Annotated in this window: 63 protein-coding genes, 2 tRNA genes and 5 pseudogenes (1 of these 70 running past the window's edge); 17 read left to right on the top strand and 53 right to left on the bottom strand. The window is 48.8% G+C overall.

The genetic code is table 11. The features are described from left to right. From csx19 to LK536_RS52345, 28 genes are all read right to left on the bottom strand, one after another. On the bottom strand, positions 1 to 148 hold the start of the coding sequence (gene csx19 / locus LK536_RS52480) for a type III-D CRISPR-associated protein Csx19 (protein ID WP_227796903.1). The gene continues 371 nt to the left of window position 1, outside the view; the window shows 148 of its 519 coding nt (coding positions 1-148); it begins with the start codon at positions 146 to 148; the stop codon falls past the left edge of the window. Between the two features lie 89 nt (positions 149 to 237). Continuing rightward, on the bottom strand, positions 238 to 1674 hold the full coding sequence (locus LK536_RS52475; protein WP_227796873.1) for an RAMP superfamily CRISPR-associated protein: 1437 nt from the start codon (positions 1672 to 1674) through the stop codon (positions 238 to 240). Positions 1675 to 1678: 4 nt separating this feature from the next. Continuing rightward, entirely contained in the window at positions 1679 to 3802 is a 2124-nt protein-coding gene (locus tag LK536_RS52470) for an RAMP superfamily CRISPR-associated protein (protein WP_227796874.1), read from the bottom strand. After that, the gene (locus LK536_RS52465) at positions 3799 to 5346 is read right to left on the bottom strand and encodes a Cas10/Cmr2 second palm domain-containing protein (protein WP_227796875.1); all 1548 of its coding nucleotides are present in this window, start codon (positions 5344 to 5346) and stop codon (positions 3799 to 3801) included. Before LK536_RS52465 ends, LK536_RS52470 begins: the two co-directional genes overlap by 4 nt. After that, positions 5343 to 6296 carry a DUF6602 domain-containing protein gene (locus LK536_RS52460; RefSeq protein WP_227796876.1) on the bottom strand — a complete coding sequence of 318 codons (954 nt, stop codon included), beginning with the start codon at positions 6294 to 6296 and terminating at the stop codon, positions 5343 to 5345. The genes LK536_RS52465 and LK536_RS52460 overlap by 4 nt, the downstream gene beginning before the upstream one ends. Positions 6297 to 6299: 3 nt before the next feature. Then, positions 6300 to 7214, bottom strand: a complete 915-nt coding sequence (gene cas6 / locus LK536_RS52455; RefSeq protein WP_227796877.1) for a CRISPR system precrRNA processing endoribonuclease RAMP protein Cas6 — start codon at positions 7212 to 7214, stop codon at positions 6300 to 6302. A 472-nt stretch (positions 7215 to 7686) separates the two neighbouring features. Continuing rightward, entirely contained in the window at positions 7687 to 7830 is a 144-nt protein-coding gene (locus LK536_RS52450) for a hypothetical protein (RefSeq protein ID WP_227796878.1), read from the bottom strand. Between the two features lie 232 nt (positions 7831 to 8062). Continuing rightward, entirely contained in the window at positions 8063 to 9340 is a 1278-nt protein-coding gene (spoIVB, locus tag LK536_RS52445; protein ID WP_025486469.1) for a SpoIVB peptidase, read from the bottom strand. Between the two features lie 166 nt (positions 9341 to 9506). Next, a complete protein-coding gene (gene recN / locus LK536_RS52440; RefSeq protein WP_227796879.1) occupies positions 9507 to 11165 on the bottom strand; it encodes a DNA repair protein RecN in 1659 nt (552 codons plus the stop codon). A gap of 23 nt (positions 11166 to 11188) precedes the next feature. Continuing rightward, the gene (gene argR, locus LK536_RS52435) at positions 11189 to 11641 is read right to left on the bottom strand and encodes an arginine repressor (RefSeq protein WP_008718047.1); all 453 of its coding nucleotides are present in this window, start codon (positions 11639 to 11641) and stop codon (positions 11189 to 11191) included. A 1-nt stretch (position 11642) separates the two neighbouring features. Then, on the bottom strand, positions 11643 to 12485 hold the full coding sequence (locus tag LK536_RS52430; RefSeq protein WP_130790257.1) for an NAD(+)/NADH kinase: 843 nt from the start codon (positions 12483 to 12485) through the stop codon (positions 11643 to 11645). A 64-nt stretch (positions 12486 to 12549) separates the two neighbouring features. Then, positions 12550 to 13374, bottom strand: coding sequence for a TlyA family RNA methyltransferase (locus LK536_RS52425; RefSeq protein ID WP_040379810.1), 825 nt, complete (start codon positions 13372 to 13374; stop codon positions 12550 to 12552). After that, positions 13374 to 15239, bottom strand: a complete 1866-nt coding sequence (gene dxs / locus LK536_RS52420) for a 1-deoxy-D-xylulose-5-phosphate synthase (RefSeq protein WP_008718055.1) — start codon at positions 15237 to 15239, stop codon at positions 13374 to 13376. Before dxs ends, LK536_RS52425 begins: the two co-directional genes overlap by 1 nt. A 30-nt stretch (positions 15240 to 15269) precedes the next feature. Beyond that, positions 15270 to 16181, bottom strand: coding sequence for a polyprenyl synthetase family protein (locus LK536_RS52415; RefSeq protein WP_130790255.1), 912 nt, complete (start codon positions 16179 to 16181; stop codon positions 15270 to 15272). Next, a complete protein-coding gene (gene xseB, locus LK536_RS52410) occupies positions 16174 to 16488 on the bottom strand; it encodes an exodeoxyribonuclease VII small subunit (protein WP_008718059.1) in 315 nt (104 codons plus the stop codon). Before xseB ends, LK536_RS52415 begins: the two co-directional genes overlap by 8 nt. 3 nt (positions 16489 to 16491) lie before the next feature. Further along, complete coding sequence (xseA, locus tag LK536_RS52405; protein ID WP_227796880.1) at positions 16492 to 17778, bottom strand: exodeoxyribonuclease VII large subunit; 1287 nt, start codon at positions 17776 to 17778, stop codon at positions 16492 to 16494. 3 nt (positions 17779 to 17781) lie between these two features. Beyond that, positions 17782 to 18231: a transcription antitermination factor NusB gene (gene nusB / locus LK536_RS52400; protein ID WP_008718063.1), complete on the bottom strand. Its 450-nt coding sequence runs from the start codon at positions 18229 to 18231 to the stop codon at positions 17782 to 17784. 301 nt (positions 18232 to 18532) lie between these two features. After that, a complete protein-coding gene (locus tag LK536_RS52395; protein WP_025486462.1) occupies positions 18533 to 18916 on the bottom strand; it encodes an Asp23/Gls24 family envelope stress response protein in 384 nt (127 codons plus the stop codon). Between the two features lie 308 nt (positions 18917 to 19224). After that, entirely contained in the window at positions 19225 to 20085 is an 861-nt protein-coding gene (locus LK536_RS52390) for a SpoIIIAH-like family protein (protein ID WP_025486461.1), read from the bottom strand. A 17-nt stretch (positions 20086 to 20102) separates the two neighbouring features. Beyond that, on the bottom strand, positions 20103 to 20789 hold the full coding sequence (locus LK536_RS52385) for a SpoIIIAG-related protein (RefSeq protein ID WP_506092225.1): 687 nt from the start codon (positions 20787 to 20789) through the stop codon (positions 20103 to 20105). Then, positions 20782 to 21510: a stage III sporulation protein AF gene (locus tag LK536_RS52380; protein WP_227796882.1), complete on the bottom strand. Its 729-nt coding sequence runs from the start codon at positions 21508 to 21510 to the stop codon at positions 20782 to 20784. Before LK536_RS52380 ends, LK536_RS52385 begins: the two co-directional genes overlap by 8 nt. A 24-nt stretch (positions 21511 to 21534) precedes the next feature. Next, the gene (locus LK536_RS52375; protein WP_227796883.1) at positions 21535 to 22854 is read right to left on the bottom strand and encodes a stage III sporulation protein AE; all 1320 of its coding nucleotides are present in this window, start codon (positions 22852 to 22854) and stop codon (positions 21535 to 21537) included. Continuing rightward, entirely contained in the window at positions 22851 to 23237 is a 387-nt protein-coding gene (locus LK536_RS52370; RefSeq protein WP_008718077.1) for a SpoIIIAC/SpoIIIAD family protein, read from the bottom strand. Before LK536_RS52370 ends, LK536_RS52375 begins: the two co-directional genes overlap by 4 nt. A gap of 37 nt (positions 23238 to 23274) precedes the next feature. Then, entirely contained in the window at positions 23275 to 23469 is a 195-nt protein-coding gene (gene spoIIIAC / locus LK536_RS52365; protein ID WP_002569682.1) for a stage III sporulation protein AC, read from the bottom strand. Between the two features lie 46 nt (positions 23470 to 23515). Then, the gene (locus tag LK536_RS52360) at positions 23516 to 24046 is read right to left on the bottom strand and encodes a stage III sporulation protein AB (RefSeq protein ID WP_235712256.1); all 531 of its coding nucleotides are present in this window, start codon (positions 24044 to 24046) and stop codon (positions 23516 to 23518) included. Positions 24047 to 24140: 94 nt separating this feature from the next. Continuing rightward, positions 24141 to 25139, bottom strand: a complete 999-nt coding sequence (gene spoIIIAA, locus LK536_RS52355) for a stage III sporulation protein AA (RefSeq protein ID WP_227796884.1) — start codon at positions 25137 to 25139, stop codon at positions 24141 to 24143. 766 nt (positions 25140 to 25905) lie between these two features. Continuing rightward, entirely contained in the window at positions 25906 to 26871 is a 966-nt protein-coding gene (locus tag LK536_RS52350; RefSeq protein WP_008718091.1) for an alpha/beta hydrolase, read from the bottom strand. 19 nt (positions 26872 to 26890) lie between these two features. Further along, complete coding sequence (locus tag LK536_RS52345) at positions 26891 to 28738, bottom strand: DUF6320 domain-containing protein (protein ID WP_227796885.1); 1848 nt, start codon at positions 28736 to 28738, stop codon at positions 26891 to 26893. 208 nt (positions 28739 to 28946) lie between these two features. Between LK536_RS52345 and LK536_RS52340 the strand changes: the two genes are divergently transcribed. Further along, positions 28947 to 30119, top strand: a complete 1173-nt coding sequence (locus LK536_RS52340) for a D-cysteine desulfhydrase family protein (RefSeq protein WP_227796886.1) — start codon at positions 28947 to 28949, stop codon at positions 30117 to 30119. A gap of 121 nt (positions 30120 to 30240) precedes the next feature. Beyond that, a pseudogene (locus LK536_RS52335) lies at positions 30241 to 31230 on the top strand (C45 family autoproteolytic acyltransferase/hydrolase); the annotation flags it as partial. A gap of 32 nt (positions 31231 to 31262) precedes the next feature. Here LK536_RS52335 and LK536_RS52330 read toward each other — a convergent pair. Next, positions 31263 to 31439, bottom strand: a pseudogene (locus LK536_RS52330) (DUF6783 domain-containing protein); the annotation flags it as partial. Here LK536_RS52330 and LK536_RS52325 point away from each other — a divergent pair. Together LK536_RS52325 and LK536_RS52320 are read left to right on the top strand one after the other, a co-directional pair. Beyond that, positions 31416 to 31520 (top strand): annotated as a pseudogene (locus LK536_RS52325) (DUF6783 domain-containing protein); the annotation flags it as partial. The pseudogenes LK536_RS52330 and LK536_RS52325 overlap by 24 nt on opposite strands. Positions 31521 to 31537: 17 nt before the next feature. Continuing rightward, on the top strand, positions 31538 to 32416 hold the full coding sequence (locus tag LK536_RS52320; protein WP_227796888.1) for an AraC family transcriptional regulator: 879 nt from the start codon (positions 31538 to 31540) through the stop codon (positions 32414 to 32416). Between the two features lie 24 nt (positions 32417 to 32440). Here LK536_RS52320 and LK536_RS52315 read toward each other — a convergent pair whose 3' ends face one another. From LK536_RS52315 to LK536_RS52255, 13 genes are all read right to left on the bottom strand, one after another. Then, entirely contained in the window at positions 32441 to 33385 is a 945-nt protein-coding gene (locus LK536_RS52315; protein WP_130790247.1) for a hypothetical protein, read from the bottom strand. A 134-nt stretch (positions 33386 to 33519) separates the two neighbouring features. Next, a complete protein-coding gene (locus LK536_RS52310; protein WP_506092224.1) occupies positions 33520 to 34401 on the bottom strand; it encodes a DUF6597 domain-containing transcriptional factor in 882 nt (293 codons plus the stop codon). Positions 34402 to 34408: 7 nt separating this feature from the next. After that, on the bottom strand, positions 34409 to 35053 hold the full coding sequence (locus LK536_RS52305; RefSeq protein ID WP_008718103.1) for a DUF1062 domain-containing protein: 645 nt from the start codon (positions 35051 to 35053) through the stop codon (positions 34409 to 34411). A 93-nt stretch (positions 35054 to 35146) separates the two neighbouring features. Continuing rightward, on the bottom strand, positions 35147 to 35449 hold the full coding sequence (locus LK536_RS52300) for a CD3324 family protein (protein WP_120056879.1): 303 nt from the start codon (positions 35447 to 35449) through the stop codon (positions 35147 to 35149). Positions 35450 to 35669: 220 nt separating this feature from the next. Continuing rightward, complete coding sequence (locus tag LK536_RS52295; protein ID WP_025486450.1) at positions 35670 to 36431, bottom strand: tRNA(His) guanylyltransferase Thg1 family protein; 762 nt, start codon at positions 36429 to 36431, stop codon at positions 35670 to 35672. A 3-nt stretch (positions 36432 to 36434) separates the two neighbouring features. Next, positions 36435 to 36914, bottom strand: a complete 480-nt coding sequence (locus tag LK536_RS52290; protein WP_227796889.1) for an AAA family ATPase — start codon at positions 36912 to 36914, stop codon at positions 36435 to 36437. Between the two features lie 48 nt (positions 36915 to 36962). Next, positions 36963 to 37328: a DnaJ domain-containing protein gene (locus LK536_RS52285; RefSeq protein ID WP_227796890.1), complete on the bottom strand. Its 366-nt coding sequence runs from the start codon at positions 37326 to 37328 to the stop codon at positions 36963 to 36965. A gap of 129 nt (positions 37329 to 37457) precedes the next feature. Then, positions 37458 to 38162 carry a hypothetical protein gene (locus LK536_RS52280; RefSeq protein ID WP_227796891.1) on the bottom strand — a complete coding sequence of 235 codons (705 nt, stop codon included), beginning with the start codon at positions 38160 to 38162 and terminating at the stop codon, positions 37458 to 37460. A gap of 17 nt (positions 38163 to 38179) precedes the next feature. Beyond that, positions 38180 to 38659: a 23S rRNA (pseudouridine(1915)-N(3))-methyltransferase RlmH gene (gene rlmH, locus LK536_RS52275; protein WP_008718115.1), complete on the bottom strand. Its 480-nt coding sequence runs from the start codon at positions 38657 to 38659 to the stop codon at positions 38180 to 38182. A gap of 3 nt (positions 38660 to 38662) precedes the next feature. Continuing rightward, a complete protein-coding gene (locus LK536_RS52270) occupies positions 38663 to 39163 on the bottom strand; it encodes a GNAT family N-acetyltransferase (protein ID WP_008718116.1) in 501 nt (166 codons plus the stop codon). A gap of 89 nt (positions 39164 to 39252) precedes the next feature. Next, complete coding sequence (locus LK536_RS52265) at positions 39253 to 39960, bottom strand: response regulator transcription factor (RefSeq protein WP_008718118.1); 708 nt, start codon at positions 39958 to 39960, stop codon at positions 39253 to 39255. Between the two features lie 59 nt (positions 39961 to 40019). Next, a complete protein-coding gene (locus tag LK536_RS52260; RefSeq protein ID WP_227796892.1) occupies positions 40020 to 40757 on the bottom strand; it encodes a helix-hairpin-helix domain-containing protein in 738 nt (245 codons plus the stop codon). A gap of 95 nt (positions 40758 to 40852) precedes the next feature. After that, the gene (locus LK536_RS52255; protein ID WP_008718121.1) at positions 40853 to 41278 is read right to left on the bottom strand and encodes a DMT family transporter; all 426 of its coding nucleotides are present in this window, start codon (positions 41276 to 41278) and stop codon (positions 40853 to 40855) included. A 134-nt stretch (positions 41279 to 41412) separates the two neighbouring features. On the opposite strand from LK536_RS52255, the gene LK536_RS52250 reads away from it, so the two are divergent. From LK536_RS52250 to LK536_RS52235, 4 genes and pseudogenes are all read left to right on the top strand, one after another. Then, complete coding sequence (locus LK536_RS52250) at positions 41413 to 42183, top strand: TMEM164 family acyltransferase (protein WP_227796893.1); 771 nt, start codon at positions 41413 to 41415, stop codon at positions 42181 to 42183. A gap of 60 nt (positions 42184 to 42243) precedes the next feature. Then, the gene (locus tag LK536_RS52245; protein WP_025486444.1) at positions 42244 to 42672 is read left to right on the top strand and encodes a C-GCAxxG-C-C family protein; all 429 of its coding nucleotides are present in this window, start codon (positions 42244 to 42246) and stop codon (positions 42670 to 42672) included. A 123-nt stretch (positions 42673 to 42795) separates the two neighbouring features. Continuing rightward, on the top strand, positions 42796 to 43326 hold the full coding sequence (locus LK536_RS52240; RefSeq protein ID WP_227796894.1) for a DUF6756 family protein: 531 nt from the start codon (positions 42796 to 42798) through the stop codon (positions 43324 to 43326). Positions 43327 to 43390: 64 nt separating this feature from the next. Continuing rightward, positions 43391 to 43465, top strand: a pseudogene (locus tag LK536_RS52235) (hypothetical protein); the annotation flags it as partial. Here LK536_RS52235 and LK536_RS52230 read toward each other — a convergent pair. Together LK536_RS52230 and LK536_RS52225 are read right to left on the bottom strand one after the other, a co-directional pair. After that, a pseudogene (locus tag LK536_RS52230) lies at positions 43451 to 43522 on the bottom strand (DUF6783 domain-containing protein); the annotation flags it as partial. The pseudogenes LK536_RS52235 and LK536_RS52230 sit on opposite strands and share 15 nt — an antisense overlap. 288 nt (positions 43523 to 43810) lie before the next feature. Continuing rightward, positions 43811 to 44356 carry a DUF5662 family protein gene (locus tag LK536_RS52225; protein ID WP_008718128.1) on the bottom strand — a complete coding sequence of 182 codons (546 nt, stop codon included), beginning with the start codon at positions 44354 to 44356 and terminating at the stop codon, positions 43811 to 43813. 236 nt (positions 44357 to 44592) lie between these two features. On the opposite strand from LK536_RS52225, the gene LK536_RS52220 reads away from it, so the two are divergent. Next, positions 44593 to 44790 (top strand): cold shock domain-containing protein, encoded by a 198-nt coding sequence (locus tag LK536_RS52220; RefSeq protein ID WP_008718130.1) that lies wholly within the window; start codon positions 44593 to 44595, stop codon positions 44788 to 44790. A 185-nt stretch (positions 44791 to 44975) separates the two neighbouring features. Here the strand turns inward: LK536_RS52220 and hslO are convergent, their stop codons facing one another. The 3 genes from hslO to LK536_RS52205 all read right to left on the bottom strand — a co-directional run bounded on the left by hslO (position 44976) and on the right by LK536_RS52205 (position 47226). Then, positions 44976 to 45854, bottom strand: coding sequence for an Hsp33 family molecular chaperone HslO (gene hslO / locus LK536_RS52215; protein ID WP_008718132.1), 879 nt, complete (start codon positions 45852 to 45854; stop codon positions 44976 to 44978). A gap of 15 nt (positions 45855 to 45869) precedes the next feature. Then, complete coding sequence (locus LK536_RS52210) at positions 45870 to 46619, bottom strand: class I SAM-dependent DNA methyltransferase (RefSeq protein ID WP_008718134.1); 750 nt, start codon at positions 46617 to 46619, stop codon at positions 45870 to 45872. A 97-nt stretch (positions 46620 to 46716) separates the two neighbouring features. Beyond that, complete coding sequence (locus tag LK536_RS52205) at positions 46717 to 47226, bottom strand: SEC-C metal-binding domain-containing protein (protein ID WP_025486442.1); 510 nt, start codon at positions 47224 to 47226, stop codon at positions 46717 to 46719. Between the two features lie 152 nt (positions 47227 to 47378). Between LK536_RS52205 and LK536_RS52200 the strand changes: the two genes are divergently transcribed. Next, entirely contained in the window at positions 47379 to 47552 is a 174-nt protein-coding gene (locus LK536_RS52200) for a DUF1540 domain-containing protein (protein ID WP_008718137.1), read from the top strand. A 225-nt stretch (positions 47553 to 47777) separates the two neighbouring features. On the opposite strand, the gene LK536_RS52195 is transcribed toward LK536_RS52200, so the two are convergent. Further along, positions 47778 to 47930, bottom strand: a complete 153-nt coding sequence (locus LK536_RS52195) for a hypothetical protein (protein ID WP_166441696.1) — start codon at positions 47928 to 47930, stop codon at positions 47778 to 47780. A 94-nt stretch (positions 47931 to 48024) separates the two neighbouring features. Between LK536_RS52195 and LK536_RS52190 the strand changes: the two genes are divergently transcribed. Next, positions 48025 to 48097 (top strand) — tRNA-Ala (locus LK536_RS52190). A gap of 161 nt (positions 48098 to 48258) precedes the next feature. Here the strand turns inward: LK536_RS52190 and LK536_RS52185 are convergent. The 3 genes from LK536_RS52185 to LK536_RS52175 all read right to left on the bottom strand — a co-directional run bounded on the left by LK536_RS52185 (position 48259) and on the right by LK536_RS52175 (position 52038). Next, the gene (locus tag LK536_RS52185; protein ID WP_227796895.1) at positions 48259 to 51006 is read right to left on the bottom strand and encodes an Ig-like domain-containing protein; all 2748 of its coding nucleotides are present in this window, start codon (positions 51004 to 51006) and stop codon (positions 48259 to 48261) included. A 293-nt stretch (positions 51007 to 51299) separates the two neighbouring features. Beyond that, a complete protein-coding gene (locus LK536_RS52180; RefSeq protein WP_506092223.1) occupies positions 51300 to 51797 on the bottom strand; it encodes a hypothetical protein in 498 nt (165 codons plus the stop codon). Between the two features lie 85 nt (positions 51798 to 51882). Then, positions 51883 to 52038 carry a hypothetical protein gene (locus LK536_RS52175; RefSeq protein WP_227796897.1) on the bottom strand — a complete coding sequence of 52 codons (156 nt, stop codon included), beginning with the start codon at positions 52036 to 52038 and terminating at the stop codon, positions 51883 to 51885. Between the two features lie 76 nt (positions 52039 to 52114). Here LK536_RS52175 and LK536_RS52170 point away from each other — a divergent pair, with 76 nt between their 5' ends. Then, positions 52115 to 52369 carry a hypothetical protein gene (locus LK536_RS52170; RefSeq protein ID WP_025486427.1) on the top strand — a complete coding sequence of 85 codons (255 nt, stop codon included), beginning with the start codon at positions 52115 to 52117 and terminating at the stop codon, positions 52367 to 52369. Between the two features lie 62 nt (positions 52370 to 52431). On the opposite strand, the gene LK536_RS52165 is transcribed toward LK536_RS52170, so the two are convergent. Further along, positions 52432 to 52605: a hypothetical protein gene (locus LK536_RS52165; RefSeq protein WP_008718181.1), complete on the bottom strand. Its 174-nt coding sequence runs from the start codon at positions 52603 to 52605 to the stop codon at positions 52432 to 52434. A 123-nt stretch (positions 52606 to 52728) separates the two neighbouring features. Between LK536_RS52165 and LK536_RS52160 the strand changes: the two genes are divergently transcribed. From LK536_RS52160 to LK536_RS52145, 4 genes are all read left to right on the top strand, one after another. Then, entirely contained in the window at positions 52729 to 53001 is a 273-nt protein-coding gene (locus LK536_RS52160) for a helix-turn-helix domain-containing protein (RefSeq protein WP_025486426.1), read from the top strand. 114 nt (positions 53002 to 53115) lie between these two features. Then, positions 53116 to 53259 (top strand): hypothetical protein, encoded by a 144-nt coding sequence (locus LK536_RS52155; protein WP_227796898.1) that lies wholly within the window; start codon positions 53116 to 53118, stop codon positions 53257 to 53259. Positions 53260 to 53490: 231 nt separating this feature from the next. Beyond that, positions 53491 to 54246 carry an AIM24 family protein gene (locus LK536_RS52150; protein ID WP_025486425.1) on the top strand — a complete coding sequence of 252 codons (756 nt, stop codon included), beginning with the start codon at positions 53491 to 53493 and terminating at the stop codon, positions 54244 to 54246. Positions 54247 to 54386: 140 nt separating this feature from the next. Then, positions 54387 to 54459 (top strand) — tRNA-Val (locus LK536_RS52145). Between the two features lie 840 nt (positions 54460 to 55299). Here LK536_RS52145 and LK536_RS52140 read toward each other — a convergent pair. Further along, a complete protein-coding gene (locus LK536_RS52140; protein ID WP_329602274.1) occupies positions 55300 to 55482 on the bottom strand; it encodes a DUF6783 domain-containing protein in 183 nt (60 codons plus the stop codon). On the opposite strand from LK536_RS52140, the gene LK536_RS52135 reads away from it, so the two are divergent. Beyond that, positions 55402 to 55584, top strand: a complete 183-nt coding sequence (locus LK536_RS52135; protein WP_329602275.1) for a DUF6783 domain-containing protein — start codon at positions 55402 to 55404, stop codon at positions 55582 to 55584. The two genes, LK536_RS52140 and LK536_RS52135, sit on opposite strands and share 81 nt — an antisense overlap. Positions 55585 to 56327 lie beyond the last annotated feature (743 nt).

Genomic DNA, 56327 nt, shown 5'->3' with positions numbered 1-56327 from the left:
GATATTGATTAAAAACAGCCAGTTCCTGTACATACTCCCATGGAATGGAGGCAATCTTTTTTCCGGACCCCATACAGACCTGGAAGTTCCCATTCTCATATAATCCCATGGCCACCCCATAGTCCAGGACAACATAGAGATATGACATCTCATGAAAAAGACGTTCCACTTTCCCTGCAATCTCCTCTTTGCAGATGTTTATTTTTTCTGTTTTAGATATAATCTTTTGAACCCTGCTCATGCGCCCTCCTCTTCATAGCCAGACTTTAACCCTCTGCACCACTCAGCCGCCGCACGCAGATATGGCTGGGAATGCCCTATTTCGTGACTATCCAGACATACTGCTCCTGCCGGCTCGAAAATCCCTCTCCCCACGCCGGTTTCTCCTCCAACTGAAAGAAGTCCGTTCCAAAGTCCATAAACCGCCCACAAAAGCAACCCACATAGTATCTTGTGTTCCATTTCATTTAAACTATGTCCGGACCACCGTATTTCCAGATTAACGGATCCCCCTACCCAGAAAACTTCCTTATACAGCTTTCCCTCTCCAGTTCCTCCTGTAAATCGGTCAATTGCATTACGTGCTGCCGGCTGCCCATGCCCGCCTTTTATCTTTGTCTCTTCAAATATAACCCGTGAAGCCCTTCTGTCCTTTGTGGATGTATCCTGGCTCCATGTGCCAAAAAAACAATCCAGCGCTTCCTGAGCCCTCTGCCAGCCTGAAAATCCCAGGAATTCATTCACCCGGGACGCCACATAGCTTCTGATAGCCCCGGACCATGTACTACCAGGAATGACAGCGCTTCCATCACATAAGGTGAGCTGTCCGTAATCTGCCGTCTGAAGATTCCCATCCCCTTGAGGATTTTCCCAAGCCCATGCATTATACTGGCGGACTAAAATTGTATTTTTTATTTTAAGCGGAATCACTAAGCAGTGCATAATGCTTTTTATTTCAACATCCGTTTTTTCCAAATCCCATTTAGTACCAGACTCAAGAACAGAATCAGGATTCCAGTCAAGCCAGGAAAGAAAGTCCTCCCTAATATCCATCTGGAATATCCGGTAACCAGTCTCATGGACGTTCAGTCTTCCAAATCCCCTGCTGCTTCTTGCCCCCAGCCGTAGATTACCCTTTGCAATCCCATCGATTAAGAACTCAACCAGCCTTAAATCATGCTGAATTGCTTTGTCTAAGCCACAAAACTGCTCCTCTTGATACTCCCTCACTATAATTTCCAGGCGCATGAGATATCTTGCCCCATCCTCTACCGCCTGCATATCATATTTTTTTCTTTCTTCCGATGTCTTATATTCATCCAGTCTCACACCATCACGGCGTGTCACATACGCTTCGTAGAGAAGTGTATCATAAACCAATATACGGCTTTGATATTCTATTCCTTCTGACTGTTCCCGGTCATTTGGACAGATTCCCCAGCCAGACGTTCCAAACAGATTGTCAGCTTCCTGTCCACCCATATGATTTTCCATGTAGTTACGCAACACCCCTGCCAATGCACTTCCTGGAATATAGGGCACCTTGTCATGGGTCATAAGGACATCCATATCTGTCTGCTCCTCTTTCCCTGAACCAATCAGCAAAGGTGAGGACAATTCTCCTGAAATCCCAATATGAATCCGCGCACGGATTCTATTTCCTCTCTTCACCATAACCTTATGCCTCCCTCCGCGCTTTCCATTTGCTGTTGTTGAGGTATATCTTGATTGCTTCCATTGATTGATTCTTACAAGGCTCCATTAATTTTTCAGCAGCTTCCTTTTTCTTTTTATCTTTTATCTGTTGAATTGCTTCCATAATCTCATTATAGGAATCCACGTTTCCTTCTTCCACCAGCCGTATCAATTGGGTAATCAAGGTCATATTGGGTAAATCCCCATGCCTGGATAGCGTCTCATACGCCTCATGGACCTCCCGGTCTATCCGTTTTTTTCTATCCTGGTATTCCACCAGTCCCCTGATTAAGTCATTTTCCTGGTTCCCATATATCTTCTCCTCTTCCGTTTCTCTCAGGACATAGGCTTCCATCATGTCCTCTGTCATTTCTCCTGAAAGCGCCTTCACTTGTCCGTAACCTTTTCCGGTTCCCCATCCCCATCGTATTCCTTCCAGCTCACAGGCGGATATCTCCCTTTCACCTTGAATCACAAGCACGGATCCAGGTGCCATGGCTGCATACTGGGGCATCGGCAGTCTCCATTTACTGTTATATCCACCTACCCTGGTATATCTTAGCATATGTTTCCTGATACTCACTTTGCAGCCCAAAGCCTTCTCTATTTGGTTTTCCAGATATTCCGGCTTGGGACTGATATCACCATTCTCCCAGTCAATAGCAAGCAAAGGACTTAAAAGCCATAGAACCCATTCTTTTGACTTCTTTGTGACTGCCTTTTTGTCCTGCATGTTCCAGCACCTCATCCTTACCTCTCCATACTCCGCGGTTCTGGACCTGCCTAGAAAGAGACGTCCCTGCCTTCTCTCCAGACATTCCATCAGCAGGGAAAGATCTTTTGGATTTCCTTTTATGGTACCGCAAAAATGCTGGCCGCCAGAAAGAGATGTATACTGGAAAAACTGTCCCATATCCGTAGCTCCATCCACAAATCGGTCATTCAGCGCATGACCGATTGCCCGGTCTGCAGGACGTTTATGATGCATCCGGACCTCTTTCTCTGTCTCCGCCAGAAAAATAACAGATTCTTCTTCATTAAAACAAACCTGCTTCTTGATATTCTTCCTACGCACACGTCCACTTTCTTCATTTAAAAGGTTAATTACCGTACTCTCTTCTTTAGCACCACTATCTTTTCTCATGGCCAAAAAGGAAGGGCATGGGTAAAAAATTTTTCCCTCTTTTTTTAGGAATCCGTACCCAATCTGGACCCCATCCCGCAAGAAAATACGGCGGAAGACTTCATCTTCATGGGCCCGGTTCCCCAGGTCATGGTCTTCAATAAACATTGCTGCCAAAGCCCCCATAATAGATGCACCTGGAATCTGGTTGCTGCAATCCTCATACAATCCTGCATCCCCAGCAAACAAAACAGGTGCGTTTAACTGGATTTCATACTGCAGTTCAACCATCCTGTCATCAAAATCTGTAAACGTAACAGGTACATATTTAGATATATCCTCTCCTTGATTGTCCTCTTTTAATGTACAGGCTATCTCCCCAAAACCTCTGGTAATTCCCAATCCCATATGGCGCAGCGCTTTTACACAATATTCCAATGCTTCCAGTTCCCCAGCCTCTTCAGGATACCGAAGTTCCAGCAGGCTTCTAAATACCATCCCCCGCGGGATTACCTGCATGGTCCGCAGCGTCCGGTCCTGTGCTGTCCCTTTCTCCCTATCGATTGCGGTTCTTGTCCTCTCCCGGGTCAGGATTTCCTCAATTTGAATTTCCTTTAGGGAAGGGCAGTTCCTCAATTCCCTCAAAACTTCATGATAATCTTCTACAACCACATCCTTCTGTTCCTCTGAAAGTCCAAAGACACTTCTTGGTATCCTATAGACGTGTGCATCTTTAACAAGCAGGTTTCCCGGGCATGCAGAACCATTTTGGCCGAATAGGCGCCCTAATATCCCGGGATTGATAAAACCATTTTCAGCCATCTCCTTCCCTTCATTCAATAAGCTGCCCTTGATACGTTTTCCAGGAATTAACGGAACACCATATTCCAATGCTGTCTTAATATCTAAAAGTCCATTTTCACTATCGCCTGATGCTGCACACATATCACTTTTTAATGTAATCTCTAACCACCAGCGCTTCATTTATTTCCTCCCACTCCTTGTCTTTGGAAAAAATCATTATATAAACCCTCATCATATAAATCCATAATCTCCAGAGCGTCAAATATTCCATAGCATTTATCATAGTCAAAGTCTTTAGCATATCCTGGAGTCAGCTTAGATAATTCATAGCCTCTTGATAAGAATTCCTCTCCCAGCAATTTGATTTCCCGCGGACCTTGCAGATAAGCTTTATACAGCTTTTCCAGCCTGTTCCGTGGCCATATCCGTACTCCATCCTTTTCCTGTGCAAGTAATTTTTGAATCTGGTTTAAGTAGTCAATTGAATCAAGCCTGCTGATATCCGACTTCTCTGCCACACGGAATGGACGGACCCTTATACTCCGTCCCTCCCTCTGTTTCTTCATTTCCTTCGTATAAGCCCCCTGTACTATATGATAGTCCAGATATCCTGCCTTTTCATTATGACACCGTTCTTTGTACCAGTTCTTCTTTGCATTGGCACAGCATTCCTCCGCTATCTGATAAGCTATCCGAAACGGGAAATGGCTATGTACATAAGAAATTCCTGCACAGGCCGTGGCTGCCAGTCCACTGTCTGTCAATCCCATCAGCCGTCTCATGAAAACCACCACGGCCGGAAGTGCCAACCGTGCACCACAGATAAAGGTCAAATCATCCCCGTCCATAATCAGACAGCGGATTGGCAGCGGCGGCTTCCCTGAAATCTTTTCAATAACAGAGACCATCCTGTAAAAGGAATCCTCATATACATTAGCTATGGTGGTTGATAACCGCCTCATGGCAGGTACTGCACTCTTGTAGTCCCTGTGTTCCCTTTTTATCCGGTCAAAAATCCCTCCCATGCCATTTCCATCTATATGTACCACCGCCACGTGGCTATCCTTTCCCCTTTTATCAATCAGCTGCTCCATTTGAAGTGCAAAATGATATGGGTTTTCCATTTCCTTCATATTGGAAGCAACATACTTTTCATACTGAACCACTGACATAGCACGGTCCATATTATCTTTATCATATGATTTTGTAATAGGAAGACCGTAAACAGGATCCTGCTCCACAATTGGCCAGCAAGACATAGGCACGTTTCTCGGCACTCTGCGCTTTAAATTGGACAATTCCATCTCAAGTTCTTCTATTTCTTCGCAATAATCTTCCAATCCGGTTTCCACAAAAGCTGATAAAACAGTTAGCCCATGGCAGTTCTCCGCCACCTTGATTGCAAGAATCCGGCTGGATTTGTCATAAAGCTGCCTGTTTCTGTAGACGACAACTGCGTTGCCTCCGCCAATATATAACACTTCAGCCAGGATTTCCTGATTACTTTCAAATTGAAATTCGTCTTTTTCTGTTTTCCAATTAATCAGAGCCAATCCCTTTTCTGTTTTTACCGCCTCATTGATAGCATCCGGCAAAAACTGATTCAGGATTCTGCTCACATTATAAGAAGCGCCGACATTTTCCCTGAGCCGGTTTGTGGCAAAAATATAATCCTGTATTCCGCTGATATCATACTGGGCAAGAATATAATTTTTCTCTTTCATTCTTTTTCCCCCTTATCATCTGAATCACTTAATATGTCGGTAAAACATTTGGCATAAGCCCTGTGCGGAAATAACATGGGATTGTTAATCAGCATCAGGAGCTGATTCAGCTGGAAAGTCAGGGACAGGATGATATTTTCAACTCCCGCCTGATTTGTTACCCGCAGGTCTGAAAGTTTACGGCTGCCGATTGATTCTCCTGATTTCATTCCTGCCTTATCTTTCCTGCGCTTTTCCCGGTAATCCCTTTCCTCATCTGAATACCTCCCATATCCAGAATGATTCAGCAAATCGTTCCATTGCAGGAAATCATTGCTTTCCCCATTTATTTCTTTTATAAGATGATTTTTTTTAATGTATAAAAAAATATCGAATTCACCAGTCAAAGATTCTCTTATTGGATTCGTAATTCCTGTAGCACAAAGAATTTTAACAGGGCGTGTAGACGTCTGTGTCATGCTGTTCCTTATCTTATCCTGTGTCAAAAACATATCATTATTGTCAACTAAATCAGTTATCGTCCGGCTCACTGAATCCAAAGAAGTCCTCAACCCATCAATGGACTCCACCCACTCCTTCAGGTCTGTCCTCATTGATTTCCGTTCCACCTTGCTCTTACACTGAATTACAACGGATACAGCTTCAATAGGTATGAATTTAATTTTTCCATAATTAAAAATATAGGGGGTATAGGTTTCATCAAAAACAGCCAAATCCACTTCCTTGGATATATTTCCATATGAATCAATGATAAAAATACCCTGCTCAATACAATACTTTTTCGGAATCATCATCTCAAACAATCCCTTCCATACAATCTCGCGATAACTGCCTGTAGTATATTGATGATTTGGTATTTCAAGATTCAGCTGGTTTACCAGTGATGACTCCAATTCCCTATAGTTTTTTTCAATTTTCTCTATGGTATTTTTCAATAGCTTCTTATTCATGCATTAATCCTCCCCATCATAAAAAATATGATAATGACCAAAACCAATCGTTGTATTTTTCCCAACATGCATATACTTTCCTGCTTCCAGATAAGGCATGAACGCAGTTAAGTCCCCCTCGTAAAGAACGCTGCCAATCTGCGATGGCAATTCCAGTTTGTTATTCTTCTGATTCATGGAATACCTGGAAAAATCGATTTTCCTCCATCTTTGCTCCATTATCCTTACTTGGGCTGCCCTATTTAACATCTCCTCTTGATTCCATTCCATCACAAAATCCGTGAACGCCTGGGTCATAAGTGTAAACCTGCCCATGAGGAATCGCATGAATACTTGAAAAGGTAAATCAGAACACACTTTTCCGCCCGAAACAATCCTGACAGGTGTGTCAAACACAACCAGGGCCATCCCTGCGCTTTCCGCGTGTATATTCATGGAGTGCTTCCTCAGATTGCCCAACCACGTCCTGTTACACGCATAGATAAGCCTGCCTGTCTCCATATCTGATATGCTCTGGAGCTTAAAAGGAATCCGTGCCACCCCCCATCCTTTCCTCTCCATACGCTTTAATACATCAATATATATCTCTGGATTCTGAGCCGCATATCCAAACAACGTAAGATCAAAAACACATTCTTCCCCCTGCCTCCATACTGTTTTACCCTGAACTTGTGGATATAGGACAAATGGATTAACCGCACCGCCTTCCCCGCGTGTGTTACAGAAATTACGGACATACATACAATCATACTGTCTTTGACATGTAAAACACTTCCTATCCCGCATATTACACACTATGTCCCTAAAACAATGCCCCATGATACCACGGATGGTGGATCCTGGGTATTCCGGTAGATTCCCTTCTCCTTCCGCGATAAATGTTGCTTGTAGCGTCATTACATTCATAAAATCAAACATGGTTGCCCTCACTGTCATTATTTACAATTTTATTATATAATGCTATAATATTTTATAATATTATACCAATTATTATAGCACGAGGGGGATGATTTTACAACGATAATATTAAATATAATAAAACTTGAATTTTTATTTAGATATTAAGCGAAGTGTGAAAACAAAATATATTGTATTCTTAATAAAACATTGACAAATTAATATAAGATTTATTATAATTTAGTGGTTGTATTACTTTATTAATGTAGATTGAAATGTTTCGGTATACAAAGTCAAGTCTTATACTGACCTATGTCACCTTTTATAAAAGGGGTGTGGATTGAAATAAGTTATATTACATTTACAAATTAACGGGAGTGTCGCACAATGTCATGAAATCCTTTTGATTTTATACCAGGAGCGATGCTCCTGTTTTTTTGTACAAAAAAACAGACTATAGGTCATCTCTGGCTTCCATCTGGATTTTTAAGTATTAATACACCGTCTCTTCTGTTTGGGCAGAGCGGTACATACGGTAGCGGATTCCTTCCCCACTTTGAATGTTTTTCAGCGATACCTCCCACTTTTCACTCAGCACCTTGGATACATACAGCTGCTTCCCCTTTCCGGAATGCATACATCTCCCCACTAAAATGCAGGCAGCCGCTTCAGCTCTCAAAGTGATACATATCCTGCTGGAATTCATATCTGATTACACTATTTTTCTTCTGACTTGCTACATTCCATAGAATCCATCCTGGCAGGTAAATATAGAAGAGCAGTGATACAAAACTAATAACATATTTAAGAGATGGAACAAACATGGAAAACCACGTTTCGTCCATCTCTCTTTCTGCTTGCTATTATCCTCAACGCTCCAACATATTCTCAATCAAAATCCCATACCCCCTGCTCGCATCCTGCACAAACACATGGGTCACCGCCCCCGCCAGTTTCCCATCCTGTATAATCGGCGACCCGCTCATGCCCTGCACAATCCCGCCTGTCAACTCCAAAAGTCTCGGGTCCGTCACCTTGATTACCATGCTCTTATTCTTGTGGCTGGCATTATAATCCACCTTCTGTATGTCTATCTCATAATCCTCCAGTTCCCCGCTGATATTGCTTCTGATATAGGCAACTCCCGGTTTCACGTCCTGGCGGCAGGCAATCTCCACCGGCTCCCCGGTCAGCTGCTTCTTGAACTGCTGGTTCACGGTTCCGAATATCCCCTCGTTGGTATTTTCAGCTATATCCCCCATATGGGACTGCGGACCATAATAAATCACGCCTGAAAGCAGGCCCGGTTTGCCGATGGTTCCCTTTTCAATCCCCATGATTTCCGTGGAATACAAGGCGCCCTGGGACGTCTCCACCAGGTCACCAGTGTCACTGTCGCTGATTCCATGGCCCAGTGCACCGAAATTACCATTCATATCCACATAAGTAATGGTTCCGATTCCCTGGGTATCGTCCCTGACCCAGGCCCCAAGCTTATATTTACCGTCTGAACCCGCAATCGGTTTTACGCTGACATCCACTGGTTCCCCGTCCCTGCGCACGGTCACAACTGAATCCTGGCCGCCTGATTCATTTACCGCGCTTATAAGGTCTTCCTTTGTCTTCATGGGCTTACCGTTAAATGCTTCTATATAATCCCCTGTTTTTAAAATGCCGTAGGCAGGCTCCACTTCCATCCCGTCCGGCCCTGTGATCCGGCCGGTGCCGATTACCATGACTCCGTCTGATTTCAGGTAAATGCCGATTGGGCTTCCGCATGGGATTGCATACCGTGTATCCACCACATCCACCTGGATGTCCTTTAATTTTATAATGCCAAACAGCTTAAGCCCCACCTGGTAGCTTCCCTGTTCTCCTGCAATCATGGAAAAATGCTGCCTGCCGCTGATGGTAATCTGGTCGGCCGGTATATTGCTTTCATTTCCAAGGGACACTTCCTCACTGTCACTGGAAATGGTTGCTTTTAAAGGCAGTCCAAAGGAAAAATCCTCCTCCTGGTTTTGTATGATGCTTACCCGGTCCGGCACCGCCTGGTCCATATAATACCACGTGTATCCTGTTACAGCCACAATGGAAAGCCAGAAAATACGTCCCAGCCACCGGTAAAATTTAGATTTTCCTGTCATCGCCCTGCCTCCTTATATAGTCTTCATGTTATTTCGGCAAGAGCGTGTTTTTAAATGCTTCCGGGCGCTTTTTTACCCGCCGGATTCATTTTAAAGTCAAAAAAAGAAAGACGCATGCTCACTGCCTCTTTCTTAGTATTATCCGTCCTGCGGATTTCAATCTGTTTTATTTTGTCCTGTCTGCCAAATCCTTCATTTCGGCTGCATTTTTACGCACTGTATCCGTAATCTCAGCGCCACCCAAAAGCCTGGCCAGCTCCTCTACGGATGCCTGGCGGTCCAGAAGACGGATGGTTGTGAGGGTGCTGCCATTTATGGCAGATTTTGAAATCTCAAAGTGGGCGTCCGCCATGGCTGCTATCTGTGGAAGGTGGGTAATGCAGATGACCTGATGGCTGCCTGCTATATAGGATAGCTTTTCCGATACCTTCTGGGCAGTCCTGCCGCTGATTCCGGTATCAATCTCATCAAAAATCAATGTGGGGATATCATCGGAATCCGCCAGCACGGTCTTGATGGCCAGCATGATCCTCGACAGTTCACCGCCCGAGGCCACGTCCTTTAAGGGCCGCATGGGCTGTCCTGGATTGGTGGAAATGATGAACTGCACCTCATCCCATCCTGATGCGCCAAAATGCTCCAGGCGCTTGAATTCCATGTCAAATTCCACATCCAGGAAGTTCAGGTCGACGAGTCCGTCCCTGATTTTTTTAATAAGGTCCCTGGACGCTTTTTTACGTATCCCTGATAATTGTGCGCAGAATCCTTCTAAATGATTCCTGCATTGTTCTAGTTCCTTCTTGGTCTGTTCCCTGTGATAATCATAATCCTCCAGTTCGTCCAGCCGTTTCCTTTTTTCTTCCAGTTTCTGGTTGATTTTAGAAATGGTTGCGCCGTACTTGGCCTGCAGGTTATGGATTAAATCCAGCCGTTCCTCGGTCTGGCGGAATGTCTCCTCATCAAATTCCATGGAACCCATGTAGGAGGATATTTCCCGCTTTGCATCTTCCAGTATGGAGTCCGCATCATAAAGCTGGTCCCGGATACCGTCAAGGGCATGGTCAAATTCCACCACCTGCTCCACTTCCCTGAGTGCCCGCGACAGCCACTCCCCTTCCACTGCATTATAGGCATCCCCAAGGCTGGCCGCTATCTTCTGGGAATGGGCAAACCTTCTGTAAACAGAAGTCAGTTCCTCTTCCTCGCCTTCCTTCAGCCCGGCCTCCTCAATCTCCTGTATCTCAAAGCGCAGGAAATCAGCTTCACGGATACGGCTTTCGCTGTCCATGTCAAACTCCTCCAGACGCTTAATAAGGGCGCGGTAGGACTGGTATTCCTTTGCAATCTTCTGTTTGACAGGCTGGGTGCTGGCCTTAACATAGGCGTCAAGAATTTCAAGATGTTTTGATTTATATAGCAGGGACTGGTGTTCATGCTGCCCATGGATATCCAGGAGAAGGCCTGTAATCTGGCGGAGCCTGGCCGTGGTGACCGTCTCATCATTGATACGGCTTACGCTTCTGGATGCCATGATCTTGCGCGAGACAATCACGGTTCCATCCTCAGCAGGCTCCACCTCCAGCTCCTTTAAGACCTTAGCCTTATCCTCCCCGGACACAGAGAATACAAGTTCAACATAGGCGTAATCCGCCCCATGGCGGATGCTCTCCCTGGAGGCCTTTCCTCCCAGGGCCATGGTTACGGAGCCGATTATGATGGACTTACCGGCGCCGGTCTCACCCGTGAGTATGTTCAGCCCTTCGCCGAATTCCACATCTGCTTTCTCGATCAGGGCCAGATTCTTTACATGCAGTTCCAGCAGCATCTTGCACCTCCCATTCCTATATATTAATCCTGTACCATCTTCTTAATCTTCTCCATCACAATAATCGTATCATCCACGCTTCGGATTGCGCACATGATGGTGTCATCTCCCGCAATACAGCCCACAATCTCAGTGAAGTGGATGGCATCCAAAGCAGCTGCCACAGCCATGGCCATACCGGATACGGTTTTAATCACCAGGATGTTCTGCGCCATGTCCATGGACATGAAACCATCCTTCAGGATACGGATATATTTGATGGCTGACGTGCCGGCCGGGCTTTCAAGGACCATGTAACGCTGCCTTCCGCTCTCCGACTGCATCTTGGTCAGCTTCAGCTCCCGGATATCCCTGGACACGGTTGCCTGGGTCACGTTGAACCCTGCCTGGTTCAGCTTTTCAGCCAGCTCCTCCTGGGTCTCTATCTCATACTTTCCGATTAGTTCTACAATTTTACTGTGCCTCTCTACTTTCATGTCATATTCTCCCCAAATGATTGCTGAGATTCTGCATAAATGAAACCTGTTTTAATTTAACCATGACCGTCTCCAGCCTGGAACATTCAATGCTGATGCTGTCCCCCGCTGTCAGCTCCACAAAACTGTCCCCGTCAAAGGAAACCACCTGTCCGCTGTTAAGAAGCCGGATTTCAATCTTGTCCTCGGGTGCCAGCACGATGCTCCTGGCATTCAATGAGTGGGAACAGATGGGCGTAAGCACCATCATCCTGGCAGATGGCGCTATGACCGGGCCTCCGGCCGACAGATTATAGGCCGTGGAACCGGTGGGCGTTGCGACCAGCACGCCGTCCGCCGCATATTCGTTGAGATATTCATCATTTACATAGACCGAGTACCGCAGGACTTTTAAGGGGTCCTGCCTTGTCACTGCTATTTCATTGAGCGCGATGTCCTCAAGGACCGGCTTGCCGTCATGGTACGCAATTCCCTTGAGCATCATCCGCTTCTCCAACTGGAAGCGGTCCTCCAATAGCGCGTCCATTACCGGGGCAATGTCCTCCTGGCGGCTGATCTGGTTCAGATAACCCAGGTGTCCCCGGTTTACCCCCACCATGGGGATACATCTTCCAGCCAGATCCCTGGCCGCCTGTATCAGTGTCCCATCCCCTCCGATGGTGATGATGCACTCCGTGTCCCCCGGCACCTGACCGGAATCCGTGTGGGTGCTCTCCCGCCCCTTCTGGTATGGATGGTTCAGCCTGCACGCGGCTCCCTTGGCCTCCAGATACGTCTTGATGAATGCCTGGGCCTCTTTTACATATTCTTTATCCAGATTGGCAATAATATAAAAATGTCTCATGGTTAGGCTCCTGCCGTTTTATGTGTATGCTCTGTCATATCATTGATGCATTGATGCGGATATGTTATTTATCCAGGGATCCATGGGCCTGCTCCACAATCTCCCTGGCATTCACAGGCACCTGGCTGTACAGGACCATTTCCCCGTCCTGCCCCTCAGGGTGGTTCTGAAGGTAAAGCAGATACTCGATATTGCCCTCAGGCCCCTTAATCGGTGAGAATTCCAGGTTCAGCACCTCAAAACCAATGCCCACCGCATACTGGATTACCATGTCAATGACCTCCAGATGCACGCTCTTTTCCCTGACAACCCCCTTCTTGCCAACCTTCTCACGGCCGGCCTCAAACTGCGGCTTAATCAGGCACACAATCTGCCCGTCCTCCGTAAGCAGGTTCTTCACCGGCCCCAGCACCTTGGTCAGGGAGATGAAGGATACGTCAATACTTGCAAACATGATCCTGTCCCCGATATCGCCGGGCAGTACATAGCGGATATTCGTCTTTTCCATACAGACAACCCGCTCGTCATTCCTGAGTTTCCATGCCAGCTGTCCGTGTCCCACGTCCACGCTGTACACCTTAACCGCCCCGTTCTGGAGCATGCAGTCCGTAAATCCCCCGGTGGAGGCTCCCACGTCCATACACACCTTGCCCTCAAGCTCCACGCCAAAATGGCTCATGGCCTTTTCTAACTTCAGGCCGCCCCGGCTTACATACCTGAGCGTGCTTCCCCTGACCTCAATCTGGGCCGCGGTGTCAAAGGAGGTACCGGCTTTATCTTCCTTTTGTCCGTTTACATAGACGATTCCCGACATTATCAGCGCCTTGGCCTTTTCCCTGGACTCCGCCAGGTTCTTCTGTACCATAAGCACATCCAACCGTTCTTTCATTATCCCAGCCATCCTCCTGCCTTCATGCTCCTAATGATGGAATCGCTGTCGATTCCCAGCCCTTCCCTTAATATGGACACATTACCGTGCTCCACATAGGCGTCAGGCAGCGCTACATTCAATACCTTTATATGAGGGAAATGCTCATGGATATAAGCCGTCACCGCCAGCCCATACCCGCCCTGGAGCACATTTTCCTCCAATGTCACAATAAGGCTGTGGTTCCCAGCCAGATGTGCTATCAGTTCCGTGTCAACAGGCTTCACAAACCTGCCATTGGCAAGGGAACAGGAATATCCTTCCTTTTTCAGCTTTTCCCTTACGTGTTCGCCTGTGCTGACCATGCTTCCCACTGCCAGAAGGGCGATGTCCTTTTCCTCGTAAAGCATCTCGCCTTTGCCGTAGGCGATGGGCTGGCGGAATTCCTTCAGTCCCCGGTATGCCTCCCCCCTGGGGTAACGGATGGCCAGAGGGCCGTTATATTCCATGGCAAATTCCAGCATGGCCCGAAGCTCCCACAGGTTCTTGGGGGCCATGACGCTCATGTTGGGGATGCAGGTAAGGTAGGAGTAATCAAAAATCCCCTGGTGGGTCTCCCCGTCGCTGCCTACCAGCCCGGCCCGGTCCACTGCAAAGAGCACGGGCAGGTTCTGGATACAGACATCATGCAGGATCTGGTCAAATCCCCTCTGTAAAAAGGAGGAATAGACCGCCACCACCGGCCTTAACCCTGCCGCCGCCATTCCAGCCGCAGAGGTCACTGCGTGGGCTTCCGCTATGCCTACATCAAAGAAACGATAGGGGAATTTCTTACCAAACGCAGTAAGCCCCGTGCCGTCCGGCATGGCTGCCGTCACCGCCACCAGATTGGGATACTGTTCACCCAGCTGGCAGATTTTCCTTGAAAATACATCCGTATAGGACGGATACTGCTGCTTTGACAAAGGCTTCCCGGTCTCCACGTCAAAGGGTCCCACCCCATGGAACTGGGAAGGATTCTTTTCCGCCGGACGGTAGCCTTTTCCTTTTTTCGTGATTACATGGACCAGCACTGAGTGGTCCAGCTTCTGCGCCTCCCTAAATACCTTGCACATGGCCGGGATATTGTGGCCGTCCACGGGACCAAGATAGGTAATGCCCATGTTCTCAAAAAGCATTCCCGGTATGAACAGCTGCTTGATGCTGTTCTTGGTGCGCTTAATCTTGTCTATCATCACAGAACCCACAACCGGTATCCGGTCAAGGGCATCTGCCACATTCTTCTTTAAGTCATTATATCCGCTGCCTGTACGCAGACCATTTAAGTAGCGGGACATGCCCCCTACATTCTCCGATATGGACATTTTGTTGTCATTGAGGACAATGATGAAATTCCTCTTCATCCTTGCGGCATTATTAAGCGCCTCATAGGCCATGCCGCCCGTAAGCGCCCCGTCACCGATGACGGACACCACCTTATAATCAAGTCCTTTTAAATCCCTGCCAAGGGCAATCCCCAGTCCCGCGGATATGGACGTGGAGCTGTGTCCTGTGTCAAATGAATCATATGGGCTTTCCTTGCGTTTGGGAAAACCGCTTAAACCCCCATACTGCCTGAGTTCATCAAAATCAGCCATCCGCCCGGTCAATATCTTATGGGTATAGGACTGGTGTCCCACATCCCAGATTACCTTGTCCTGCGGCAGGTTGAAGGTAGTATGGAGGGCAATGGTCAGTTCCACCACGCCCAGGTTTGAGGCCAGGTGGCCTCCCGTATGGCTGATTTTCTCTATCAGGAAATCACGTATCTCCTGAGCCAAGGTTTTTAAATCCTCGGGCGGAAGAGCTTTCAGCTCCTCCGGCCCCTTAATCTGTTCCAATATCATATTGATGGTTCTCCAAATAGTTACACCGGCTTACTTCTGCCTGTTAATCAGCACATGGATCAGCTGCTCCAGGAACTCATTGTTGCCTGGAAGTTTATTCAGTTCCTCAATGGCTTCTGCGGATATCTGCTCCACATCCTTCTTTGCCTTGTCCAGGCCCTCCAGCGTCACATAGGTTGTCTTCTTATTCTTCTCATCACTGTTCACCGGCTTGCCGATTACTTCCTCGCTTCCGGTCACATCCAGGATATCATCCTGGATCTGGAACGCCATGCCGATCTTCCTTGCAAGGGATTCCACAATCTTACAGTCCTCATCCGCTGCCCCGCCCAGCACGGCTCCAATCAGCATGGAGGCTTCAATCAGGGCGCCTGTCTTCAGGCGGTAGATGAAATCCAGCTTATCCTTTGGAATCGGGCCTCCTGCCAGCTCCACATCCACAGTCTGTCCGCCGATCATGCCGTACACGCCGGTCTTGCGGGCAAGGATTCCCACGGCTTTGCCAATCCTTGACAGCTCATCCGGGTCAATGCTTGTCTCAAATGCAGACGCCGCTGTCTCAAATGCATACATCATAAGCGCATCGCCTGTGAGCACTCCGATATCTTCTCCGAACTCAGCCCATGTACTTGGCTTGCCCCTGCGCATCATATCGTCGTCCATGCAGGGAAGGTCATCGTGGACCAGGGAAGAGGTGTGGATCATCTCCACTGCCGCCATAAATGGAATCACGGACTCCAGGAGGCAGCCTGTGAACAGACGGCACATCTCCTGCATCAGCATGGGGCGCAGACGCTTCCCGCCGGCCATCATGCTGTAGTTCATGGCTTCCAGAATGGTTTTCTGGTGTCCGGACTCCTCCGGCAGATACGTTTTGATTAACTGTTCAATCTCCGCTGTGCGTGTTTTCAATTCCTGCTTAAATGTTTCCTTGTCATTCATCTTCATCACCCTCGCTCAATATCTGAATTTTCTTTTCCACTTTATCAATCTGGCTGCCCAGGGACTTTACCAGTTTCATTCCCGCTTCATAGCACGTAAACGATTCTTCCAGCGTGATGTCCCCTGCTTCCAGTTTTCTTATGATTTCTTCCAGCCGCACAAAATTTTCCTCTATGCCCGGCTGTTTTTCTTCCTTTGGCTGCATTTTTGCATCCTGCATCTTTGTGTCCTGTTTCTTTGCATCCTGTATCTTTGTGTCCTGTTTCTTTTCTACGTTCTCCTGCGCGTCTGCTTTCCTGCGTGGCATTCCTTACTCCTCACTTCCCGGCAGCCTGACGGCTACGGTCTTTGTTACCTGTGCCTCTATCCGGCCGTCCCTTACACTTATCCCAATCCTGTCCCCTATGCCTGTCTGCTCAATGCTTCTGACAGCCTTTCCCCGCGGATCCGTTACGAATCCGTAGCCGCCGCTGAGCTTTTTTAACGGGGACAATGCATCCAGACGGCCAGCGGCCAGCGCCAGACGGTGCTGTCCGGCTTTCAGGCTGTCCGACATATACATGTCCAGGCGCTGACGCCTGTCCTCCAGACTGCGCCTGTCCTGCTCCAGCTTATCCTTTAACCTGCGTTCCAGAAAACTCTCGATATCAGCCAGACGCTGGCGCCGGTCCACCAGCAGCCGCTCCGGGCTGCGCAGCTTCAGGCGCATCTTTCCCTGCTCCAGACGGAAGTGGAGCCGTTCCAGCTTCCTCTCCATGGAACGGTTTAAAACCTGGCTGTACAGTCTGACCTGCTCCTCAAACTGGCTGTAATCAAACACAGCCAATTCAGCCGCAGCGGACGGCGTGGGCGCCCTAAGGTCCGCCACATAGTCCGCAATGGTCACATCCGTCTCATGTCCGACCGCTGATATCACAGGGGTAGAGCAGTTAAATATGGCCCTGGCCACCATTTCCTCATTAAAAGCCCACAGATCCTCAATGGAACCTCCGCCCCTGCCCACGATGATTACATCAAGTCCCATGGCATCCAGGGTTTCGATTCCTTTTACAATGCTGTACTTTGCTTTCTCACCCTGAACCAGGGCCGGATATAACACCAGCTGCACATAGGGATTCCTTCTTGCGGAAATGTTCATGATATCGCGGATGGCAGCGCCTGTGCTGGCAGTTACGATGCCAACCTTCCTGGCGTATTTGGGAATGGGCTGCTTGTAACAGCCGTCAAACATCCCCATCTCCTCCAGTTCCCCGCGCAGCTTCTCAAAGCGGGCAAAGAGGTCGCCTCTTCCTTCCCTGGTAATCTCCTTTGCATAAAGCTGGTATCTTCCGTCGCGCTCATACACATCCACATTGCCGGTTACCGTGACTTCCTGGCCTTCCTCCAGTTCAAAGGCCAGTCCCTTCCTCTGCCCTGCAAACATGACGGCGGCAATCTGTGAGCCGCCGTCCTTCAGGGTAAAATAAATATGTCCGGATGTGTGGTATTTACAATTAGAGACCTCGCCCTTGATGGAAATCCGGTTCAGTGCGAAGTCCTGTGTAAACATGTTCCTGATATATGCAGTTACCTGTGATACGGTATAAACACTTGCCATACGCTATCCTATGAACCTTGCAAGAATCCCATTGACAAAAGCAGGCGAATCATTGCCGCCAAACTTCTTAGCCAGCTCCACTGCCTCATTGATGGATACCTTCTCCGGGATATTCTCATCATACAGCATCTCAAAAAGGGCCAGACGCAGGATGGTCAGTTCCACCTTGCCCATACGCTTTGTCTTCCATCCAGCCGCCACCTCGTTCAGCTTCGCATCAATCTCCGGTATCTTATCTATTATGTTGACTGTTCTTGCCTGAAGATATTCACTGTCTTCTGATTTTAATTCTACTTTATGCAATACCTGAAGGACACCTTCCGGATCTGTGTCGTATTCTTCCGGGGACTGGAAATACTGGTCCAGCTGGGCCACGGCCTCCTCCTGGGTTGGATAGAAGTCTGCCGAGAACAACATCTTGAAACAGTGCTCCCGCAATTCTCTTCTGGTCATTTTCTCTTCTTGTACCTGAAAAGCTCCTGGGCATGTCCCTGCGCCGGGCGGCGCCTGGTCTGGTTTTATAAATGCTTTCCTTCATGCATCAGGCCTTCCGTACATTTTCCTTTCTTCAATGTTGGTTGGTCCTCCCCCGATAAAGGAAGTTCCGCTGTAGACATTATAGCAAAATCACTGCATAAAAACAATAAAAAATGTATAAAACACTCCCCAGGCAACGCTCCGGGGAGTGTTCTTATCCACATGACTGAGTGCTCCTGGTGGGATGGAGCACTCGTACTTCTTCGGGAAAATCCGGCTACTTACCCTCTTCCATATTAACGCCGGCAATCTTAATGTTTACATCCAGCACGGTCAGGCCTGTCATGTTCTCAATGGCCGCGCTTACCTTATCCTGCACCTGCTCGCTTACAGCCGGAATGTTGTAGCCGTACCGGATGTTCAGGGAAAGGTCCACGGACACATGTTCCTCGGTCACTTCCACCTTCACGCCCTTGCTCAGGTTCTTCATGCCCAGCTTGCCGACCAGCTCATTGGTGATATTGCCTGCCATGGAGTCAACTCCCTCCACCTCTGTGGCCGCCAGTCCGGCAATGATTGCAACTACCTCGTCCGCAATCTGCACCTCGCCAATCTTATCCTTTTCGTATAATTTATGGGTACTGCGATTTTCCTCTGCCATCACAAATAACCTCCTGTTAAGACTTAATTAATTAGTATTATAACAAATCTGCGGAAAGATGTATAGGATTAATTTCCTTAGATATCCAGAACTTGTATCCAGATATTCATACCCTGATGTTTTATGGAATGGTGCGGAATGACCGGGTGAGACCGTCCGGCTTCCCTGGACGCCGGACCTGCCGCTTTTCCCGCCATGTCCGTGAAGTAAAAAACAAGGCCTGCAAAACAGGACTTCCTGTTCTGTAAGCCTTGCCGCAGCTATAGGTTTTGCCGCATTACTGTACTGCCATATTTACCCTGGCAGGTTTACTCCGCCATATTCAACAACGTAATGATGATCTGGTCAGCCCCAACCTCTGCCTTACGCTTCACGATATCTTCAATCTGGGCGCGCTGTGGGTCCGTGATGGACGGGGCGTTGATGACAACGTCCACCTTATCCTGGGTGATGCTGACGACCGGGTCAGAGAAACCTTTTGCCATCAGGAGGGTTTCTGCGGCATTTTCCTTCTCGGAAACCTCGGTAAGTTTAATCATATCCTGGATTGCCTGCTGTTTGGCTGCCTCGTCAATGCTTGTGCTGTTAATGAGGTTCATCAGGGTTTCCTTATTCTTTGCACGTATCTGCTCCCTGCTGAGCTGTACATTTGCTATGTAATCCGCCACACTCATGCCGCTGGTCAGCACTGCCTCACCCGGATTCTCAAGACCGGTCTGGGATGCCCCGTCCTCTGCCTGGGCCAGCTGTCCGGCATCCGTTCCCGTGTCAGCTGCTGCCTGGGTTGCTTCTTCCACATCCCCTGCCTGTGCAAGCTGGTTGGCGTCGGTGCCTGAATCAGCGGCTGCCTGTGCCCCATCCATATCGCTGACAGCATCCAGGTCCGACGGGTCCTGGTCCAGGCTCTGTATCTCCTGAAGCCCTGCCTGGCCATTGAGGGAGGCCGCCTGGTTCTCTGCCAGGATATCTTCATCCGAGATGTCCATGGCTCCCGCCTCATATACCCTGTTTCCATTTGCCAGATCCTTTTTGCCTGCGTAGTTCAGGTACCCTGCTGCTGCAATCATCACGGCCAGTGTGGTGATGATGATCTGGTTCCTGCGGAACAGACGCTTCATGTTCATGTCCTTCATATGCTCTTTTACCTGTTTCATATTCTTGATCTTCATATCCTGCACTCCTTTATTTATTCCACCCTCTTTAATACTTTTATTTTATGTGGGGGAAGGCCAAATAATGCTTCCATTGCCTCAGAAATTTCAGCTTTTACGGTTGGACTGCCTCCGCCCTCCGCGCTGATGATGATTCCGGACAGTTCCGGGCTAAGTTCCTTCTCTATAATGGGGCTGTTCCCGCTTGAGCCGGAGCCGGAACCGGACAGGACCGTGCTTTCCTGTAACTGGTTATTCACCACATCACGGGTGCCTCCGCCGGAATCCTTTTCCTGGGTGGTGCTTGAATTGGTGCTCCGGTCCACATGCACCACCTTTTCGCTGGAGGATTTTAAGACCACCATCACGTCTACCTTCCCCACCCCGTCCACGGATTTCAGGATATTCTTAATCCGGTTCTCCATCTGCGTCTCATAGGAACCCTCTCCCCCTGCCGAGGCCGAGGCAGGGTAAACACTGTCCGGACCAGCCCCGGAGCCGTCCTGGCCCGGTCCATTAAGGGATGCCTGGTCCGCTGCGCCTCCTTGGTCATTTTCCTGTGTATCCCCTGTCCAAAGGGGGACCGCACCCTGGTTCGGGCTGACCTGTCCTGCCTGGCTTTTCTCATCCTTTACGGTACTTTTACTGCCCGGCAGGGGAAATGACAGAATCATGAGAAGTACCCCCACCAGCAGCAACAGAAGCCATTTTTCCTTAGTCATCTTTCCACTGAACTTTGATATGCGATTCTTCCAGCCCATAGTACTGTGCCACCTTTCCTGTTAAATGCTCCAAGCCAGGATTACCGTCCTGCTTCTTTCCCACATCCCCGCCGTCCTTCAAAGCGTCCTCCAAGGCATCCTTTCGACTGTCCTTTTCCTCGTTCTTCCCACCACTTTCACCATCGTCCTCCCCCAGCTCCACAGGCCTGACCTCAATGCTGCCCACATTGCCCGCCTCCACATTCACAGGCCTGCTTACCATGTATTCTTCCTTCCCGCTTTTCTGTTCCTTATCATCCTTTACTTCCATGCGGATTTCTTTCACCTGGCCGTAAGTGCTGCTGTTCCTGTCCCCGTCTATCTGCACCTGTGCGCGGACACAGGTAAGGCCGTCCGCTGCCGCCATGGCAGCCACATCCGCTTCCACTGCATCCTGATACCGACCAAGGATCTGGTCCAGACGTTTTTCATCCATGTTCCACAGACGGCTTTTTAAATCGCTGGCATCGTTATGGAGGGAAATGGACTGGAACATGGAGGAAATCTGTTCATCCAGACGCATTTTCCCTGTAAGCGGACTTACAACCAGGAGGATCAGTACCATCCCGGCAAAAAAGCGGATGTATTTTTCGTATTTTGAATCTGCCAGGAGATTGTTTACCACTGCCAGGAAAATCATGAAGTATATGATATTTTTGACCCATCCGTATACTGCCTGCATTGGCTCCTCCTTCCGGCACGATAGCTATGATGCAAAGTAATTCACATTCGTTGAGGCGCAGGTGATTGCAATGGATATCATGAACAGGAACATGGAATACAGCACAATCTGGATCAGCATTTTATGTCCCTTTGACACCCCTGAGACACAGGATACGATCCGCTTATCACACACGGGCTGCATCACCGCCGCCACACACTGGTACAGGACCATCAGGACCATCAGCTTGATGATGGGAATGACCGTGATGACCGCCAGCACCACCACGGCGGCGGCGCCTATGGTGTTCTTAATCAGGACGCCTGAGCCCAGCACCATCTGCGCCATGGCCCCTGCCCCCTGCCCCAGTCCGGGTATGATTTCTATCAGGCGTTTCATTCCAGCCTGCCCGGCCGCGTCCGCATAGGGCAGGATCATTGCCTGTATCAGATGGAACCCCACCACCAGGCCCGTAAGTGTCTTAAGGCTCCAGCCCACTGCCTGTTCCAACAGCTCGGTCAGCTTGGAAAGCAGGGCCTCCTTCACCACATGGCTGCCCAGCACCATAAGCACATAAATCCGAACCATGGAAAGCAGGACCGTGCTGCACAGCCACTGTATCAGGGTTACCGCTCCCAGCATCCCCTCATAGAGGGCCAGGGCGCTCATGCTGCCCCCGGAAAATGCCACCGACATGAAGTAAGCAGGCATGAGCAGCCGCATGAATTCCAATATCTGATCCAGCACCTGGGCCGCCACCTGGAGGCTGGCCGTAAAGCTGGCGGCCAGGCAGGTAAACAGCAGAAGGTAGGTTACGAAAAAACCTGCATCGGATATCTGCCCGCCTTTAAAAACAGAAGACACATTGGAAAACACGGCTCCGATGATTCCGATTGCAGCCACCTGGAACAGCATGTGACCGCCTTTGCCCACCTCGGAGAACAGGGTATTCCTGATACCTGCCCCCGCTTGTCCCAGGACCCCGCCCAGATTGCCTTTCACCAGCTCTTTCATCAGGTCCCAGAAGGAGAAATCCCCCATGCCTCCCCCCTGCTGTCCCATGACCTCGTCCAAGAACTGCTGCATCCCTTCCATTTCCTGCTGGATTCCAAGCTCCTTTGCCCCACGCATCAGTTCCTCTTCTGAATCACCGCTGTCCGTGGGACTGCCGGACATGTCCGTACCGGCAGCGCTGACTGTTTCATCTGCCGTCCAATAAGTTCTGTCGGCTCCATTCCCCATTCCATAAGCACTGCCCATCCCATCCCCCGCCGCCCACACCGCGCCCGCCCCGGCGCCTGCCAGCAACACGGACAAAGCCAGGACAGCCAGTCCCTTTTTCAGCCATTTCCCCATCCTTTTCATCGCAGAAATGTCTCCAATGTCCCAAACAGCGCCAGAAGTATGGGCATGCTGATTCCCAGGATGGAAAGCTTCCCGAATATCTCTATCTGGTTTCCAAGGGAACCATATCCTGAATCCTTACATATCCCGGAAGCAAATTCCGCCACATACGTTATGCCTATCATCTTAAGCAGGGTCACAAGATATACACTGTTGACCTTTATATAGCCCTGGATCTGTTCCAGTGCATCCAGGATTGCCCTCAGTTTTCCCGTGCCGTAAAAAAAGATGAAAAAACCTGCCGCCATGACCATATAGGCAGCATACTCCCCCTTAATGCCCTTTAACTGCACTGCAAGCAGGACGGTTGCAATGCCGGCCGCCGCAATTGTGATGATTGTCATTCTATCCCCACCTTCCCTGAAACAGGCCAAAGGGCCATTATAATGCAAACAGGTTCTTCATGGTTTCAAACAGGTCATATATGTAAGGAATCATCCAGAACAATACCAGTACAAGCCCTGCAAGGCTTGTGAGGAATGCCTGTTCATCCCTGCCGCTGTGCTTTAATACCTGGCAGATCACGGAAACCAGGATTCCCACTGCCGCTATACGAAATATCAGATTTACACCCATTTGCCGTCTCCTCAACTATTCTTATTCCTTTTCCTTCAGGTATGTCCTAATACATCACAATGACAAGGAACATGCCGCCCATGATACCCAGGCTGGTATACAGCCTGCATTTTTCCCTCTGGTTTGTCCTGAGATACTCAATGGAAATATCCAGCTGTTCCAGGTACAGCTTCAGCGTACGCTCCTGCATGTCCACATCCAGATATCCCAGATGCTCCCCCAGGCCTGCCAGCTGTTCCAAATCCTCCTCTGTAAGAGGAAGCCGTATCTTAGGCGAGGAAAGGGCCTGCACCTCCCTGCGCCATATCTCCTGCAGGGATTCCCCTTCCTGGCGGCAGATTCCCTCCGCCGCAGCGGTAAACAGCTGCCCCAATGGGCCTGTCTCCCGCTTCCCCACACGCTCAAGCGCCTCCGCCAGAGGTGCGTGGCTATATGTAATCTCACCTTTCAGGAAATAAATCATCTGCCGCAGCTTTTCCAACAGCCGGAGCCGTTCCCTCCACTGCCTGGCAGACCATATCCCAAAACCGCCGGCCGAAAAAAGGACCAGCATGCTTCCTATCCACTTCAATGCCATGATGTCCTCCTTCCCGTCATAACCGCTTATAATACCCCTTTATCATATCCTTTTATCACAACCGCCTATCATGATCACTTATCGCAACTTTCCATCACAACCTCTTAGGAACCGTTCCATCCTCATATAGGATGCGGCTCCTGCCATCCCATATACATTGCACATGCCCAGGCCCTTCCCTGCTGTCAAGCAGGATCAGCCGTTCAAATGTCCCCTGTGCCAGAAGTCCCCCCATGGACGGCTTCTGCCTGATATCCTCCAGGGAGCTTCCATGTATGGTTGCGGCCAGTGCACAGCCGCAGTTCCTCACATATTCAATTGCCTCCGCGTCCTGGCGGCTGCCGATTTCATCCACCGCAATCACGCCGGGAGCCATGGTCCTTACCAGCATCATCATGCCCTGGCTTTTCGGACAGCAGTCCAGCACATCCGTACGCATCCCCAAATCATTCTGGGGAACCCCCTGATAACAGGCCGCCAGCTCGGACCGCTCATCCACCACCCCCACGCTGACCCCGGGGACCCTGTCCCCGGAACGCCTCACCCATCCGTCCGAGACCTGCCGTATTATATCCCGCAGCAACGTTGTCTTACCGCACCTGGGCGGCGAGATGACCAGCGTATTCAGGAACCTTCCATCATAAAGAAAATCCATCACACCATCAGCACAGCCTGGAACCTGGTGCGCCACCCTGATATTAATAAAAGAGATGAACTTCATCAGCCGGATATCCTGTCCCTGGACCAAGGTCCTTCCAGCAACCCCAATCCGGTGCCCGCCCTGGATGGTCAGGAACCCCTGGCGGAGTTCCTCCTCTGCCGCATAAAGGGAAAAGCTGCCCATATACTCAACCGTCTCCTTCATCTGGGCCTGGGTTGCCGCCAGGAACATATCCCGGTCCAAATTCCCGGTATCCTGCCTGAGGCTTCCATCCCTGGCCACCAGGAACTCCTGGTTCCCACAGATCATCATAAGCGGCATCCCCGTCCTCAGGCGTATCTCCTGGACCTCCTTAAAATCCACCGGAACCTGTCCCAACACGGACCTCAGTTCCCTTGGAAATAGTTTCAAGATTTCTTCCCTCTTCGCCATCTGTCTCACCCCTTTTACCTCAATATATGAGACATGCCTGAAAATATGACTGTATATTAAAAATGAAAAACCACTTACCCCAAAACACATCCCCATAAAACACCCTCACCCAAAAACAAAAAAGCCCACGTCAGACCAGTTACTCCCCTCATTATAATAAAATAAGTGCAGATGTCAGAGTTAATTACTCTCCAACAACTACACTTTTATGGTACAAAAAAGCTCCAGATAATCCCCTTGATTATCCAGAACCACCTGACACTTACATCTAATACTTACATCTTCTTACATCTACTTACATTTACTTCTATCTGCCGCCTCCCCCTGACTCCCATCCCCCATAACAACACCACCCACCCTAATCCCCAGCCATTCCACCCCTCATGGCCGGAGTCCCCCAGTCTGCAGGACGGGCCAGGGCGGGCTTTGTCCCATGGGGGCGGGCTGGGGCGGGGAGGTCCCTTCGGCTGGCGGGGGTTCGGACGCATGGTGGAGAAGGGAGCAGCTTCTTAGGTCCTGGCAAGTAAAAAGGCGGGGGTGGACGAATGCATCAAAGCATGAGTCCAAGGTGCTCTGAGCTGAGAAAGTCCTTCAGGATTTCTCAGCGAATAGCACCGGTCCCCCGTCTTTTTACTTGTCAGGATCTTAGAAGCTGCCCCTTCGGAACCCTGCGTCCGAGCCCCCGCCAGCCGAAGGGACCTCCCTGCCCCGGCCCGGAACCCATGGGACAAAGCCCGTCCTGGCCCGTCCTGCGGACGCACCCCCGCTACCTCCCCCTCTTAACCTTCCTGACCACCTGCCCCGACCGTCTCCGGTCAATCCGGAACACGATCTGCATGAAGCGGGCCACCTCATCCCACGCCTCCCTGCTCTCAGGTATCAGATCCATGCTCATCTGGAACACATGGAACATGCCCTCATAAACCGAAACCCGGCGCCGCACGCCTGCCTGTCTGGCATTCTCAGCGGCTGCCAGCGTATCACTGAGAAGCATTTCATGGCTGCCTGCCTGTAACAGCATGGCAGGAAGTCCCCTATAATCGCCGAATACCGGGGACAGATACGGGTCCCTTGGATCCGCATCCCCGATATACGTGGAATTATAAAGCATTGTCTCCCTGGAATTGCCAAACAGCGGGTCCTTTTCAAAATTAAAATCATAACTGTCGCCGCTGCATGTGACGTCCGCCCATGGCGACATGAGCACCAGCCCTGCAGGCTGCGGCAGCCCGTGGTCCCTGAGGTAAAGGCACAGGGCAAGGGCAAGGCCGCCGCCGGCCGAATCCCCGGCAATCACTATCTGTCCCGGGCGGTAGCGTTTTTCCTTCACCAGCCACTGGTAGGCATGGAGCGCGTCCTCCAGGGCCGCCGGATACGGATATTCCGGGGCAACCCTGTAATCCGCGGTCAGCACATCCCCGCCAAAGCTGAGACGGGAATAGCGCACCGCAAACTTCCGGTATATGTTCTTCATGGGACCGATATAGCCGCCTCCGTGCAGCTGCAGCACGGCCCGTCCCGTCACCACGCCCTCGGGCTTTAAGAACTCCATTTTAAATGGTCCATTTTCAATAATCTCATACTCATAACCGGACGGGCAGACCCAGGCAGGTTCCACTGGATTCTTCCTGAATTCGCCTGTCTGTATGGGCTTTCCTAAGGAAGTCTCCATGATGTCGTGTATCATATCACGCATCAGGCCTCCCCGGATGCTTACCTTCTTATTCCGCATTTGGTCTCCTCCTGATTCCCTATAGATGGAACCGTCTGATTAATTCATTCTTCACTCCCCTGTCCCCCAGGAAAATGGTCATGGCCAGGATGAACACAGTGAGCACCACTGTAATCAACGCCATAAGCGGCTTTGTGACAAGCCCCGCCGCCCACAGGATCAACGGTATGAAGCTGAATATGGTGATGGCAAGCTGGTACATGAAATAGCTCTGCCAGTTCAGCCGGTTGACAAGTATCAAAAACACCACAGCCACATCCGCGAACAGGATGGTGGCAGGCACCGCATAATTGACGGACCAGCCCTCATAACCAAGCACCCAGTCAATCATAATCAGCAGTACCTGCATCCCAACCGTCTCGATGACAACCGTTTTCCCCAGATTCGCATGCTTTAGTATGGAATAACGGACCGTAAGCCCTGCATAGGCAATCCCGGGTATGGCGATGCCGGACCACCAGAGATGGTCATAGGTGGCAATATTCACCACCCCCAGCACCACGGCAACCGCGGCCAGGATTCCGTAAAATATATAAACCAGCTTCTTCCACTTATTCTTATCATATTCCACAACCGGGTAGGTATCCTTCCACGCTTCCGGTTTCGCAAGCCCGTTGCTCTCCAACGCCACCGGTATCCCGGCCTGTTCAAGATGCCCGAAAAAGCAGTCCTCCAGACGGCTGTCCGCAAATACCTTGGTAAATGTAATATTGACCTTGCCCTCATAGGCGCACACGCCGCATTTGGCTGGCTGGCGTTTGGAAACCCCGATGAGCAGATGGAAATTCTCAATCTCATCCCGATACTCCTCATCCATGGTGATGGGACCGATGTTAGACAGGGTCATGGTATGCGCCCTGTCATTGCGCCTGAAAATAAATCCCAGGGCCAGCCATTTGACAAACAAGGGCAGGATGCGCACATACCACTTCTTCTCATTGGACACATTATAGGAAATGGTCTGTTCCAGCTTTTCCTTCACAATATTGTCATCCATCTGGCTGCAGACCGCGGCCAGGATGGAATCAAAGGAGCCGTCCCCCTTCTCCCCGTCGTAATCAATGGCTGTCACCGCAAAGAAATTAGACGCCGTGTCCGAGCCGAAAAATGCCCTCAGGTTAATGGGCAGGTTGATGCCGATTGGCTGCCCGCAGGGCGTTCCGTCCATATAAACCTGGCAGATGGACCATATGAGGGAGGCGGTCAGGTATTTTGTGACGCTGACTCCTTTTTCACGGCATGCCCGTTTCAGATCCTGTATATCCACAGTGCCGTGCACCACGCTCTCGCCGCCCATGGAAAGGTATTCCCCCTCCATCTTGTAGGCTGGTTTGGAACTGTAGCGTCTGCCCGGCATCTTTTTGTAATTCTTCAGATAGCTGTCCTCAATCTTATAGACAGCCCCCGGTTCTTCCTCCCTGGACGGATGAGGCGTGCCCCGCTTCAGGTCAAGATAGCGGGCGGTCAGTTCACGGATGAAATTCACGGCCCCCATACCGTCCGTGACCGCGTGGAACACCTCCAGGTTGATGCGGCGGCCATAATAGCTGACCCGGAACAGATACAGCTGGTTGCTCTTGGGGTCAATATAACGGCAGGGCCAGGAGGTTTCCTTTTCTATATAAGGCGTGCGTTTGTTGCCTTCAAAGTAATACCAGAAAAACCCACGCTTCAGTTTCACCTTGAATCCCTTAAACATGGGTAGGGTATCCTCCAGCGCCTGCTGAAGCAGATTGGGCACTATATCATGTTTTAATATGACTGAGATGCGGAACACGTTGCTCAGGTTTTCATTGGCAATCATGGGAAATATCTTTCCTGTATTGTCAAGCCTGTGCCAGCGCTTCCCCTGAGGATCCTTCTTCATGGCCTGCCTTCTTCCTTCTGATAAATTATAATGGGAAAATGCCCTGTAAGAGACATTGATTTACACAACACAGTATTAGTATACCCCAAAGAAACATCTTCCTGCAATCATTATCTGTTTTCCCTTCTGGAAACATGATATACTATGGTCATACGACCCGCATGGAAATGTATATACTATCAGGGATAACAGATGAGGCATATCAGGGATGTCAGATGCAGCATATAAGGGATATCAGACGCAGCATATAAGGGATATCAGATGCAGCATCCGTATGTGCCTGAACATGCTCTATCAGGACGAGGAGGATTACAAAATGAATGATTTAAGACAACGGTGCGCCGCGGCGCGCAAACTGCTGGAAAGGATGCCAAAGGCAGGGCTTGGATTCTTTCCCACGCCCTTTTACAGGCTTTCTAACCTGTCCGTGGAACTGGGGGTTAACCTTTATATCAAACGGGATGACTTCACCGGCATGAACCTGTTTGGAGGGAACAAGGTGAGAAAGCTCCAGTATCTGATTGGGGATGCTGCCGCAAAGGGATGCGGATATGTATTCACCTTCGGCGCAACCCAGTCCAACCATGCCATGCAGACCGTATCCGCCTGCCGCCGCTGCGGATTAAAACCAATCCTGTACCTGGTGGCAATCGTGGAACCGGACGAGGAGGACCTGCGCGCCAACCTTCTGTTAGATAAGATCATGGGCGCTGAGATACACATTGTGAAAATGCTGCCCGGCGAAGAGGAAAATGCCGCCGATGAACGGGCCGTGGCCATGGCCAGGGAACACATGAAGCGCCTGGAGTCAGAAGGACACCGTTGCTATGAAGTGCCCATGGGCGGGGCCAGTCCGGTTGGCTCCGTTGGTTTCATTGAAGGCTATGTGGAATTCATGGAACAGACCCTTTCCATGGATTTCCATCCTGACTATGTGTTCCACGGCACCGGCACCGGCGGGACCATGGCAGGCCTGGCAGCAGGCCGTGTCCTTACAGGCTCGGACGCGGCAATCATTTCCATCAACGTAAGCTGGAAGGACAAGGGCTATCCCGGCCGCGCCGGGGCGCTGGCGAATGAAAGCCTGAAACTGATAGGGGCGGACGTGACCGTGGATGCTGACAGGGATATCCATACGGACCTGAACTATTACCTGCCCGGATACGAGATTCCCAACCAGGCATCCACTGAGGCGATCCGTCTCCTGGCTGAAAAGGAAGGACTCTTCGTCGACCCGGTCTATACGGGAAAGGCATTTGCCGGAATGCTGGACTACATCCGAAGCGGCAGGGTGCCTCAGGGAAGCAACGTTGTCTTCTGGCACACAGGCGGGGCCACGGCCCTGTTTGCGGAAAAAGAAATCCTGGGCGCCATTGTATAGTTCCTGGCGCAGGCATCCTCTCCCCTTCAAAACCGCAGGAAATATCATGAAATAAATTCCCTTTCCGGTACAATATAAGTGTCTTATAAATAAAAACACAACCAGAAAGAGGAGGATTTCCATGAAAACAGTATATACCCGCAGCACCCTGCTGACAGGAACACATTATGAGGCCGGTTACCGCCTGGGCACACAGTACGCAGCCATCCCCCAGCTGAAGTCACATTTCACAGCCGGATACCCGGGCTTTGGGACAGAGGAATGGGAAAAGGCCGCTGCCCTGTTTTCCCAATGGTGTCCGGGACTGAACGAGGAACTGCAGGGGGTTGCGGACGCCCTTCAGACCCGGCCCCAGAACCTTGTCTATTATGCCATGACCTGGCTCCGTCCCGGATGCAGCCACATTTCCCTGCTGCCGTCCATGACAAAGGACGGACACCCAAAGGTTGCGCGCAACTATGAATTCAACGATGCATTTGAGGATTTTAATGTAATCAAGACCAGCATACAGGGCGCATACACCCATATCGGGACCAGCGTCCTGGGGCTGGGCAGGGACGATGGGTTCAATGAGATGGGACTTGCGGTAACCATGAGTTCCACCACCTTCCCTGTGGGGGTTGATGGGAACATGCGCCGTCCCGCCGTCACCGGGCTTCAGTTCTGGGCCGTCATCCGCACGCTGCTTGACACCTGCCGGGACGTGGCCGAATGCCTGGAGCGGTTAAAAGACATGCCCATTGCATTTAATATGAACCTGATCCTCACGGACAAGGCCGGCAATGCAGCCCTCTATGAGACACTGGACGGGCGGAAGGCTTTCAGGACCATCAATCCCGACTCCGACGCGCAGTACCTGTATGCCACAAACCATCCGCTCCTTGAGGAGCTGATTCCCCATGAACCCCAGGTCCTGGAGAACTCCCTGAAACGCTGCGGGAACATTAAGGCATTCCTGCAGCAGCACGGGGAGGGGCTTGATACGGAAGAATTAAAACAGTTCCTCCTCACCCCTTACCCGGCCGGACTGTCCTGCCCTTATTATGATGACTTTTTCGGCACCACAAAAAGCATGGTCATTGACCCGGCCGCCGGGACCATGGAGCTTTGCTGGGGCGGACAGGAAGGAAATGGCTGGCAGCATTATTCCCTGGAAGGAGATTTCACCGAAGGCGTCAGGGCTGTAAAACTGTGCAGCCAGCCTGCTCCCCCATCCCTCTTCCAACTAGGGCCTGTTTGAAAATTCATTCCCGCCATCTGCACGCCCCACTTCGCGGCATATTTGGCCCAAATTCACTTAACGTAGCCCGCTACGCCGCGTTCATTTGGGCCAAATCTCCCACAAAGTGGAACGCACAGCTGACGGAAAGCAATTTTCAAACACACCCTTACAGACAATAAATAAACAGGAGTTTTTCATGAATTACGAACAATCACTGGAACAGGCCGTTGTGTATATTGAAAACCATCTGGGCGATGCACTGACAGTAGAGGAGGTGGCCCGCCACGCGGGCTACTCCTACTACCATCTGACCCGGGTATTCTCAGCCCTGCTGGGCGAAAGCGTGGGCAGTTATATTAAGAAACGCCGTCTCTCCAGTGCAGCCAGGGAACTGCTCTACACGGACAGACGGATCATTGACATCGCGGTCAGCCATGGCTTTGAATCCAGCGAGGCATTCAGCCGCGCCTTCAAATCCGTCTATCACGTAAGCCCTGTTAAGTACCGTCAGAACCGCCTGGAGCTTTTCATCAGCTCCAAGCCAAAAATGGACCAGCTCATGCTGGCCCATCTGACGAACAACCTGACCGTCCACCCCAGGATCCTGGAGCTTCCTGATATAAAAGCAGCCGGACTGCGCGGCTTCACCACACTTGGCGATAACGTGATCCCCGGACTGTGGGAAACCTTCCGCGCACAGATGCACCTGATTCCCAACACATTTGCGGACAGCCGCGGCTTTGGCATCTGCGAGGCCTGCGAAGACGGCAACAACCTGTATACCATGAATGATAATGTGCTGTTCCCGGAGGTGGCCGCGGTGGAGGTCTCCTCCTTCGACAACCTTCCTTCCCCCTTTATCCCCAAGATCCTGAAGGGCGGGAAGTACGCCGTATTCACCCACACGGGAAGCCTTAAAAGCCTGTCCCTGTCCTTCCGGTATATCTGGAGCACATGGTTCCTGACAACGGATGAGCAGTTGGACGGGCGGGAAGACTTTGAGCTGTACGATGAACGCTTTCTGGGGTACGACCACGCCCACAGCCAGATTGACCTCTATATCCCTGTGAAATGAAGGCCGGGGCGTCCTTCCATCCTCCTACTTCTCCATCCTTCCAAATGCCTCCAGGAAACTCAGCTTCTCAATTGCCTTGGATGCCATCCACCAGTTCTCGCTAATCGCGAATTCCTTTGGATACTCATCCCCCAGGCCAAACCATGTCCATGTAATATTCCAGACGCCTCCCGGATTTCTTGTATCCACCAGGTAATCCAGTTCCAGATCCACAACCTCCTCATTCCCAGGATAAAAGGGACATTCAGGCGACCAGATGAATTCAGACGGCCTGGGCGTATAGGATGCCCAGTTATCCGGATTGCGCTCAATGGAACGGTTCACCAGACCTGGCAGGGCTTCTTTTATGGATTCACAGTCAAAGCGGCGGCCCATACCGCATGCCTCCAGCTCCTGGACCAGCATGCCGGTGCCTCCTGCCCCCATTTCCCCAAGATCCTCTGTCCGCTTCATTTTATCCAGTATCCGTCCAGCGTACCCGATGGCCTTTGCATAAAGCCCTGACTGCCTGTCCCCATGGCGCAGGATAAATGTACATAAGCCTGCTGAGATTCCCATATCCTGAATCCGGTTGACGGACTCATCATATGTCATCCAGGGCGCCCTGGGATAATCATCATTGGACGGGATACTGAAATTCCAGCCGTCCTCCGACATATGCACCCCGCTGTCAAGGTAGTTAAGCATTCCTTTTATGACCCGGTGGTCATTGTCCGTAAATCCAATCCGCCTGAGTATTCCCGTGACAACCAGGACAGCGTACGGCGAGGACTCCGTATTCCAGCAATCCGGCTCCACCGCATTTCCAAATCCCCCGTCCTCATTCTGGTAAAATTCCAGCATTTCCATGACGCGTTCCCTGGTCCCGCCTTCAAAACAGAACTGCCATAACGCCAGTTCCAGGGGCCGTGCATTGCGGTATATCCAGGTGCGTACTTCCCTGTATGCTGCCTTGCTTAATTTCTTCATCTGATACCTCCAAATCATGTTTGGAAAAACTATATCATAAGAGGATGCATCTGTATTGAAAAAAAACGACATCCGGTATCATGGCATCCGATACACCCTGGTCCTCCGTGCAGGGACAGCACGAAAAACAGCGTTCAGACCCACTCCAGAGCGGACTGCCTTGCCTGGTCCGGCCAGACGCCGTGAAACCGTCTGAACTCATTGAGCAGATGGGACTGGTCCGAGTATCCATACCGGTACACTGCATCCTGAATCCGGAACTCCTTTTGTCCCACTATCTCCCGCCATACATTCTGGTACCGCACCAGGCTGGCTGTCCGCTTCATGGAAATGCCGATATCCCGCTGGAAAAGGCGTTCCATCTGCCTCTGGCCCACACAGGTGTGGCCGCATAATTCTTTTACCGCGGCATTTCCCTTTGTCTTCAGGATATAGTCAATGGCATTATACAGGTTGGGATTGTACTGGTCCGGCTTCAGCTTTTCCAGCAAGAACCGTTCCATCCATGCAATCCGTTCCCCCGCCAAACGGTAATAAAGAAATATATCAAAACCAGCCGTGTATCCTGGCTGCACCAGTTCCAGGTCCCAAACCTGGTTATATAAATCCCTGAAATCCAAATCCAGAAACAGCCTGGCTGCCCAAAAATAAAACCTGACCGCAAAGCTGGTCACCTCATCCCCGGTCACCCTGTGCGGTTTAAACACGGAATAGTCCTGTAACCCGCACAGCCTGGTTTTTACGGTCTGTCTTGAGTGGTTGATTTCAATAATAATGTCCATGCAGGTGTCCGGGATTACCCGCACGGCGCCGCCCTTCCCGTTGCCTTCCATGGCCCAGAAACAGGCGATATAGGGGCGCAGGGCAGGGCAGGGTGCATATTCAGTATAAGAATCATCCCTTAAAAAGGGCCGCGATGTCAATGGGCGGTATCGTGTGTCAAATGCAGGTATCATGAAGCGTATTCCTTTTCCCTCAGACTTTGTCAGGTTCAGACACGCTCTAGTATAAGCCATGGGACCGTTAAATACAACCCATATCGCCTGACGCCCTCTCCATTGCCTCCTGGCCCTGTCCTATTTCCAAAGATGTCCTCACATAAAATTCCTGTCCGTCCCTTACCCTGGCATTGGCCTCAGCCTTTCCTTGCGGACACCGTATCATTTCCTGCCCGCAGAGACGTTTCACCTGGCTTCTGGAAATCCCCAGCTGTTTCGCAAACAGCGTGTCCAGCCTTGGGGTTATGCATCCTCCCAGCTTAATCTCGATTTCATCCCATCCCTCATGCCTGCACGGCACCGGGGTATCCACCGCCTGTACCGTATACCCGCTGGACGCAAGCGCCCACTCTGCCCGGTTCCTGGCAAATATGGCCGGGCTGCTTCCATATTCCGCTGCCAGATGCATGTCATTGTCAAGAAAACTCCTGTATTCCTCCTGCTTCAGACGGTCCGGTCCCACCCGTTCATATATGGTCATATTCCAGGATGTCCCGCACGTCATGCACCGGTAAATCAGCCATACATCCAGCAGGCGCCCGTTTGCATTGACGCGGAACTTCCCGCTGTTCCCAAACTCCGTTTTCTTCCCGCATTTAGGGCACCGTCTTAACACCACCGGAAGTGATTCCGGCATTATGATCCATTTTTTCCTGATATTCTGTTTCATCTCAAATCTGCCTCCGCAGTCCACTCTATCATCCGCGGACCCGGATATAAACCTCAAACTCAAGCCAGAAACAAGGAAAAGGCAGTGTATCCGCTATTCCGGTACACTGCCTTGTTTCCCCTCATTCTTTTTCCGTTCCTGAAGCACAATCCTCTGTATGCTTTTTTCCGACAGGAAATATTGCTTTGCCAGGTCCTTCACACCAAATCCCTGACTATATTTTACAAATATTTCTATATTTCTTGACTGAAGTTCCTCCCTTGCCCGGGAAGCCTCTCCCCAGCCCTTTTTATTTTCCTGCTTTCTGGGGATATATACATATTCCCCGTCAATATAATCCTGAATCAACTCCACCAGTTCCACCGGAAGAATCTCATTTGCTTTCTGATAGCGCATCGCTGCCTCCCAAACATATTCTGCTGTCCGGAATAGCAAAGGCTATACAATTACTCTGTTTTCACTGCATCAGCCCATGCTATGCAGCGATAATATATTTCCTCATAAAAACTGGGCCTCCTTATCATGTTTATCCATTAACCATTGGCTTGTCCATTATATCATGGAAACCGTGGATTAAAAACCTCGCGCATTTTACAGAAACATTCTTAATCTTCTTTTAATCCTGCGGAATCTGTGAAATGACCCAGTCCGTATACGCCTCACCGATTTCCAGGTCCATGTTCACGTCAAGCCTGCTCCGGATGCTGGTTACCTCCTCATCCTTCACCGGATTATATCCCTTCTTCTCATAGGATGAGTAGTATAAGCCCACCCCGCGCTTCTGCCAGTTGGGCAGATCATTGAAATTGATATTCCTGGAAAACAGAAGTTCATTCTTAAATGCAATGGTCTTTCCCTCAATCTCCCTTGTGGCTTCCCTGGCAGACATGCCCTCCCTGCGCAGAAGCCAGTAACAGTGGGCATTCAGGGAGTTCCTGTGGGCATCCTCCTGCCTCCAGGAAAAATAGTCCTTCACGCATTCCAGATTGGGCAGCGGCACCACCCTGCAGTCAAAGCAGGCCAGTACCCCCAGGCGCAGTGAGAAAAATGCGCTGGCCTCCCCTGCCAGGACAGAATTAATCTTCCTTGTCTTCCTGCCAAATGTATTGTCCCTTGGATGGAACAGCAGGGAAATCTCATCACTCTGGGTGTAGCCGTACACGATGCGAAACCCACAGTCCATCAGATGCTTCACCGTATCAACCATGGCATCCCTGAACCGGATGTCAAAAGGCGCCTCGAACCGGCAGGTTTCCTTGGTCAGCTTTGTAAAATTCCTCCCGTCAATCCTCACCGCCATATAAAGCTCCGGAAGGATGGTCTGGTCCAGGGAAGTCTCAAACCTGCGCATGCCTGTATCTAATTCATCAAAAATCATTGTCTATCCCTCCATCTTATCATTCCACACATCAACCACGAATGCATCATCCTGGATCCGCACAAAATACAGTACGTCGAATCCCTCCCCATAGGAGGGAAGTTCCAGACGGTTTGAGGTGCAGGCAATCGCCCTGCTGGGAATACACGCCTTTCCAAGGCGCTGGGAATTGCGCTCCACACAGTCCCTCACAATGGACTGGAAAAAGTATCCTTCTATCCGGTATCCATGCTCCCTGGCCGCCTTTATGTACCGATTCCTGTCCTCTGCGGTGGGATTTGTATTGTCCACCACAAACGATACCCGTTTCTGCAGGCACTCCTCTAATAACGCCGCCTCCTTGTTCCTGGTGTGCAGCGTGTCCAGATTGATATGTACAAAATCCGGCGGGAAATGCTGTTTAAAAAAAGTAGATTTCCCGCTTGCCTGAATACCGGTGAAAATAACGGCTCTGGGCGCCTCTGCCTCCAGCTTGTGCTCCATTGTTTTCCGTCCTCCTGTCATTATCCGGTTGTCCATGGTCCATCCAGGCTAAAATTTCCTGCTGATGATGAACGTAAGCAGCGCCAACAGGAATATCAGCAACTCCTTCAGAGGGTTTTCGGCAATATCATCCGCCAGCTGTTCCAACCTTGTCTTCCTGTGATCCTGCCGGACCTTCTGTTCCAGTTCCGCCATGGTCATGACGGCCCGGCTCTGCTCCGCATCATAGCATTTCCGTCTGTCCGCATCCGACAGTACCATGTAAGCCTCCGTCAGCTCCTTTGCCTGCTGGTCGTTGAACGCCCGGCCCTCCATCTCATACCATCGCTTCTCCCGCTGGAACGCGGCGTCGATTTCTTCCGGGGCAGCATCCGGATTCAAATGCAGGATTGTATAGTAGCCGTTCTTTTTCATGTGTCCTCCTAATACCAGGGATGTCCCGGCATCAGTCCGGGACTGCCATCCACACCTATTCATCCATCCCTGCGGCTGATACCTGACAAGCGTCCAAAAAAGGGGATAAGAAGAACCTTTCAGAATGAATCAGTTCATGATTGCATGCGTAATTTTATCCAGCGGTATGCCAGGGCTTTGATGATACCGGGCCTTTGATTTATCATAGATAAGATTTAATTCATGATAATACCCATCTTCGCTCACCGTCTTCCCATTCCACATATACCGGCATACAGGAACCTCTTCCCCATCCTCCCCTGCTTCCTCCCAAGACAAGATATCATAGTCCCCCTTTGCTACTAGAACCAGTTCCCCATCCAGGATACTGTATACATCGTCAAAAAAAGCTCCTGTATTTCCGCCACAATTGAGCAGGAGATTTTCCCGCTCAATATATGAGAATTCTAAGCGTGTAAGATTAGCAGCATGGACTTTACCATCTGCATAATTCAGGATAATACATCCGGATGCCGAATATTTTCCAACTAATACCAGTTCTGGTATATCATCATCGTCCAGATAGATTAAATCAAACGAATCAATTTCCCTTTGATTGCAGGACTCAATATAATCTATGTACGCCTTTTTCCATAAATCCCCTGTATCCCCCTGCTCCATTTCTGCGGCTTCTTCTGTATATGCCACTGTGGAAATACCTATTTCCTCTTCTTTCTCTGCATTACCCCCGCAGGAGGTAAGGATGCCAAGTGTCAGGATACATGAGATTACCCGTAAATATTGTACATACATTCTCCGGCACCGCTTCTTTCCACCAATAAAGCCGTTTTCCATCAGCACGGTCCTCCCCGCTACTTATGGTACGGTTCCCCGGCCATAATCCGGTAACTCCTATATATCTGCTCCAGCAGCACCACCCGCATCAGCTGATGCGGAAATGTCATCTTTGAAAAACTCAGGGCATAATCCGCCCGCCCCATCACCTCATCTGACAGGCCAAGGGAACCGCCAATCACAAACACAATATGGCTTATGCCATCCACCCCCAGCTTCTGAAGCCTGGATGCCAGCTCCTCACTGGAAAGCATCCTGCCTTCAATTGCCAGGGCAATCACATAAGCCCCATCTTTAATATTAGAAAGGATGCGCTGCCCTTCCTTATCCTTAATCTGGCGTTCCACGGCCTCACTGGCCCCATCCGGCGTCTTCTCGTCCTGCACCTGGACAATATCCAGCTTGCAGTAACGGCCAAGACGCTTGGAGTACTCCTTTATGGCATCCTCAAAATACCGTTCTTTTATCTTTCCTACCGTTACAAGCGTTATCTTCATCCGTTAAAACTCCAGTACCATGTCATACCACACAGCCCCGCCGTGAACTGACTTTGAAACACCCATATTCACATACCCGAACTTCTCATAGTAACCGATAAGCCTGTCCTTGCACGTCAGTATAAGCCCTTTCCTGCCCTGCTTCCCTGCGGTTTCAATCATGGTCTGCATAAGCCGGGAGGCCACCCCCATATGCCGGTACCCTTCTATCACATCCAGCCCGAAAATACTCTGGTACGCCCCCTTGGGGTCATGCAGGGAAATATCCTCAAACATCTCATCTGCAATCGTCCTTTCATCTGTAACCGCGCCATTGATGAAACCAATAATCCGCCCGTCCGCTTCCGCCACCAGGAAGCTCTCCCCAAATGCCTCCAGACGTGCTTTTAAACTTGCCCTGTCAGCCGCCTCCGCTGCCGGAAAACAATTAAGTTCCACCTGTGCCACCTGATCCAAATCATCCGGCACCGCTGTCCTGATTCTGTATGCATCATTCCCTGTCATCTGTATGTCATCCTCTCAGCCTACCCGGCCATCCTCTAAACCCATCCAGCCATCCTCTAAACCCATCCGGCCATCCTCTCAGCCATTTCTCAGCCCTTTACGCGGAAATAGTAACCAACGCCCCACTTCGTATGTACATACTTTGGGTCGCTTGGGCTTGGCTCTATCTTTTCCCTCAGCCTTCTCACATGGACATCCACGGTACGGACATCGCCGCTGTCCATGGCCTTGTTGCCCCATACATAGGTGAGCAGGGCTTCCCTGCTGTATACCTTGTTGGGATTGCGCACCAGAAGCTCCAGCAGGTCAAATTCCTTGGCTGTCAGGTTAATCTCCCTCTCGCCGATAAATACCCTGCGGCTTTCCGTATCCATCTTAAGGTCACCCTGGCCGATGACGCTGTTGTTGGCTTCCTCCTTCTTCAGGCGCTTGTTCTTGGAACTGCGCCGTATGATGGCCTTGATCCTGGCCTTGACTTCCAGGATGTTAAAGGGCTTGCTTATATAGTCATCCGCCCCATACTCCAGTCCAAGGATCTTATCCATGTCCCCGCCCTTGGCGGTCAGCATGATGATCGGCATGTCGGAAAACTCCCGGATGGCCTGGCAGACCTCATAACCGTCCAGTTTAGGAAGCATCACATCCAAAAGCACGATATCGTACTCTGTCTTCTTAGCCAGTTCCACTGCTTCCTCGCCATCATATGCACAATCCACTTCCATGCCATCCTGTTCCAGGCTGAAGCGGATACCTTTTACAATTAATTTTTCATCATCTACAACTAATACTCTCGGCATGTTCATTCCCCTTATCTATCAATGGCGGCCCAAATCAAACCTCGGGCCGCCCAACTCTTTTATACTGTGATACTGTCCTTAATCTTTTCAAACGCAGCGTCCTTGATGCCGGACACATTCATAATATCCTCTATGGACTGGAATCCGCCATACGTTTCCCTGTAGCGGATAATATCCTCTGCCCTGGACTCCCCGATACCGCGAAGGCTCATAAGCTCCTCCCTGGTAGCCGTGTTCAGATTCACCATGGACCTGGTCTTTGCTTCAGGATCCGCAGCGGGCTTGATGCCCTGTGCCTCCCACTCTTTTACCTGGCTCTCACTGGGAACTTCCAGCTTCATACCGTCCCTCAGCGTCTCCGCCAGGTTCAGATAATCTGCCGCTCCGCCGTCCATAATGCCTCCGGCCGCCTCAACCGCCTCATATACCCTGCTTCCCTCCGGAAGACCGTATACGCCCGGCTGTCCCACCTCTCCGCAGACATGTACATAAACCATGGCGGCAGATGGTTGGGTGGAATCCGGCTGTCCGGAATCAATCTGTCCTGAATCCGTTTTTCCTGGACCGCTCTGTCCTGAATCCGGTTTTCCCGAACCGCTCTGTCCTGAATCCGGTTTTCCTGAACCGTACTCTTCCGAATCCGGCTGTCCCGAATCTCCCAAATCCATAACAATTCCTTCATTCCCGGAATCAACCGCACAATCCGGCTGCCCGCCGCAACTATAACATATGCCTGCAGCCAACATGCATATGACGATGGCAGGAACCTTTAATGCTTTTAAAGATATAAGTCTCATCTGAATGGTATCCCTCCTTTATACGGGTACCATCCCAGCCTGATAGTACTATTCTAACTGTTAGCCTATTTAAATACAAGAGTTATTTCCAATTTTTATCTTTCAAAAACAATGATTCCGCCGATGGCAATGGCAGCGCCAATGAGCTTATGCCATGCAAATGGGCTTTTTTCCACGCCGAACATACCAAACAGCTCAATCCCATACGCCACGATAATCTGGGAGATGACGATTAAGAGGGCTGTCTGGGCAGGTCCCAGGCTGGCCATGCTGCGGATGACCGTGTATGTGATGAGCGCCCCCAGGATACCTCCCACCATAACATATTTTGGCGTTACCTGCATCAGACCCGCAATAGGCTCCCTTCCTGTAAAAAGCCAGATTACCACACAGGTAATAAACGCGGTCAGCTGTACCCAGCCCGCAGCCACCCACACGCTGGTCTGCTTGGTAACCTCCGTATTAAATACGCCCTGTATGCTCATTAATGCGCCTGACAGCAATGCTATGACAAATCCCATATCTTTTCTTTCCTGCCTTTCCATTATTTTTCCTGTTTCTTTAGCTTTCCCCTTGAATATAATTTTATTCTAAGTGAAGGAGTTGTCATGCATCTGCATATGATGTATAATCGTTCCCACAGGAGGCGCTGTCTATGAGTACCATTGCAAAGGCTTTATTCCAGATGTCATCGTGGCCCATGAAGACACCTGTTCCATATTCCGGCTTCCATCTGGTTTTTGGAGGAGCCGGCATCCTTGCCGCCATTTTCCTGGCATGGAAACTGTCCCGGAGCAGGCATCTGCACGTCCTGTCCGCCTGCGGCCTGATCCTGGCTGTCAGTGAAATTTATAAGCAGGGATTCCTGTATTATATTGTCAACGGGGAACAATACGACTGGTGGTATTTTCCGTTTCAGCTGTGCAGCATCCCCATGTACCTGTGCCTGCTGCTTCCATTCATCGGGCCGCGGATGTCCTCCCGTCCAGCAAAAGCAGTATATACCTTCCTACAGGACTTTTCCTTGTTAGGAGGCGTCATGGCGCTGGCAGAACCCAGCGGACTGATGCATCCGTATCTTGTATTAACCCTTCACGGGTTCATATGGCATTTTATCCTGATTTTCATTGGACTTTACTGTGCATTTAGCGGTAAGGGCGGACGAAGCCTGTCTGACTTTGGGGATACGCTGCCATTATTGTGCGGATGCGCTGCTGTAGCCACCCTCATCAATGTGGCATCCCATCCTTATGGAAATGCCGATATGTTCTACATCAGCCCCTATTACCCCAACGGACAGGTTGTCTTTCATGAGATTGCCCTGACCATCGGGACGGTTCCAGGTAACATACTGTATCTTTTTTCTGTGGCCCTGGGCGGTTTTCTGTTCCACGTCATGCTCAGGCATATCCCGCGGCAGTCTTAATGCCCGCTGGGATCATATTACAAAAAACACGGTTATATTTTATAATAAGGAGATTTGAATATGTCAAAGATATCAGGAAACGAAAGAGCAAAACAGGCAATCGCATTCCATGACAGGGGCTTCAACTGCGCCCAGTCTGTTGCATGCGCATTTACGGATAAAACGGGGATGGATGAAAAGACCCTGTTCCGGATAACCGAAGGACTTGGCCTTGGAATGGGCTGTATGGATGCAACCTGCGGGGCAATCTCTGCTGCCGCTGTATTGTCCGGCCTGAAATGCAGCACCGGGCATACCCAGGCGCCGGATTCCAAGAAGATTTCGTATGAGGCATCCGCCTCCTGCCTCAAGGCATTCCTTGAAAAGAACGGCAGCCTTACCTGCCGTGAGTTAAGGGGTGAGGATACAGGGACACCGCTGCGTTCCTGTCCCGGATGTATTGAAGATGCGGTTCAGATCATTGACGGACATCTGTTTCCCGAGGAATAGGAAAAGCTGGCTATGATAAGGCGAATCAGAAGTTGCGTTTGGATGCCTTTGGCGTAAAAGACGGGAAAAGTGCCGGCCAACGGATTGGAACTCATGAACTGAAACAGGGGCAACGGTGTAGGGATGAAGAAAGTGCCATATGATTTATTCCGGATAGAGAATGAGATAATAGAGAAATGCAGTATATCTGAAAACCGTTTCCATAAGGTCAGCAGCACTCAATGGGAAAACATATATCAAACGATTGCAGAAAAATATGCCGACAAAACAGGAACATGGAAAAACGGTTTACATTGGGCTAATATCAAAGGTTACAGTCCAAAAAGCATGAAAAACTTTTTAGGGAGTTTTCCAGTTGATGGTTCAACATGGTTTTATCTCCTGCCGCAGATCATATCAGGGGATGAGATGGTTTATTTTTTAATTGACAAAGGCAGTGATTGGTATTTGGGGGAAAAGTTTTGGATATTTGAAAGCTATATACCTGAATTAGCAGAGGCGCTTAATATGTTAAATCAAACTGCCTTCTTAGATACCGGATGGGCGGACTATTATATTATTTCCAAAAAATTCCAATGGCTTATAGGCTTTAATCACCATGATATAATTTCATGTGTTGGAGAGGGGTTAAATCTTAATTGTCTCAAAAATTAAGTAATATAACAAGTTCCGGTCCGTCGGACTGATTTGCAGGTACGGACTAAGATGCGATTGGAAATTGCGTTCCTCCAGCCATCCTAGAGCGTGTTTGAAAATTGCTTTCCGTCGGCTGTGCGTCCCACTTTGTGGGAGATTTGGTCCCGATGATGGAGGCGTAGCGGGCTACGCTGACTGAATCGGGGCCAAATATACCGCGAAGTGGGGCGTGCTTTGTCCTAAGGGGGTACCTCTGGTGGATTCCTTAGGGCAGACGGCGGGAATGAATTTTCAAACAGGCTCCGGGGCGTACCTGCAAATTCATTTTAAATAGAGTTGTCTGGATATCAGATGCCATTCATCAGTTGGCATTCTGTATTTTTATGAACTGCATGAATAAATGAATCAGCGGAATGTAGTTTGTCTACCGTTTGAAAGCTGGCTTCACTTAGCCACTTTTCTTTATCCAGCATTCCTTCCGGCTTTCTTTTTTCCTTTTTCCTTAATAACTCCCTTTTTTCAGCAGCTTGCGAAGATAAGCATAGGTTGCCTCTTCGCCCTTATCCTTCAGCATGATAAGCAGCTTTTCCAGCAGCGCCCTTGTTCTTGGATGGATGGTGATATACTTTTTGGTATATTCATAATATTCCAGCGGGGCCGCGCTGGTGTAGTCCTTTCCTTTATACACTTCGCAGGCCGCAATCCTGTCGCATATCATCTCAGCCACATACCTGACCGGCATCTTGTTGCCCACCAGTCCCTCTTCCTTGTGGTTGGAAATATCAATCCAGTACTCATAATGGTGCTTATTCCTGCCTTTGTGGTGCAGCCAGGCCCTGGAATACCCCACGTCCTCCCGCTCCGCAGCGTTTGGGCTCCTGTCGCCCTGGTAGTACCGGACACCCGTCCAGAATTCCTCAGGGCTGTACTTGGAAAGATCATGTGTCAGTCCCTGCCAATACAGGCCGATTTTAAAACAGTGCCTGCGCACCAGGCGCCTGTGTTTTGTAATGGTGCAGTAATGCCTCCATATATTTTGAACCTTCATTCATAAATCCCTTCTTTTTTTACCCTTTATGCCAGTTAGTATATCATATAATTCACCCTTTTGCCCCTTTTTCTTCATATTTTAACCTTTGAACAATAGAATCTAAGGTTTGTATAAATTGTTTATGCTTTATCACCAAAAACGTTTGACACTTTTCAACATTTGTGATATCCTAAGGACAGTTGCGAAATAACTTGCAACAGAACAATTTTTTTATATTTTTTGGAGGTATCGTAATGAAAGGTACAGTTAAGTGGTTCAACAACCAGAAGGGTTACGGATTTATTTCAGATGAGCAGGGCAACGATGTTTTCGTTCACTATTCAGGTCTGAACATGGATGGCTTCAAGTCCTTAGATGAGGGCGCAGAAGTTGAGTTCGAAGTAGTTAACGGAGCTAAGGGTCCTCAGGCTACTAACGTAACCAGATTATAATCAATGAACAACAGTGTACCTTTTTCAAACATATATCATCATTGATAGAGTTGAAGTAAGTTATATCTGATTTCAAATGATTACAAGTAAGAGCCAGTCTTCTGACTGGCTCTTGTTGTTTTCTGTCCTGTATCCGTGGAATCTGTGTCTTCCCTCCGTGCCTTCCCTTTATCCGCCATCCAATCCTACCTGGCGCGTTCCAGTATGTCCTTCAGGTCATCGGTTGAGAACTCATAGTGCTTTCCGCAGAAATGGCAGTTCACCTCAATGGGCTTTCCGTCTTCAATCATTTCCTGGATATCCTTTTTTCCGACACTGATTAATGCCTTTTCCACCCTGCTCTTGGTACAGTTGCAGTAGAACTGCACCGGGGTCCTGTCGTTTATCTCCAGCCCGAACTCACCGAGGATGTATTCCAGTATCCGCTCCGGGGTGTTGCCCACATCCAGCAGCGTGGTGATGGAGGATATCTCCTTAAGCTTGTCTTCCAGCCTGCCGATGACTGACTCGGATGCCCCCGGCATCAGCTGGATCATGAAGCCTCCGGCCTGACGCACCGTGTTATCCTTATTCATCAGGACGCCCAGGGCCACGGAGGAAGGAATCTGTTCCGATGTGGCATAATAGTAGGTAAGGTCCTCTGCAATCTCCCCGCTTACCAGGATGGTCTGTCCCACATATGGCTCTTTCAGGCCGATATCCTTAATCACACTCAGGACGCCCACGCCCAGGGCGCCGCCCACGTCCAGCTTCCCCTTTGCATTGGGGGGCAGCATGACCATGGGATGAAAGGCATATCCTTTTACATTCCCAAGGGAATCAGCGGTCACGGTCAGTCCGCCTATGGGTCCGTCCCCCTGTATCTTCAGGGTCAGAAGGTCCTTTTCCCCCTTCATGTCAATCCCCATCATGACTCCTGCGGTGAGAAGCCGTCCCAAGGCAGCGGTTGCTACCGGGCTGGTATTATGGGCCTTTCTTGCCTCTTCCACCAAGTCCCTTGTGGTGGAGGCAAATGCACGGATTTCACCGTCCGCCGCAGTTGCTCTTATCACATAATCTGACATTGTATCTCTCCTATCCTATTTTCCGTTTTCCCGCGCAATCACGTAAATCCGTTCACTGTCCTGCTGCACGGGATTCCGGGTGCAGGCGTCATATGCCGCCACAAACTCCATCCCAGCCTCACTGACTGCCCGCCGGACCTCGTCCAGACTGTATGCTCGCTGGTAATGGGTTTCCTCAAATTTCCTGTAAAGCTCCCCTTCCTTCACAAAAAGGGTCAGGTCATATTCGTTGACCTTGTCTTCCTCATCATAAAAATTATTCCAGATAAAGCTGGATTCTTCCCTGTCCTCTGCAAATGTATTGTCAGCCAGCATTTCCCTGTACTTATATTCTGTGTTAAGGTCAAAAATAAATACGCCTTTGGGGTCCAGATAATTGTTGACCAGCCGGAACACCTCCACCAGTTCCTCATATTCCATCATATAATTCATGGAATCACAGATGCTGATGACAGCCCTTACCGTTCCATACAGTTCAAAACCGCGCATGTCCTGCAGCAGGTAAAGGATATCCAATCCCGATGCATTGCGCTTGTTCATGGCTATCTGGAGCATTTCCCCGGAATTGTCAATCCCAATCATATCGTACCCGGACCTTGCCATAAGCTCGGTCAGGCTGCCGGTCCCACATCCCAGATCCAGCACCAGTCCATCCGTGACCTGGTATTCCTTGAGAAGTCCTGTGACATAGCCGCACCACTCTTCATAGGGTACATTGTCCTGGAATATATCGTAAACCTCCGCAAAACCAGTGTAAGCCTCCATCCTTCATCCTCCTGCTTTCCATACTGCAAAAGCGCCTGCCCGGAGCTTCCTCCGGACAGGCGGCTTACAATCAGACGTCCTCAGACACATATGGATCCTATGCGTTCTTACCGCAGCACTTCTTATACTTCTTGCCGCTTCCGCATGGGCACGGATCGTTGGGGAAAACTTTCTTTCCCTTGCGGACTGTGCCGGAAGCCTTCTGCGCCTTGTAAAGCTCCTTGCGCTTCTCAGGCGTAAGGATGCTGTCCCACTGTGGAAGTTCAAACAGCCAGTTGGCCTTTGCCTCTACCATATTGTAATACAGCTTCTCAGGGTCAATCTCAATCTTGACCTGGGTGTCCTCTTCCATTGTCTCAATCGGGTTCTCGTATCCCTTAAGACTCTCATTGATTCCATCCAGGAATCCGGTCATGATCAGTATCTCAGTCTCATACTTCTCAGCCAGTTCTTTTACGGTTCCGGTAACTACTTCCCCTGGATTGCTGAGGATCTGCTCATAAATTCCTTTTTCAATCTGAAAATATCCAGCCCACAATTCTTCTTTCTTTTTATCATCCAGGCCGTCGCCATACGCCAGATTTCTCCATGTCTCTAACAGTGCCATAGTAAAACCATCCTTTTTGTATTATTTATGTGCTAGTCCATAGTATATAACAAAAGTAAAGATTTTTCAAATATATTTTGCGCTTTACATACTTTTCGGTTTTGTGCAGATAATAAACATGTAATCCAATCAAAATTAAAGGAGGTTTTTCCATGAAGGTAAATGGCAAAAACGAGAGCATTGAATGTACCATCAAGAACTGTACGTTCCATGACCAGAAAGAAAACTACTGTACCCTGGACAGGATCAAGGTTGGCACACATGAGGCAAACCCGACACAGAAGGAATGTACGGACTGTGAGTCTTTTGTAAACAAGGCTCAGTAAGTCAGGAATTGGGACAAAACTTTGGCCGCATAACGGCAGGGTTTTGTCCCAGTTTTTATATAAATGTGGATAAGCCGTTTTATTTTTCAGACAATAACAGTTTGTCCACAATCTTTTCCACATTATTGTGGATAAGTGGATAATTCGTGTAATTTCGACAAAATAAAAGTACCCCTGGGCGCGAGGGACAGTCGAAAGAATGTCCCATCGCCCCTCACGGCGTACTTAACATGGTTTCCGTTTGGTATTAGGTCCCATTCCTTCCCTGCGGGAGTTATGGGTCTGGTTCTGGTTTTCCGGTTTTTGTTTTTCTGTTATGCTGTTGAACATTTCATTTGATTTCTTCCTTGCGGCCTTTTCTTCTAAATCCCTGTCCATTATCATCACCTCAATGATAGTATGGCAGGGACAACTGATTTCCACTCCATGATGTTCTTGTAATTTTTTCCATTTGTGCTATAATATATCTCATGGGGACATAGCTCAGCTGGGAGAGCGCTGCGTTCGCAACGCAGAGGTCGCGGGTTCGAATCCCGTTGTCTCCATTATATGATGTGCTTAAGGCCTTGATTCTATCAGGTTTTTGGCACTTTTCTTTTCTATACTGCCTCGATTTTTGAAGACAATTATTGTTTAGAAAAGGGGCAATCAGGAAATAGATTGCCCCTTGATTTAGAATAATATTCAGTTTTGGATTGTCAGTACACTACTGCATCCATTCCCCCTTCTCGTTTACATAATATCCATCTGGAGTAACCGTGTTGTATAACAATCTTCCTTTTGTCCCATCGGATTCCATGTTGAAATAATACCATCTGTCATCAATTAACTGCCAGCCGGTTACCATGCTGCCCTGGGATGAGCCATCCGCCGGTGAGAGATAATATCGGTTTCCATCTATATCTGTATACCAGCCGGTCTGCATGTATCCTTCCTCATTAAAATGATACCAGATACCATTCACTTCTTTCCAGCTATTTGTTGCCCAGGTCTGGTCAGGATTTTTAAGTCGCCAGCCTTTTTCATCCAGTATCCACTTTATAGTAGGAACTGTAGTTATTGAGCCGCTACCACCACCTCCGCCGGAGTCCATACCTGGCGTGGTAAACACATGGCTGGAATCGGCATCCATGACATTGCCTGCTTTATCCTGGAAGCCGGATATGTTTATGGTATAAGTGGCACCGGACTTCAGCCCTGCATATTCAATAACAAACATGCTCTGGCCGTAAAAATCCCAGTAGGGAATGTCCCAATGGCCGCCCGTTAAGGTTATGGTTCTGTCCCTGTCTGTGAGTGTTACAGTGCCAGGGTCGGTTTTCATAGTTTCGCTGAACTCAATTTTCATACTGCCGTTTGAGGAGCCATCCGGCCATATGTTAGTTACGCGGGGCGGGACTATATCCGGCCAGATGAATGGGACTTTGTGGCCGATGATAATATCCATATCTGTGCGGTTCACAAGAATGTAGGCAAAGAACGCGCTGGAATATGACTTTGTGCCCGCCTGTACATCCATCGTCTCAGGGCATTTTGTTACCGTCAAATAATACCCTGCCCAAAAACCATGGCCTTCCGTGCCGCTGCCGCCATGGACTGTGAGTTTACCGTCAAAGGCTAATTCCATATTGAGGGAGGCCCTTATACCAATGCCCCAACACTCCGTAGTTTCGTCTGTATTTCCGATAATCTTCGCTGTCAGCTCTCCGCTTCCGGTCAGTTTGGAGCTATCATTCTGGTCCATATTATCTAAAGTAATTGCTGCGCGGGGGCCCTCAGCATACACAGACGTATTCACATCTAAATTCTTGCCCGAGTGTATTCCAAAGCTTCCTCTCGCAGTGATGGTTCCGGATCCGGACAAAATCATATTTCCTAAAGAATAAATACCTGTTCCCCTAAAATTATTGGTTCCCTTCATGCATTCAGCCAGCACAATTCCATCGTTATTTATGGTTATATCATCAGCATATACCGCTACCCCCTCCAGTTGCGCGCCCCGCACCGTCAAATTACTACTTTGGCCCACATTCACAGTCAGATCGCCGCTAGTAATGTATTTACGGTTAATTCCATTGGTACCTGTAACAGTCAGGCTGGCGCCGTTATCCACCTCAAGTGTCAGGTCGGCTAAGGAACTGATTACAGTTGCCCGCGGGCCGTCAACACCGTAAATATTACAGCTGCCTTCTGCTTTCAGGGTGGCATCTGATGTAAATGCTATCCCGCCCTTCGAGTTGTTGATGCGGGTCAGTGTCAGATTCAGGTCCTTGATGGTCAGTGTAGTCACATTTTGATCTACATCAATATAGCCAATACTGTAGTTGTTGTTAGATGTGACAGTTATATTATCTACATCAATTGTAATGTGTGAGCTGCCATTACCTCCAGTAATGGTGATGGTGTCCCCGGCGGAAGCCCCAAGAGAGCTGGCGCTGGAGTCTGATTGTCCATCCCATTCATGGTTACTGTCGTCCAGCAATAGACCCCCCCCCCCCATAATCACCTGTACTGCGGGCAGAGGATTGCAGGAATAGCCTGATTGAAGGGCCGCGGTAAAGGTGTATCCGCCGCTGACAGGCCAGCTGCCTCCGTCCGTCTTGGCGTATTCAGGGCACTCCCAGCGGAGGATGTCCAGGGTCTGCGGAGTCTGTTCCTTATCTATAACCGCGCTGACCTGTGTGGGCAGCATGGAAACCACCATGTCAAAACCGGCCTGATTATCCGCACTTACGCCGGTCATGTGCAGTTCACCCCCGTTCAGGTTATCATCGTCCACAAATGTCCAACTGATGATGGTTTTTGCCAGCCCATTGTCCGTCACAGGCGGCAGGACACATTCTCCCTCATGTCCATTGGGGAGCATGCACCCCTCTGTTTCCGTACAGGGGATTGGTTCCTCCTGTTGGATTTCCGCCCCACTTTCAACGGTTCCATCCGCTACCGTCACGATGATTATAGGCGGCTCCACGCCGTCTGACAGGGTATACCTGTCCACATCCGCAGTAAACACATAGTTGTCCGGTGTATTTCCATCATAAACAGGGCTGCTGTCCCATGTCACCTGGATTTTTTCCTTTGACTTGGTGACGGTCGTGACTATCTCCTCATCATCCCCAGCATGCTTTCCCGACGCACCGCTCCTTGCATCACTGGGGCTGGCCGTTAAAGTATCATCCGCTTCATCATATTCAATTTCATCATCAGAGATTACCGGTTCCTCCGTAACATGGTACAATGTCACGGTTAGCCCGTCCGGTAGGTTCAGTTCCGATTCTTCCGTTCCCAACGGGACGGTCTGTCTTTTCACCCTGCTATCCAGCGGTTGAAAGGATGCGATGGCCCCGTCCTCCGGCGTCATGGTTTCTGCAGCCGCGGTCACTGGAACCTGTCCAAACAGCAGACCGGTGCACAGAAGCAGCGAAAGGCTGCGTGCATGTTTCTTATTTTTCATTCTTTCCCCTCCTTAAATTTTGATAATATGGCTACATTTATGCTTAATACGCCTCCTTTCCCAAGATGAACAAATCTGTTCATCTTCCCTAAAACGACGAAATGCGAACGGCCTTAGCCATTCGCAATCTCTTTTTTAATTATATCAAGTTCTGGTGTGGCTGTCAAAACTAATTTGGGGAATGACATCAAAGCCTGAAATGACATCAAAGACACCTCATAATGCAAAGGCTGGGATATGTGGCAACCCATTTAAAACATCCTTCTTTGTTGACCATCCTGCTACTGTTTCCCCTATAGGATATCATAGAAATAAAGAAAGATATTTACAGCCGCAATTGTAATCATAATCAGGCCTGTCAAAATCCACCAGCCATATTTAATATTTTTATCCTCATTCGGGCAATAAAACTCCCTTCCATCCCTTGGATTATAAAATATTTCTACGGAATCCCCTGGATTTCCTGCCTTGAAACATGCGATTGGCATTCTTGCGTCAATCCCAAGGTAATCCTTATCTTTCGCATTATATCTATATATTGTATGGCAGACAAGGGTGAATGAAGGCCAATAATTCGTCTTTAATCCCCGGCGGCTTATTTTCATTCCGTTAAAAAATCCACTGCGCTCCGTGTGGTCAATCACTCCGCTTGTTATTGCCGTGCATCTTTCCTTAATATTCCTTTCCGCCTTTCTTTGACGGGTATTAAGGTATACTGCAATCTCAAGCACTATCACACTCAGTATGACGCATTCTTCAAAACCACTTAAGGCTATAACCATTGGAATCACCTGATTTCATTCTGATATTTTCGAAACATGCCTTTACATATCTTTGCGGAAATATGATCCGTTTATATCGACTACGGATTTGACGTCATCCATCATCCCTGTATCCCTTCCGCGTATATCCGCCTAAATGCCATTCCATAAACAGATTAATATCTTCCAGCGCATCCATGATCCTCCATCTGTATTCCTCATTTTCCTTCTGTTCCTTTAACAAATAGGGCTTCACAATCCGTTTCTCCATGATATCCTCCCTCCTATCTGTAACCATTTTCCTCCAACGTCATATAGTATAGAAAATGCATCCGGGAGGGACCAATATGCCTGGAAGCTGGGAATATCAGCCATACCTGACAACCTATGAGTCATTTATATTCTATAATGCCATTGGAAACCACGATGACTATTTCTATCATCCCATAGCAGTGGCTAAGCAGATTGTCAATGGGACTAATTACAGGTTCATGACCATTGCCGAGCCAAAAGAATCCGGCCTTTTACCACATTTTGCAATTGTTGACATCTACAAGCCAATAAGTGGTGAGGCATATGCAACAAAAATCACACCTTTGTAATGCATATCCCGGACAGGACAGACCTGGACTTTCTTCATTTCCGCCCCAGGCCGGCAGGCCGGCTATTTGTCATGCCCATGTTCAATCTTATTCATTATCTTATCCAGTTCATCCGGTTCAGGCTGTGGGACCTCGCTTTCATCCACAGCCTTCTGCGCCCAGCACACTTCCTTTAAAAGCTGGTCATCTTTGTATTCCTTCAGAATATTCTTATTAAGCCTGTCATCGCCCTCCATTACATTCCCTCCTTAACATTACCATACATAAAAAGATTCTCTATTACGAAACATTATACTTATATAAAAGTTTAGAATCAAGATAAAAATTTCGCTATAGCGAATCTTCCAGGAGGCCGTAACATGCAGAAATTAAGACCGGACATGAACATTGGACAGAATATCCAGGTATTACGCCACCACAAAAAGCTGACACAGGATGCAACTGTTGCAAAATTAAATCTTATGGGCATTGAAATAACAAAAAGTACTTACGCAAAGCTGGAGACAAACCGGATGAATGTGAAAGTCAGCGAGCTGATTGCCTTGTCCATCATCTTCTCATGCAGTATGGAGGATTTCTTTGCCGGACTAAAAAATGAATTTATAAAATACATGCACCGCGAAATGACATAAATGCACGATATCCGGCATGATATCGGCGCACAATCTTTATATTGAGATATTCCGGGTAAAATGATAAAGTAAGTATATAGATAGTGACTGATTCAGAAAAGCGGAGGGCCTGCTGTGAAATTTATTGTTAAATGTCTTGTAACCATATTAATCATCGTCCTTGCCATGGGTTTATATGACACAATCCGTAATGGCCTGTTAAACGGCGACGGCTACCGCCCTGTTACGGAACAGATGAAGGAAGTCATCGGCAATTGAAGGCATTGTCCCGGCTTCACAAACTTCTTACAAACTGTTCATATTTTGTCCATGCTTTGTCTATTGAATGCTCATATTTGCTGAATATACTATATCTTGTAAACAAACAATGCTTATAAGATTTTTTTCATAATACTCAGCCGGCAGAAGGAATTCTGACCGGCTCCTCCCTTTTTTAGGGGGAATACCTGATTGCCGCTGGCCAGACATAAGAAAAGAGGAGATAGAAGAATGGTAAAATGTAATAACCTTTACAACAATGGCAACATGAAAATGATAGATGAACGGGACTGTATCAAAGTGTTTGAGCATCAGCGTGATTTAAGCGTTAACCCAGGCTCTGCCATGGCTGCTTACTATGCAGCGGAAATGAACGTGCGCAGACGCCAGGTACTGATTGAATTAAACGGAAATGCGTTTACGGTTCAGGCAGGTGCAATGCAGTGGATTGCAGGAGCCGTTAAAATGACATCCGGCATCAAGGGAGTAGGCGACTTCCTGGGAAAAGCCATTGCTTCCAAGGTAACGAAGGAAAGTTCTGCCAAGCCGGAATACTCTGGGAATGGTCTGGTCATGCTGGAGCCTACTTATAAGCATATCCTGCTGGAGGATGTAGCTGAGTGGGGAAGCCTGGTTTTGGAAGACGGGCTCTTCCTTGCATGTGATTCCAATATAACTCAGAAAGTGGTTGCCAGGACCACCCTCTCCTCTGCAGTTGCAGGCAAAGAAGGACTTTTTAATCTCTGCCTTACCGGCAGCGGCATTGCTGTACTGGAAAGCCCGGTCCCCCGGGATGAGTTGATTGAGTTCAACCTGCAGGACGATGAAGTGAAGATTGACGGCAATATGGCTATCGCATGGTCCAACTCCCTGAAATTCACGGTTGAGCGTTCTTCAAAGTCCCTGGTAGGCTCCGCTGTGTCCGGCGAAGGCCTGGTCAATGTCTACCGTGGCAGCGGACGGATTCTGATGGCTCCAACAGAATAAAATCCCACGACAGCCTGGATGGTTTGAATTCTCTATTTGATGGGCTTAATTGGGTATATTATTTGAAAATTTTAAAAATTTAAAAAATTACACTTTTTTATCTTGCCATCTTCCGGTCTGCTATGCTATAATCGCCCTATGGAGACATAGCTCAGCTGGGAGAGCATCTGCTTGACGTGTAGAGGGTCGCAGGTTCGAGTCCTGTTGTCTCCAGTGGTTGAAGAGTGCTGGAAGCCTTGATTTTACTAGGTTTTCGGCACTTTTTCCGTTTTATGCGACCTGGATTTTTGAAGACAATTGAAGACAATTCTTGTTTGTCGTCAATATAGAGTTGTTCTTGATTTTTTCTTTTGTTTCATCTTCCCTAAACGGATTGTAAATATATTTAAGGGTTGTTTCTAAATCCGTATGACCCAGCCAACGTCTAATTTCTTCCAATGCCATGCCGGATGCATTCATTCATACGCTACTGTTCGCCCTATGCAATGGGTTCCTTTTTCTTTCTCAAATTTTTCCGTTCTCTGTGCCCGTCTCAGTCTGTTAATAAATTGGGGTTTTGTTCTTCTCTCACCCATTTGATTACAGAGGATATATTCAGACAATCAATCTATACCTAAAGTATTTACAATTTTCAAAAAATTTCACTGTCATATATCCCAGCCACACAAATTTCATGATATAGTAATAACAAAGGTGAATCATATGTTCAGTGATGAATGGCTACAGCTCCGATACATACATAGCGATAATATTGACATCGTGGACGGCCTAATTGACTATTATATCTGGACAGACACTTGCGGCTCTCCCATTGGTATCAGTGTAAACTTTGGATATGCCGATGACGTTGACTAGGAATCACCCATACTCTGCCCATCCCTCTTGAATTCCGTTCCAATACATGCTATATTATAGACATAAAAGGAACAACCGCCCACAAGAGGTTGACCATTGATAAGAATAGAAACTCCACCCTCTCGACTAGCCAAGTTTACAAGGGTGGTTTTTCTACGCCTGTTTCCAGGACTTAAAGAAAAACGCTACTTACGATTATTAAAAATAAAGGTAAGCAATGCTATGATTAGCAGTCCAAAAGCCATAAGGTCTTGAAAGCTGAAATACACTAGAGCGTGTTTGAAAATTGCTTTCCGTTGGCTGTGCGTCCCACTTTGTGGGAGATTTGGTCCCGATGAGGGAGGCGTAGCGGGCTACGTTGACCGAATTGGGACCAAATATACCGCGAAGTGGGGCGTGCAGATGGCGGGAATGAATTTTCAAACAGGCCCTAGCACCACCTCCCATCTTTTGTATGATGGAAGGCCAACGCCCTTGCAGTGACACGATTGTTCCATAGGATTATGATGGCACAGAACATTTGTTTAGGCAATGATTGTTTAATTTGTAAATCTCTGTAACCTCATTCGTGAAATGTATAAAACATAATTTCATGAACTGCAAATTTTGTGCATACTTTTTCTCATGATGTGCTATTATAATAATCGTATACACACACAATATTCTGCTACTGACTTATGATTATAATAGACTGTTGTAGATTATGAGAAAAATAGGGACTAAGCCTATTATGGTCTAATCCCTAACCTCATAAAGGCGTTCTTTTATTCCTTATTTATGGAAATCTATATCATTTTTTTAACACAATTATATTTTTGCATATTTCCCATTGATTATCTATTCCCTTTAACTTTGCAAATTCTATATAAAATATTTGTTTACAAACATAGTTCTTACTATTTTTCATCTTTAGATCCATTTTTACATTAATTTTGTAACTATCTAAATCTACAGGTAATATAGGGATTTCTATATCATACCTACTAAAAATATAATTGCTTTGGTCATACCATACCTGCATGTCATCTTTTTCTTTAGCTCTTGAGGCAAACCTAAATTATCGTCTAGCGGCATGAAGTATCCTCTTTTTTCAGATAAATTAGTTCTATAAATATAGTAAACAAATCACAACTGCTCAGCTAGTGTAGTATCTAGTTGTCAAATATACTTTAGTGTGATAACATTAAAGAAAAAGGCGGTTATTACACATGGCAAGAACAGGTTCA

The organism is Clostridium pacaense, assembly GCF_020709765.2.
In the GTDB taxonomy this organism is placed as follows: Bacteria; Bacillota; Clostridia; order Lachnospirales; family Lachnospiraceae; genus Enterocloster; species Enterocloster hominis.
Note: the sequence above shows the minus strand (reverse complement) of the source record. Positions and strands in the feature narration are given on the sequence as shown.

Coding starts and splice junctions, on each gene's coding strand:
- LK536_RS52255 (WP_008718121.1), bottom strand. CDS start 41,278: ATGGGATTTGTCATAGCATTGCTGTCAGGCGCATTAATGAGCATACAG.
- spoIIIAC (WP_002569682.1), bottom strand. CDS start 23,469: ATGGGTGTAAATCTGATATTTCGTATAGCGGCAGTGGGAATCCTGGTT.
- LK536_RS52320 (WP_227796888.1), top strand. CDS start 31,538: ATGAATTACGAACAATCACTGGAACAGGCCGTTGTGTATATTGAAAAC.
- xseA (WP_227796880.1), bottom strand. CDS start 17,778: ATGGCAAGTGTTTATACCGTATCACAGGTAACTGCATATATCAGGAAC.
- LK536_RS52225 (WP_008718128.1), bottom strand. CDS start 44,356: ATGAAGGTTCAAAATATATGGAGGCATTACTGCACCATTACAAAACAC.
- xseB (WP_008718059.1), bottom strand. CDS start 16,488: ATGCCACGCAGGAAAGCAGACGCGCAGGAGAACGTAGAAAAGAAACAG.
- LK536_RS52160 (WP_025486426.1), top strand. CDS start 52,729: ATGCAGAAATTAAGACCGGACATGAACATTGGACAGAATATCCAGGTA.
- LK536_RS52395 (WP_025486462.1), bottom strand. CDS start 18,916: ATGGCAGAGGAAAATCGCAGTACCCATAAATTATACGAAAAGGATAAG.
- LK536_RS52210 (WP_008718134.1), bottom strand. CDS start 46,619: ATGGAGGCTTACACTGGTTTTGCGGAGGTTTACGATATATTCCAGGAC.
- LK536_RS52195 (WP_166441696.1), bottom strand. CDS start 47,930: ATGGACAGGGATTTAGAAGAAAAGGCCGCAAGGAAGAAATCAAATGAA.
- LK536_RS52385 (WP_506092225.1), bottom strand. CDS start 20,789: ATGACTAAGGAAAAATGGCTTCTGTTGCTGCTGGTGGGGGTACTTCTC.
- LK536_RS52170 (WP_025486427.1), top strand. CDS start 52,115: ATGCCTGGAAGCTGGGAATATCAGCCATACCTGACAACCTATGAGTCA.
- cas6 (WP_227796877.1), bottom strand. CDS start 7,214: ATGTTTGATTTTATGAATGTAATGACGCTACAAGCAACATTTATCGCG.
- LK536_RS52260 (WP_227796892.1), bottom strand. CDS start 40,757: ATGAGACTTATATCTTTAAAAGCATTAAAGGTTCCTGCCATCGTCATA.
- LK536_RS52450 (WP_227796878.1), bottom strand. CDS start 7,830: ATGCATTCCGGAAAGGGGAAGCAGCTGTATGTATCCAAGGTGCTGAGT.
- LK536_RS52375 (WP_227796883.1), bottom strand. CDS start 22,854: ATGAAAAGGATGGGGAAATGGCTGAAAAAGGGACTGGCTGTCCTGGCT.
- rlmH (WP_008718115.1), bottom strand. CDS start 38,659: ATGAAGATAACGCTTGTAACGGTAGGAAAGATAAAAGAACGGTATTTT.
- LK536_RS52315 (WP_130790247.1), bottom strand. CDS start 33,385: ATGAAGAAATTAAGCAAGGCAGCATACAGGGAAGTACGCACCTGGATA.
- LK536_RS52240 (WP_227796894.1), top strand. CDS start 42,796: ATGAAGAAAGTGCCATATGATTTATTCCGGATAGAGAATGAGATAATA.
- argR (WP_008718047.1), bottom strand. CDS start 11,641: ATGAAAGTAGAGAGGCACAGTAAAATTGTAGAACTAATCGGAAAGTAT.
- LK536_RS52425 (WP_040379810.1), bottom strand. CDS start 13,374: ATGAAAGAACGGTTGGATGTGCTTATGGTACAGAAGAACCTGGCGGAG.
- LK536_RS52475 (WP_227796873.1), bottom strand. CDS start 1,674: ATGGTGAAGAGAGGAAATAGAATCCGTGCGCGGATTCATATTGGGATT.
- LK536_RS52310 (WP_506092224.1), bottom strand. CDS start 34,401: ATGGCTTATACTAGAGCGTGTCTGAACCTGACAAAGTCTGAGGGAAAA.
- LK536_RS52175 (WP_227796897.1), bottom strand. CDS start 52,038: ATGGAGAAACGGATTGTGAAGCCCTATTTGTTAAAGGAACAGAAGGAA.
- spoIIIAA (WP_227796884.1), bottom strand. CDS start 25,139: ATGGCGAAGAGGGAAGAAATCTTGAAACTATTTCCAAGGGAACTGAGG.
- LK536_RS52265 (WP_008718118.1), bottom strand. CDS start 39,960: ATGCCGAGAGTATTAGTTGTAGATGATGAAAAATTAATTGTAAAAGGT.
- recN (WP_227796879.1), bottom strand. CDS start 11,165: ATGCTGCTGGAACTGCATGTAAAGAATCTGGCCCTGATCGAGAAAGCA.
- LK536_RS52205 (WP_025486442.1), bottom strand. CDS start 47,226: ATGGCACTGTTAGAGACATGGAGAAATCTGGCGTATGGCGACGGCCTG.
- LK536_RS52150 (WP_025486425.1), top strand. CDS start 53,491: ATGGTAAAATGTAATAACCTTTACAACAATGGCAACATGAAAATGATA.
- LK536_RS52415 (WP_130790255.1), bottom strand. CDS start 16,181: ATGAATGACAAGGAAACATTTAAGCAGGAATTGAAAACACGCACAGCG.
- spoIVB (WP_025486469.1), bottom strand. CDS start 9,340: ATGACAGGAAAATCTAAATTTTACCGGTGGCTGGGACGTATTTTCTGG.
- LK536_RS52200 (WP_008718137.1), top strand. CDS start 47,379: ATGAAGGTAAATGGCAAAAACGAGAGCATTGAATGTACCATCAAGAAC.
- LK536_RS52465 (WP_227796875.1), bottom strand. CDS start 5,346: ATGAAAGAGAAAAATTATATTCTTGCCCAGTATGATATCAGCGGAATA.
- hslO (WP_008718132.1), bottom strand. CDS start 45,854: ATGTCAGATTATGTGATAAGAGCAACTGCGGCGGACGGTGAAATCCGT.
- LK536_RS52295 (WP_025486450.1), bottom strand. CDS start 36,431: ATGATTTTTGATGAATTAGATACAGGCATGCGCAGGTTTGAGACTTCC.
- LK536_RS52285 (WP_227796890.1), bottom strand. CDS start 37,328: ATGAAAAAGAACGGCTACTATACAATCCTGCATTTGAATCCGGATGCT.
- dxs (WP_008718055.1), bottom strand. CDS start 15,239: ATGATATTGGAACAGATTAAGGGGCCGGAGGAGCTGAAAGCTCTTCCG.
- LK536_RS52345 (WP_227796885.1), bottom strand. CDS start 28,738: ATGAAGAAGGATCCTCAGGGGAAGCGCTGGCACAGGCTTGACAATACA.
- LK536_RS52305 (WP_008718103.1), bottom strand. CDS start 35,053: ATGAAACAGAATATCAGGAAAAAATGGATCATAATGCCGGAATCACTT.
- LK536_RS52280 (WP_227796891.1), bottom strand. CDS start 38,162: ATGGAAAACGGCTTTATTGGTGGAAAGAAGCGGTGCCGGAGAATGTAT.
- LK536_RS52185 (WP_227796895.1), bottom strand. CDS start 51,006: ATGAAAAATAAGAAACATGCACGCAGCCTTTCGCTGCTTCTGTGCACC.
- LK536_RS52290 (WP_227796889.1), bottom strand. CDS start 36,914: ATGGAGCACAAGCTGGAGGCAGAGGCGCCCAGAGCCGTTATTTTCACC.
- LK536_RS52390 (WP_025486461.1), bottom strand. CDS start 20,085: ATGAAGATCAAGAATATGAAACAGGTAAAAGAGCATATGAAGGACATG.
- LK536_RS52350 (WP_008718091.1), bottom strand. CDS start 26,871: ATGCGGAATAAGAAGGTAAGCATCCGGGGAGGCCTGATGCGTGATATG.
- LK536_RS52165 (WP_008718181.1), bottom strand. CDS start 52,605: ATGGAGGGCGATGACAGGCTTAATAAGAATATTCTGAAGGAATACAAA.
- LK536_RS52460 (WP_227796876.1), bottom strand. CDS start 6,296: ATGAATAAGAAGCTATTGAAAAATACCATAGAGAAAATTGAAAAAAAC.
- LK536_RS52245 (WP_025486444.1), top strand. CDS start 42,244: ATGTCAAAGATATCAGGAAACGAAAGAGCAAAACAGGCAATCGCATTC.
- LK536_RS52250 (WP_227796893.1), top strand. CDS start 41,413: ATGAGTACCATTGCAAAGGCTTTATTCCAGATGTCATCGTGGCCCATG.
- LK536_RS52370 (WP_008718077.1), bottom strand. CDS start 23,237: ATGACAATCATCACAATTGCGGCGGCCGGCATTGCAACCGTCCTGCTT.
- LK536_RS52430 (WP_130790257.1), bottom strand. CDS start 12,485: ATGAGACATTTTTATATTATTGCCAATCTGGATAAAGAATATGTAAAA.
- LK536_RS52380 (WP_227796882.1), bottom strand. CDS start 21,510: ATGCAGGCAGTATACGGATGGGTCAAAAATATCATATACTTCATGATT.
- nusB (WP_008718063.1), bottom strand. CDS start 18,231: ATGACCAGAAGAGAATTGCGGGAGCACTGTTTCAAGATGTTGTTCTCG.
- LK536_RS52470 (WP_227796874.1), bottom strand. CDS start 3,802: ATGAAGCGCTGGTGGTTAGAGATTACATTAAAAAGTGATATGTGTGCA.
- LK536_RS52360 (WP_235712256.1), bottom strand. CDS start 24,046: ATGGCATTGAAGTGGATAGGAAGCATGCTGGTCCTTTTTTCGGCCGGC.
- LK536_RS52220 (WP_008718130.1), top strand. CDS start 44,593: ATGAAAGGTACAGTTAAGTGGTTCAACAACCAGAAGGGTTACGGATTT.
- LK536_RS52300 (WP_120056879.1), bottom strand. CDS start 35,449: ATGCGCTATCAGAAAGCAAATGAGATTCTTCCGGTGGAACTGGTGGAG.
- LK536_RS52340 (WP_227796886.1), top strand. CDS start 28,947: ATGTCAGATGCAGCATATAAGGGATATCAGACGCAGCATATAAGGGAT.
- LK536_RS52270 (WP_008718116.1), bottom strand. CDS start 39,163: ATGACAGGGAATGATGCATACAGAATCAGGACAGCGGTGCCGGATGAT.